This is a genomic window from Pseudomonas sp. Irchel s3f7, assembly GCF_900187615.1.
Lineage (GTDB): Bacteria > Pseudomonadota > Gammaproteobacteria > Pseudomonadales > Pseudomonadaceae > Aquipseudomonas.
Genome location: NZ_FYDO01000034.1, coordinates 1 through 56,307, shown reverse-complemented (window position 1 = coordinate 56,307; position 56,307 = coordinate 1). Strand labels below are relative to the sequence as shown.

The 56,307-nt window shown below is 60.1% G+C and carries 54 protein-coding genes, 1 tRNA gene and 3 pseudogenes (1 of these 58 only partly in view); 21 read left to right on the top strand and 37 right to left on the bottom strand.

The genetic code is table 11. The features are described from left to right. Positions 1-468: the 5' portion of a Crp/Fnr family transcriptional regulator gene (locus CKW19_RS24585; protein WP_095060589.1), read on the bottom strand. It extends 222 nt beyond the left edge of the window; the window shows 468 of its 690 coding nt (coding positions 1-468); the start codon lies at positions 466-468; its stop codon lies beyond the left edge, outside the window. Between the two features lie 84 nt (positions 469-552). Between CKW19_RS24585 and CKW19_RS24580 the strand changes: the two genes are divergently transcribed. Continuing rightward, positions 553-1,077, top strand: coding sequence for a DUF962 domain-containing protein (locus tag CKW19_RS24580; RefSeq protein WP_095060587.1), 525 nt, complete (start codon positions 553-555; stop codon positions 1,075-1,077). A gap of 106 nt (positions 1,078-1,183) precedes the next feature. Here the strand turns inward: CKW19_RS24580 and CKW19_RS24575 are convergent, their stop codons facing one another. The 6 genes from CKW19_RS24575 to dibA all read right to left on the bottom strand — a co-directional run bounded on the left by CKW19_RS24575 (position 1,184) and on the right by dibA (position 7,431). Beyond that, the gene (locus tag CKW19_RS24575; RefSeq protein WP_095060585.1) at positions 1,184-2,173 is read right to left on the bottom strand and encodes a sulfate/molybdate ABC transporter ATP-binding protein; all 990 of its coding nucleotides are present in this window, start codon (positions 2,171-2,173) and stop codon (positions 1,184-1,186) included. 3 nt (positions 2,174-2,176) lie between these two features. Next, entirely contained in the window at positions 2,177-3,046 is an 870-nt protein-coding gene (cysW, locus tag CKW19_RS24570) for a sulfate ABC transporter permease subunit CysW (protein WP_095060583.1), read from the bottom strand. Between the two features lie 13 nt (positions 3,047-3,059). After that, the gene (gene cysT / locus CKW19_RS24565; protein ID WP_095060581.1) at positions 3,060-3,878 is read right to left on the bottom strand and encodes a sulfate ABC transporter permease subunit CysT; all 819 of its coding nucleotides are present in this window, start codon (positions 3,876-3,878) and stop codon (positions 3,060-3,062) included. Between the two features lie 69 nt (positions 3,879-3,947). Then, positions 3,948-4,961 carry a sulfate ABC transporter substrate-binding protein gene (locus CKW19_RS24560; protein WP_095060579.1) on the bottom strand — a complete coding sequence of 338 codons (1,014 nt, stop codon included), beginning with the start codon at positions 4,959-4,961 and terminating at the stop codon, positions 3,948-3,950. 144 nt (positions 4,962-5,105) lie between these two features. Beyond that, the gene (gene oscA / locus CKW19_RS24555) at positions 5,106-5,288 is read right to left on the bottom strand and encodes a sulfur starvation response protein OscA (RefSeq protein WP_095060577.1); all 183 of its coding nucleotides are present in this window, start codon (positions 5,286-5,288) and stop codon (positions 5,106-5,108) included. 223 nt (positions 5,289-5,511) lie between these two features. After that, the gene (gene dibA, locus CKW19_RS24550; RefSeq protein ID WP_095060575.1) at positions 5,512-7,431 is read right to left on the bottom strand and encodes a phosphodiesterase DibA; all 1,920 of its coding nucleotides are present in this window, start codon (positions 7,429-7,431) and stop codon (positions 5,512-5,514) included. Positions 7,432-7,577: 146 nt separating this feature from the next. On the opposite strand from dibA, the gene desA reads away from it, so the two are divergent. Then, positions 7,578-8,762 (top strand): delta-9 fatty acid desaturase DesA, encoded by a 1,185-nt coding sequence (gene desA, locus CKW19_RS24545; protein WP_095060573.1) that lies wholly within the window; start codon positions 7,578-7,580, stop codon positions 8,760-8,762. A 220-nt stretch (positions 8,763-8,982) separates the two neighbouring features. Then, positions 8,983-9,972, top strand: coding sequence for a sensor domain-containing diguanylate cyclase (locus tag CKW19_RS24540; protein ID WP_095060571.1), 990 nt, complete (start codon positions 8,983-8,985; stop codon positions 9,970-9,972). Positions 9,973-10,120: 148 nt separating this feature from the next. Here the strand turns inward: CKW19_RS24540 and CKW19_RS24535 are convergent, their stop codons facing one another. From CKW19_RS24535 to gabD, 3 genes are all read right to left on the bottom strand, one after another. Further along, positions 10,121-11,335, bottom strand: a complete 1,215-nt coding sequence (locus tag CKW19_RS24535) for a response regulator (protein WP_095060569.1) — start codon at positions 11,333-11,335, stop codon at positions 10,121-10,123. A 135-nt stretch (positions 11,336-11,470) separates the two neighbouring features. Further along, positions 11,471-12,748 (bottom strand): 4-aminobutyrate--2-oxoglutarate transaminase, encoded by a 1,278-nt coding sequence (gene gabT / locus CKW19_RS24530; RefSeq protein WP_095060567.1) that lies wholly within the window; start codon positions 12,746-12,748, stop codon positions 11,471-11,473. A 184-nt stretch (positions 12,749-12,932) separates the two neighbouring features. Then, entirely contained in the window at positions 12,933-14,375 is a 1,443-nt protein-coding gene (gabD, locus tag CKW19_RS24525; protein WP_095060565.1) for an NADP-dependent succinate-semialdehyde dehydrogenase, read from the bottom strand. A gap of 349 nt (positions 14,376-14,724) precedes the next feature. On the opposite strand from gabD, the gene CKW19_RS24520 reads away from it, so the two are divergent. From CKW19_RS24520 to CKW19_RS24470, 11 genes are all read left to right on the top strand, one after another. After that, positions 14,725-14,801, top strand: a tRNA-Arg gene (locus tag CKW19_RS24520). 165 nt (positions 14,802-14,966) lie between these two features. Beyond that, positions 14,967-16,205 carry a tyrosine-type recombinase/integrase gene (locus tag CKW19_RS24515; protein WP_060544071.1) on the top strand — a complete coding sequence of 413 codons (1,239 nt, stop codon included), beginning with the start codon at positions 14,967-14,969 and terminating at the stop codon, positions 16,203-16,205. A gap of 1,073 nt (positions 16,206-17,278) precedes the next feature. Beyond that, a complete protein-coding gene (locus CKW19_RS24505) occupies positions 17,279-17,497 on the top strand; it encodes an AlpA family transcriptional regulator (RefSeq protein ID WP_060544070.1) in 219 nt (72 codons plus the stop codon). Continuing rightward, positions 17,494-18,024 (top strand): KilA-N domain-containing protein, encoded by a 531-nt coding sequence (locus CKW19_RS24500; protein ID WP_060543931.1) that lies wholly within the window; start codon positions 17,494-17,496, stop codon positions 18,022-18,024. Before CKW19_RS24505 ends, CKW19_RS24500 begins: the two co-directional genes overlap by 4 nt. A 326-nt stretch (positions 18,025-18,350) precedes the next feature. Then, a complete protein-coding gene (locus CKW19_RS28785; RefSeq protein ID WP_156465554.1) occupies positions 18,351-18,518 on the top strand; it encodes a hypothetical protein in 168 nt (55 codons plus the stop codon). Next, a complete protein-coding gene (locus tag CKW19_RS24495) occupies positions 18,515-18,715 on the top strand; it encodes a DUF3102 domain-containing protein (RefSeq protein WP_060543930.1) in 201 nt (66 codons plus the stop codon). Before CKW19_RS28785 ends, CKW19_RS24495 begins: the two co-directional genes overlap by 4 nt. A 6-nt stretch (positions 18,716-18,721) precedes the next feature. Then, the gene (locus CKW19_RS24490) at positions 18,722-19,000 is read left to right on the top strand and encodes a hypothetical protein (protein ID WP_060543929.1); all 279 of its coding nucleotides are present in this window, start codon (positions 18,722-18,724) and stop codon (positions 18,998-19,000) included. Continuing rightward, positions 18,997-19,878 (top strand): toprim domain-containing protein, encoded by an 882-nt coding sequence (locus tag CKW19_RS24485; RefSeq protein WP_060543928.1) that lies wholly within the window; start codon positions 18,997-18,999, stop codon positions 19,876-19,878. The genes CKW19_RS24490 and CKW19_RS24485 overlap by 4 nt, the downstream gene beginning before the upstream one ends. Continuing rightward, on the top strand, positions 19,865-21,664 hold the full coding sequence (locus tag CKW19_RS24480) for a DUF927 domain-containing protein (protein WP_060543927.1): 1,800 nt from the start codon (positions 19,865-19,867) through the stop codon (positions 21,662-21,664). The genes CKW19_RS24485 and CKW19_RS24480 overlap by 14 nt, the downstream gene beginning before the upstream one ends. Before the next feature lie 330 nt (positions 21,665-21,994). Continuing rightward, complete coding sequence (locus CKW19_RS24475; RefSeq protein ID WP_060543926.1) at positions 21,995-22,309, top strand: hypothetical protein; 315 nt, start codon at positions 21,995-21,997, stop codon at positions 22,307-22,309. Continuing rightward, complete coding sequence (locus CKW19_RS24470; protein ID WP_095060563.1) at positions 22,306-22,950, top strand: helix-turn-helix domain-containing protein; 645 nt, start codon at positions 22,306-22,308, stop codon at positions 22,948-22,950. Before CKW19_RS24475 ends, CKW19_RS24470 begins: the two co-directional genes overlap by 4 nt. 26 nt (positions 22,951-22,976) lie before the next feature. Here the strand turns inward: CKW19_RS24470 and CKW19_RS28780 are convergent, their stop codons facing one another. From CKW19_RS28780 to pqqA, 5 genes and pseudogenes are all read right to left on the bottom strand, one after another. Next, positions 22,977-23,141, bottom strand: coding sequence for a hypothetical protein (locus tag CKW19_RS28780; protein WP_156465553.1), 165 nt, complete (start codon positions 23,139-23,141; stop codon positions 22,977-22,979). Positions 23,142-24,738: 1,597 nt separating this feature from the next. Further along, positions 24,739-25,896 carry a pyrroloquinoline quinone biosynthesis protein PqqE gene (gene pqqE / locus CKW19_RS24460; RefSeq protein WP_095060561.1) on the bottom strand — a complete coding sequence of 386 codons (1,158 nt, stop codon included), beginning with the start codon at positions 25,894-25,896 and terminating at the stop codon, positions 24,739-24,741. Further along, positions 25,868-26,146, bottom strand: coding sequence for a pyrroloquinoline quinone biosynthesis peptide chaperone PqqD (pqqD, locus tag CKW19_RS24455; protein WP_033040650.1), 279 nt, complete (start codon positions 26,144-26,146; stop codon positions 25,868-25,870). The genes pqqE and pqqD overlap by 29 nt, the downstream gene beginning before the upstream one ends. Positions 26,147-26,250: 104 nt before the next feature. Continuing rightward, a pseudogene (locus CKW19_RS28600) lies at positions 26,251-26,334 on the bottom strand (pyrroloquinoline quinone biosynthesis protein C); the annotation flags it as partial. Positions 26,335-26,386: 52 nt separating this feature from the next. After that, the gene (pqqA, locus tag CKW19_RS24450) at positions 26,387-26,458 is read right to left on the bottom strand and encodes a pyrroloquinoline quinone precursor peptide PqqA (RefSeq protein WP_080725296.1); all 72 of its coding nucleotides are present in this window, start codon (positions 26,456-26,458) and stop codon (positions 26,387-26,389) included. A 405-nt stretch (positions 26,459-26,863) separates the two neighbouring features. Between pqqA and CKW19_RS24445 the strand changes: the two genes are divergently transcribed. Continuing rightward, positions 26,864-28,813: a sigma-54-dependent Fis family transcriptional regulator gene (locus CKW19_RS24445; RefSeq protein ID WP_095060559.1), complete on the top strand. Its 1,950-nt coding sequence runs from the start codon at positions 26,864-26,866 to the stop codon at positions 28,811-28,813. A gap of 319 nt (positions 28,814-29,132) precedes the next feature. Here CKW19_RS24445 and aldA read toward each other — a convergent pair whose 3' ends face one another. Then, positions 29,133-30,566 carry an aldehyde dehydrogenase gene (gene aldA, locus CKW19_RS24440; protein WP_095060557.1) on the bottom strand — a complete coding sequence of 478 codons (1,434 nt, stop codon included), beginning with the start codon at positions 30,564-30,566 and terminating at the stop codon, positions 29,133-29,135. Positions 30,567-30,643: 77 nt separating this feature from the next. Then, complete coding sequence (locus CKW19_RS24435; RefSeq protein ID WP_095060555.1) at positions 30,644-32,821, bottom strand: PQQ-dependent dehydrogenase, methanol/ethanol family; 2,178 nt, start codon at positions 32,819-32,821, stop codon at positions 30,644-30,646. Between the two features lie 254 nt (positions 32,822-33,075). Between CKW19_RS24435 and CKW19_RS24430 the strand changes: the two genes are divergently transcribed. From CKW19_RS24430 to CKW19_RS24420, 3 genes and pseudogenes are all read left to right on the top strand, one after another. Beyond that, a complete protein-coding gene (locus CKW19_RS24430) occupies positions 33,076-33,426 on the top strand; it encodes a LysR family transcriptional regulator substrate-binding protein (protein ID WP_256580380.1) in 351 nt (116 codons plus the stop codon). Positions 33,427-33,539: 113 nt separating this feature from the next. Next, positions 33,540-34,160 (top strand): annotated as a pseudogene (locus CKW19_RS24425) (tyrosine-type recombinase/integrase). Between the two features lie 227 nt (positions 34,161-34,387). Further along, positions 34,388-35,197, top strand: a complete 810-nt coding sequence (locus CKW19_RS24420; RefSeq protein ID WP_095060553.1) for an NYN domain-containing protein — start codon at positions 34,388-34,390, stop codon at positions 35,195-35,197. A 565-nt stretch (positions 35,198-35,762) separates the two neighbouring features. Here CKW19_RS24420 and CKW19_RS24415 read toward each other — a convergent pair. The 4 genes from CKW19_RS24415 to CKW19_RS24400 form a co-directional block, all read right to left on the bottom strand. Next, entirely contained in the window at positions 35,763-35,945 is a 183-nt protein-coding gene (locus tag CKW19_RS24415; protein ID WP_256580377.1) for a type II toxin-antitoxin system RelE/ParE family toxin, read from the bottom strand. After that, positions 35,942-36,235 carry a type II toxin-antitoxin system Phd/YefM family antitoxin gene (locus CKW19_RS24410; protein ID WP_095060549.1) on the bottom strand — a complete coding sequence of 98 codons (294 nt, stop codon included), beginning with the start codon at positions 36,233-36,235 and terminating at the stop codon, positions 35,942-35,944. Before CKW19_RS24410 ends, CKW19_RS24415 begins: the two co-directional genes overlap by 4 nt. Positions 36,236-36,352: 117 nt before the next feature. Further along, positions 36,353-36,625 carry a hypothetical protein gene (locus tag CKW19_RS24405; RefSeq protein ID WP_256580376.1) on the bottom strand — a complete coding sequence of 91 codons (273 nt, stop codon included), beginning with the start codon at positions 36,623-36,625 and terminating at the stop codon, positions 36,353-36,355. A 36-nt stretch (positions 36,626-36,661) separates the two neighbouring features. Then, the gene (locus CKW19_RS24400; RefSeq protein ID WP_095060545.1) at positions 36,662-37,225 is read right to left on the bottom strand and encodes a YbhB/YbcL family Raf kinase inhibitor-like protein; all 564 of its coding nucleotides are present in this window, start codon (positions 37,223-37,225) and stop codon (positions 36,662-36,664) included. Positions 37,226-37,364: 139 nt separating this feature from the next. Between CKW19_RS24400 and CKW19_RS29240 the strand changes: the two are divergent. Continuing rightward, positions 37,365-37,490 (top strand): annotated as a pseudogene (locus tag CKW19_RS29240) (Rieske (2Fe-2S) protein); the annotation flags it as partial. A gap of 96 nt (positions 37,491-37,586) precedes the next feature. Here CKW19_RS29240 and pgaD read toward each other — a convergent pair. From pgaD to CKW19_RS24325, 15 genes are all read right to left on the bottom strand, one after another. After that, positions 37,587-38,114 carry a poly-beta-1,6-N-acetyl-D-glucosamine biosynthesis protein PgaD gene (gene pgaD, locus CKW19_RS24395; RefSeq protein ID WP_095060543.1) on the bottom strand — a complete coding sequence of 176 codons (528 nt, stop codon included), beginning with the start codon at positions 38,112-38,114 and terminating at the stop codon, positions 37,587-37,589. After that, positions 38,111-39,463, bottom strand: coding sequence for a poly-beta-1,6-N-acetyl-D-glucosamine synthase (pgaC, locus tag CKW19_RS24390; RefSeq protein ID WP_095060541.1), 1,353 nt, complete (start codon positions 39,461-39,463; stop codon positions 38,111-38,113). Before pgaC ends, pgaD begins: the two co-directional genes overlap by 4 nt. Before the next feature lies 1 nt (position 39,464). Next, positions 39,465-41,462 (bottom strand): poly-beta-1,6-N-acetyl-D-glucosamine N-deacetylase PgaB, encoded by a 1,998-nt coding sequence (gene pgaB, locus CKW19_RS24385; RefSeq protein ID WP_095060539.1) that lies wholly within the window; start codon positions 41,460-41,462, stop codon positions 39,465-39,467. 12 nt (positions 41,463-41,474) lie between these two features. After that, positions 41,475-43,958, bottom strand: a complete 2,484-nt coding sequence (pgaA, locus tag CKW19_RS24380) for a poly-beta-1,6 N-acetyl-D-glucosamine export porin PgaA (protein ID WP_095060537.1) — start codon at positions 43,956-43,958, stop codon at positions 41,475-41,477. Positions 43,959-44,217: 259 nt separating this feature from the next. Continuing rightward, positions 44,218-45,723, bottom strand: a complete 1,506-nt coding sequence (locus CKW19_RS24375) for a YdgA family protein (RefSeq protein WP_095060535.1) — start codon at positions 45,721-45,723, stop codon at positions 44,218-44,220. A gap of 253 nt (positions 45,724-45,976) precedes the next feature. After that, a complete protein-coding gene (locus CKW19_RS24370; RefSeq protein ID WP_095060533.1) occupies positions 45,977-46,612 on the bottom strand; it encodes an NADH:ubiquinone oxidoreductase subunit N in 636 nt (211 codons plus the stop codon). A 93-nt stretch (positions 46,613-46,705) separates the two neighbouring features. Next, positions 46,706-48,154, bottom strand: a complete 1,449-nt coding sequence (locus tag CKW19_RS24365) for an efflux transporter outer membrane subunit (protein ID WP_095060531.1) — start codon at positions 48,152-48,154, stop codon at positions 46,706-46,708. After that, positions 48,151-49,038, bottom strand: a complete 888-nt coding sequence (locus tag CKW19_RS24360) for an HlyD family secretion protein (protein ID WP_095060529.1) — start codon at positions 49,036-49,038, stop codon at positions 48,151-48,153. Before CKW19_RS24360 ends, CKW19_RS24365 begins: the two co-directional genes overlap by 4 nt. Further along, positions 49,035-49,244, bottom strand: a complete 210-nt coding sequence (locus CKW19_RS24355) for a DUF1656 domain-containing protein (RefSeq protein WP_053160669.1) — start codon at positions 49,242-49,244, stop codon at positions 49,035-49,037. Before CKW19_RS24355 ends, CKW19_RS24360 begins: the two co-directional genes overlap by 4 nt. Continuing rightward, positions 49,241-51,313, bottom strand: coding sequence for an FUSC family protein (locus tag CKW19_RS24350; protein WP_095060527.1), 2,073 nt, complete (start codon positions 51,311-51,313; stop codon positions 49,241-49,243). Before CKW19_RS24350 ends, CKW19_RS24355 begins: the two co-directional genes overlap by 4 nt. Beyond that, the gene (locus CKW19_RS24345; protein ID WP_095060525.1) at positions 51,310-51,738 is read right to left on the bottom strand and encodes a MarR family winged helix-turn-helix transcriptional regulator; all 429 of its coding nucleotides are present in this window, start codon (positions 51,736-51,738) and stop codon (positions 51,310-51,312) included. The genes CKW19_RS24350 and CKW19_RS24345 overlap by 4 nt, the downstream gene beginning before the upstream one ends. Positions 51,739-51,866: 128 nt before the next feature. After that, complete coding sequence (locus tag CKW19_RS24340) at positions 51,867-52,148, bottom strand: type II toxin-antitoxin system RelE/ParE family toxin (protein WP_095060523.1); 282 nt, start codon at positions 52,146-52,148, stop codon at positions 51,867-51,869. Then, a complete protein-coding gene (locus CKW19_RS24335) occupies positions 52,138-52,383 on the bottom strand; it encodes a type II toxin-antitoxin system Phd/YefM family antitoxin (RefSeq protein WP_095060521.1) in 246 nt (81 codons plus the stop codon). The genes CKW19_RS24340 and CKW19_RS24335 overlap by 11 nt, the downstream gene beginning before the upstream one ends. 81 nt (positions 52,384-52,464) lie before the next feature. Beyond that, entirely contained in the window at positions 52,465-52,710 is a 246-nt protein-coding gene (locus CKW19_RS24330) for a DUF2789 domain-containing protein (RefSeq protein WP_095060518.1), read from the bottom strand. A 66-nt stretch (positions 52,711-52,776) separates the two neighbouring features. Beyond that, complete coding sequence (locus CKW19_RS24325; protein ID WP_095060516.1) at positions 52,777-53,238, bottom strand: aminoacyl-tRNA deacylase; 462 nt, start codon at positions 53,236-53,238, stop codon at positions 52,777-52,779. Positions 53,239-53,436: 198 nt separating this feature from the next. On the opposite strand from CKW19_RS24325, the gene CKW19_RS24320 reads away from it, so the two are divergent. Next, the gene (locus CKW19_RS24320) at positions 53,437-53,967 is read left to right on the top strand and encodes an NfeD family protein (protein ID WP_095060514.1); all 531 of its coding nucleotides are present in this window, start codon (positions 53,437-53,439) and stop codon (positions 53,965-53,967) included. A 2-nt stretch (positions 53,968-53,969) separates the two neighbouring features. Beyond that, positions 53,970-54,728: a slipin family protein gene (locus CKW19_RS24315; protein WP_095060512.1), complete on the top strand. Its 759-nt coding sequence runs from the start codon at positions 53,970-53,972 to the stop codon at positions 54,726-54,728. A 7-nt stretch (positions 54,729-54,735) separates the two neighbouring features. On the opposite strand, the gene CKW19_RS24310 is transcribed toward CKW19_RS24315, so the two are convergent. Beyond that, a complete protein-coding gene (locus CKW19_RS24310; protein WP_143500383.1) occupies positions 54,736-56,163 on the bottom strand; it encodes an efflux transporter outer membrane subunit in 1,428 nt (475 codons plus the stop codon). Positions 56,164-56,307 lie beyond the last annotated feature (144 nt).

Genomic DNA, 56,307 nt, shown 5'->3' with positions numbered 1-56,307 from the left:
CGCCAGCCGGGTCGGGGCTGGCATCAGGCTCAGTTGTTCGAGGTTGATGAATGTCAGGCGCAGCTTATGGCTCATCAGCAGCGCCAGTGGCCGCCAGTGCAGCGGCTGTTGGTCGAGCAAGGCCAGCAGGACGTTTTGCGGGATGTGCAACAAGGTGCATTGGCCCACGCCAAATGCGTCGTGGGTCCGTGGCTGACCATCGAACAAACCGATTTCACCGAACCAGTGCGGCGCTTCCACCAGGCTCAGCAGCGCCTCTTTGCCTTGCTCGTTCACGGCGCCGATGCGTACCGCCCCCTCCAGCACCGCATACAGGCCGCAGGGTCGATCGCCGCGTTTGAACAGCCGCTGGCCCGGCGTCAGGCGTCGTACCTTGGTGGCCGACAGCAGACTATCCTGTAGGGAAACAGGCAATTGACTGAACCACTGACCGCGCATCAGGCGTGGACGCCAGTCCTGCATATCCATGAAAACTCCTAGAGATTGTCGCCTGGCTGACAGAGCGCAACGTGGCGCCGGGGCATGATCTCATCACCCTACAGGAGAACAACAATGAAAAGCCTCGTCGACCACCTCAGTCAATACGCCGCGTACCACCGCGACCCGCGCAACATTGCCACGCACTTCATTGGTATTCCCCTGATCGTGGTGGCCGTCGCGGTGTTGCTGTCCCGGCCGGAATGGTCGCTGGGTGGCGTGTGGATTTCGCCCGCGGTGCTGGTGGCGCTGGCGTCGGCGTGGTTTTACCTGCGGCTGGAGTTGCGCCTGGGCGTGCTGATGACAGTGTTGCTCGGGTTGTCCGTGTGGACCGGCCATGTGCTTGCACAGCAAAGCACGCTGGTGTGGCTGAGCAGCGGTGTGGCGATGTTTGTGATTGGCTGGGCGATCCAGTTTGTCGGCCATCATTACGAAGGACGCAAACCGGCGTTCGTCGATGACGTGACGGGGTTGATTGTCGGGCCGTTGTTTGTGGTGGCCGAACTGGCGTTCATGCTGGGGATGCGGCATGAGCTGAAAGAGCAGATCGAGGCGCGGGCAGGGGGTGTTCGGGTCAGTCGCAAAAATGCGGCGGCCTGAACGGATCTGTAGGAGCCGGCTTGCCGGCGATAGCGGTGCATCAAACACACCGCGTTGTCATTGATCGCTGGCAAGCCAGCTCCTACAGGGTTTCCTTCGATCAGAGTCAGATGTTGGCGACTTTCTGCCAGACCTTCGGCTTGAAGAACAACGTCTCGCCCTTCGCCAACCCCACCAGGCTGTCGTGATCCTTGACCACTTCGGCTTCAATCAGATCGCTCTGACCTTCGACCTTCAACGTCACCCGCGTCGTCGCCCCCAGCGGTCGAATATCACGCACTTCAGCGGCGTGGTGATCTTCCAGTTCATGCCGCGACAGCGACACTTCATGCGGACGGAACAACACGTGATCGTCGCCACCCAGATGCAGGCGATTGGAGTCGCCGAGGAAGTGATAGACGAAATCGCTGGCCGGGTTTTCGTAGACGTCGCCCGGTGAGCCGATCTGCTCGATCACGCCCTTGTTCATCACCACGATGCGGTCGGCCACTTCCATGGCTTCTTCCTGGTCGTGGGTCACGAATACCGAGGTCAGATTGATGTCTTCGTGCAGGCGCGCCAACCAGCGGCGCAGCTCTTTACGGACCTTGGCGTCGAGGGCGCCAAAAGGTTCGTCGAGCAACAGCACTTTCGGCTCAACCGCCAGCGCTCGGGCCAGGGCAATACGCTGACGCTGACCACCGGAGAGCTGTTCCGGGTAGCGATCCGACAACCAGTCCAGCTGCACCATGTTCAACAGTTCGTGCACTTTGGTGGCGATCTGGCTTTCGCTCGGGCGCTGGTTTTTCGGTTTCATGCGCAGGCCGAACGCGACGTTGTCGAACACCGTCATGTGGCGGAACAGGGCGTAGTGCTGGAACACGAAACCGACGTTGCGATCGCGCACGTCGTGGCCGGAGACGTCTTCACCGTGGAACACGATGTTGCCCTGATCCGGGGTTTCCAGGCCGGCGATGATCCGCAACAGCGTGGTCTTGCCGCAACCGGACGGGCCGAGCAACGCGACGAGTTCGCCGCTCTGGATGTCCAGGCTGATGTTGTCCAGCGCCTTGAACGCGTTGAAATTCTTGCTGACGTTACGCACTTCGATCGACATGAATTATTCCTCCGCGGCGCTGGCGCGCAGGCGGTTAATACGGTTTTCGCTCCACTGCTTGAGCAGCAGGATGAAGAGCGCCAGGATCAGCAACAGGCTCGCCACGGCGAACGCGGCCACGTGGTTGTATTCGTTGTAGAGGATCTCGACGTGCAGCGGCAAGGTGTTGGTCACCCCGCGAATGTGCCCGGAAACCACCGACACCGCACCGAATTCACCCATGGCCCGCGCGGTACACAGCACCACGCCATAGATCAGGCCCCATTTGATGTTGGGCACAGTGACGTGCCAGAACATCTGCCAACCGTTGGCGCCGAGCAGGCGCGCGGCCTCCTCTTCCTGGGTGCCTTGTTCCTGCATCAGCGGGATCAGTTCACGGGCCACGAACGGCACGGTGACGAAAATCGTCGCCAGCACGATACCCGGCAGGGCGAAGACGATCTGGATGTCGTGATCCTGCAACCAAGGGCCGAACAAGCCCTGGGCGCCGAACATCAGCACATAGACCAGACCCGCGATCACCGGCGATACCGAGAACGGCAGATCGATCAGCGTCACCAGCATGCTCTTGCCGCGGAACGAGTACTTGCTCACGCACCACGCGGCGCTGACACCGAACACCAGGTTCAGCGGCACCGAGATCAGTACGGCAATCACCGTGAGTTTCAGTGCCGACAACGCATCCGGTTCAAAGATCGCGGAAAAGAACGCACCGAGGCCGAGCTTCAGGCCCTGGGACACCACGATGAACAGCGGCAGCAACAGGAACAGCGCAAAAATCAGCCAGCCAAGACCGATCAGGACTCGCCGCGACGTTGCACTGCCACGACGGGCAGCGTTCGAGGACGCGGCAGCAATAGACGATTGGGACATGGGTGCCGCCTCCTTATGGGGTTTCGATGCGTCGCTGCAGCAAGTTGATCAGCAGCAGCAGAATGAAAGAAACCACCAGCATCAGTACACCAATGGAGGTAGCGCCGGTGTAATCGTACTGGTCGAGCTTGACCATGATCAGCAGCGGCAGGATCTCGGTTTTCATCGGCATGTTGCCGGCGATGAAAATCACCGAACCGTACTCGCCGACCCCGCGGGCAAAGGCCAGGGCGAACCCTGTCAGCCACGCCGGAAGCAGTGCCGGAACCAGAATATGGCGGAATACCTGCAACGGTTTGGCACCGAGGCACGCGGCCGCTTCTTCCACTTCACGGGGAATATCGGCCAATACTGGCTGTACGGTACGTACTACGAATGGAAGTGTCACAAAAGTGAGGGCAAGGGTGATGCCCAAGGGGGCATAGGCAATCTTGAAACCCAAATCCGCTGCGAATTGACCGACCAGACCGGTAGGTGTGTACAGCGCGGTCAGTGCGATACCCGCGACGGCAGTGGGCAATGCGAACGGCAAGTCGATCATTGCATCGATCACTTTTCGTCCAGGGAAGGTATAGCGCACTAATACCCAGGCCAGGAGCGTGCCGATGATGCCGTTGATGATCGCGGCACACAGGGCGGTGCCGAAGCTGAGCTTCAACGCCGCCAGCACTCTGGGCGCCGAGATGATTGCCCAGAACTGTTCCCAGGTAAGTTGAGCGGCGTGCACGAACATCGCCGCCAGGGGTATGAGCACAATCAGGCTGAGATACACCAAGGTGTAGCCCAGCGTCAGCCCGAAGCCGGGTATGACGGGGGAGATACGACGCGACATAAAAGTCCTTGGTTGAGAACGCAATAAGCCCCGGAGTCGAATCCGGGGCTCGTTGATGGCTATTTAAGATTACTGCGCCTGGTAGATCTGGTCGAACACGCCACCGTCGTTAAAGAATTTCGGCTGCGCGGTTTTCCACCCGCCGAAGTCCTTGTCGATGCTCACCAGCTCCAGTTTCGGGAACTGCTGGGCGTACTTGGCGGCCACATCCTTGTCACGTGGACGATAGAAGTTTTTCGCCGCGATTTCCTGGCCAGCCGGGCTGTACAGGTGCTTGAGGTATGCCTCGGCGATCTCGGTGTTGCCCTTTTTCTCCGCGTTTTTATCGACCACGGCCACTGGTGGCTCGGCGAGGATCGACAGCGAAGGCACGACGATGTCGAACTTCTCGGCGCCGCCCTCTTCTTTCAGCGCCAGGAAGGCTTCGTTTTCCCAGGCCAGCAATACATCGCCCTGACCGTTGTTGACGAAAGTGATGGTCGAACCACGCGCACCGGTGTCCAGCACAGGCACGTGCTTGAACAGGGTCTGCACGTATTCCTTGGCCTTGGCCTCGTCGCCGCCATTGGCTTTCAGGCCATAAGCCCAGGCCGCGAGGAAGTTCCAGCGAGCGCCACCGGAGGTTTTCGGGTTCGGGGTGATCACCGAGACGTCGTTCTTGACCAGATCGCCCCAGTCCTTGATGCCTTTAGGATTGCCCTTGCGCACCAGGAACACGATGGTCGAGGTGTACGGCGTGCTCGCTTGCGGCAGGCGTTTTTGCCAGTCCGCCGGCAGGGTTTTGCCGAGCTTGGCGATTTCGTCGATGTCACCGGCCAGGGCCAGGGTTACGACGTCGGCACGCAGGCCGTCGATGACCGCCCGGCCCTGCTTGCCCGAACCGCCGTGAGACTGCTGGATCTTCACCGTGTCGCCAGCATGATCCTTCTGCCAGGACTTGATGAACTCAGCGTTGTAGTCCTGATACAGCTCACGGGTCGGGTCATACGAGACGTTGAGCAGCTCGTAGTCCTTGGCAACAGCGGAGCCGGCAAAAAGGGCGCTGGCCAGGGCGGCCAAAGCGAAATGACGAATCGACGACATGGTGAAAGCTCCTGGAATTCTTGGTTTGTTGGCTTTTTTTATGGATTTCTGGAATCGCGTTGCCGGTTCAAAGATCGCAGCCTTCGGCAGCTCCTGCAGGTGATCGCGTGCTTCTGCAGGAGCTGGCGCAGGCTGCGAACTTCTTCAGCCCGGCTTGTGGGCCGGCTGCTGCAGACGGAATTTTTCTTTGCGCTCGATCTGCACCACCTGGGCGTTATGCACGGTGATTTCCACGGCGCCAAAGCGCAGGTCGCGCAATGCACTCTGGATTTCACGCAGGATGGTGGTTTCGTCTTGACCGTCGACACTACGCAGGGATGCGCTCATGGGGCTGCTCCTTCAACTGAGAGGTTTGCCTGGCAGTGGCGGCACTGCTTGCGGCGTGAAGCCAATAGTAGAGAGGCGCGGATATTCTTAAAAAGACTATTTAAGAATGTTTATATAACCAAAAAACATTGTTTGACGGGACAAGGACTTGAGATGAACCGCCCACTTTCAAGCACACAAAAAACCTGTGGAAGCACACTCGCTCCCACAGGGATTTTGTAAGTCAGGCGATGATCGGCGCATGCGTCCAATTCAACTGCCCTGCCGGCACCGGCCGCCCAAACCAGTAGCCTTGCCCTAGATCGCAACTGTGCTCAAGCAGGAAAGCCGCTTGCTCAACCTGTTCGATCCCCTCGGCATGCACTTGCATGCCCATGCTCTGGGCCAGGGCGACGATCACCCGCGAAATGGCCGCGTCATCCTCGTCCCATGGCAATCCGGCCACGAAGCCCTGGTCAATTTTCAGCTTCTGCACCGGCAAACGCTTGAGTCGCAACAGTGACGAATAACCGGTGCCGAAATCATCGATGGCCAGGCGCACACCCAACTCGCGCAGGCGATGCATCTGCTCCAGCGCGACTTCCGGGTCCTCCATCACCGCGCTTTCGGTGACTTCCAGCTCCAGATACGCCGGATCCAGTCCGGTTTCATGCAGCACTTGCGCCACCTGCTGGTACAGCTCGCGGCGGGCGAACAGGCGCGACGAAACGTTGACCGCCACAAACGACAACGCCACTCCGTCCTGATGCCACTGACACATCTGCCGACACGCCTGCCCCATGACCCAGGCATCGATTTCGGCAATCAAACCGGTACGCTCGGCGACCGGAATGAATTCCGCCGGCGACACCAAACCCCGCTGCGGATGCTCCCATCGCACCAGCGCCTCGACGCCAATCAGGCGAGAAGTCTTGAGGTCGTGAACCGGCTGGTAGTACACCCGCAGTTCCTGCTGGTCCAGGGCGCGACGCAGCTCGAAAGCGATCTCGACCCGCTGCTGGGCGTGGGCCGTCAGCTCTTCGGTGTACAGGGCATAGCCGTTGCGGCCGGCGCTCTTGGCCTTGAACAAGGCCGAGTCGGCGTTGCGTAACAATTGCTCGACGCTCAGCGCATCGCCGGGAAACAGACTGATGCCGATGCTGGTATTGATAAACAACTGATGGCGATCGATAACGAACGGCTCCTTGAGCCCATCGATGATTCGCTGAGCCAGCGCGGCCGCCTGAACCAGCTGCGGACAACTTTCGGCGAGCACGGCGAACTCGTCACCGCCCAGCCGCGCCAGGGTAATGCCCGGACCGAACATGTCGCTCAGGCGCTCGGCCACGGCCTTCAGCAATTGATCGCCGATGGTATGCCCGAGGCTGTCGTTGATCATTTTGAAATGATCCAGATCGATCATCAGCAGCGCACAGCCGCGCTTGTGAACCTGCGCCGACGCCAAGGCCTGTTCGGCGCGGTCGGTGAACAGCAGACGGTTTGGCAAGTCAGTCAGCGGGTCGTGGTGCGCCAGGTGCATCAGTTCGTGCTCGGATTTCTTGATTGCACTGATGTCGGAAAACACCGCCACGTAATGACTGGGGCGACCTTCGTCGTCGTGAGTCAGGCGAATCGTCTGCCATTGCGGGTAAATCTCGCCGCTCTTGCGCCGGTTCCAGATTTCCCCGCTCCACTCTCCGACGCTGTGGAGTGCGGCAAACATGGCCTGATAAAAAGTAGGGGGATGCCGCCCCGACTTGAACAGACAGGGCCTTTGACCCAGCACGTCCTTGCAGTGGTAACCGGTGATGTCGATGAATGCCCGGTTCACGTGGACGATCAAGCCTTCGAGGTTGGTGACCAACACCCCTTCGCGCGTGCAATCGAACACCGCAGCAGCCTGGCGCAGACGCTCGCGATCAGCGTTACGCTCACGCAGCTTGGCGCCGATGCCCAGACAGCGGAGCAGCCGCGCCCGGGCGATAAAGATCAAGCCGGCGCTGAGCAGCACCCAAACGTAACCGTTGATCAGTTGCCATCGCAGACGCTCGAGAGAATCATCGAAGAAATTGTTCAATAAATAGCCACTCAGCAGCAGCCAGGCAGCAGAAAACACTAGATAAAGCAGCGCTGCACGCAGAGCATCGCGATAGGTGACAGACATTAGGCGATCCATGTCCCTACAAAAAGGTTGGAATTATAGTTTAAAGACACATCCAGCCACTCTTATCTGAAAGGGCGACTGGTTTTCTCTGTGGGCTTAGTGATAATGCAACGGCTGTTTTTTCTTTATCGAGGGCCCTACAGCCTATGTGGTACGAAGGTTTTCTTGGCTTGTCGCCCTGGTCACTGGTGGCAGTCACCCTGCTGATGACCCACGTCACGATCATTGCCGTCACGGTTTATCTGCATCGTTACTCAGCCCATCGCTCCCTTGAGCTGAATGCCGGCCTGAAGCACTTTTTCCGTTTCTGGCTGTGGCTGACCACGGCGCAGAACACCCGCGAGTGGACGGCCATCCACCGCAAGCATCACGCAAAGTGCGAAACCGTCGATGACCCGCACAGCCCGGTCATCAAGGGTTTGTCCACGGTCCTGCGCAAAGGCGCCGAGTTGTACCGCGCCGAAGCGGAAAACCCCGAGACCCTGCGCATCTACGGCAAGAACTGCCCCGAAGACTGGATCGAACGCAACCTCTACAGCCGCTTTCCGCTGCTGGGCATCGCCATCATGGGCGTTATCGACCTGTTGTTGTTCGGCACCATCGGCATCACCATCTGGGCCATCCAGATGATGTGGATCCCGGTGTGGGCCGCCGGCGTGGTCAATGGCCTGGGCCATGCCGTTGGCTATCGCAACTTCGAATGCCGCGACGCCGCGACCAACCTGGTGCCGTGGGGCATCCTGATTGGCGGTGAAGAACTGCATAACAACCATCACACCTACCCTAACTCGGCAAAACTGTCGGTGAAGAAGTGGGAATTCGACCTGGGCTGGGCCTGGATTCAAGTGTTCAGCTTCCTGCGTCTGGCCAAGGTCCAGCGGGTCGCGCCGATTGCCCACCGCGTCGAAGGCAAGGGCAACCTGGACATGGACACCGCGATGGCGATCCTCAACAACCGCTTCCAGATCATGGCCCAGTACCGCAAATTGGTGATCGGCCCACTGGTCAAGCAAGAGCTGGAAAAGGTCGATCACTCGGTCCGTCACCAGTTCCGCCGGGCCAAACGCCTGCTCTCGCGTGAAACCAGCCTGCTGGATGACAAACACCATGCGCGCATTCAGAACATGCTCGAACACAGCCAGGCACTGACGGTAATTTACGAGAAACGCCTGGCCTTGCAGCAGATCTGGGTCAAGACCAGCTCAAATGGTCACGACATGCTGGCCGCCATCAAGGAATGGATTCACGAGGCAGAAGCCAGCGGGATTCAATCCCTGCGTGACTTTGCCGACCAGTTGAAAACCTACTCCCTGCGCCCTGCTGCTGTCTGAGCCAAAAAACCTGTGGGAGCGAGCCTGCTCGCTCCCACATTGGTTTGCGACCTGACTGAAACCGCCATCAGTACCGCCCGGCGGGAGCCAGCTCCCTCGCCACAACAAGCGGGAACTTCGCTTCAAATCCCCTATCTCAAAAACACTTCGCCCTCCAGGCGGGCTTCGTTGTAGCCGCTGTCGAACCTCAAGCGGCGCACGTCCTTTGAGATTTGTGTCGATGGTCAAAAACAACCTGAAAGACCCATCCCCCTCGCAATGGCCCGAGGCTGCGCAAACCCTCATGGCATTGATGCATGCCGAAGGTGAAGTCGCACGCCTGAACGAACGTGAGCAGCTGTTCAGTACGCTGATGGTGAGCGTCAACGCGGTACTTTGGGCGTTTGACTGGGAAACCCGCCAGGTGCTGTATGTCAGCCCCGCTTACGAGCGGATCGTGGGGCGCTCGGCCGATCTGCTGCTGGCCGACAGCAATCAATGGCGCGACAGCATCCACCCCGATGACCTGGACTATGCAGAACGCAGCCTGGCCGATGTTCTGGTCAAGGGCGCTGTCGAAGATCGCGAATATCGAATTGTCGCCCCCGACGGCCAGGTCCGCTGGATAAGCGACAAATGCTTCATCAATCGCCAGCCGGAACCCGGGCAACCGGTGATCATCGTCGGCATCGCCGAAGACATCACCGACAAGAAGCAGATGGAAGCCGAGCTGCATCGACTGGCGACCACCGACGACCTGACCCAAAGCAGCAACCGCCGGCACTTCTTCGAGTGCGCCCACCGAGCGTTCGAGCACGCACGGCAACAGGGCGAACCCTTGTCGTTTCTGATGCTCGACATCGATGACTTCAAAACGATCAACGACACCTACGGCCATCAGCAAGGCGACAACGTGCTGCAACGCATTGCCGAGAGTGGCCGTGCAGCCCTGCGGCGTGGCGATTTGTTCGGGCGCATTGGCGGGGAGGAGTTTGCTGCGGTGTTTCCCGGCTGCACGCCTCAGATGGCCCTGCACGTCGCCGAACGCCTGCAACGGGAGATTCAGGGATTGAGCTTCAGTCATGAGGGCCAGACATTCGGCATTACCGTGAGTCAGGGGCTGACCAGCCTCATTGCCGAGGATGAGAACGTGGAGAGCCTGTTTGCCCGTGCCGATGCCGCGATGTATCAGGCCAAGCATGAGGGCAAGAACCGGATTGTCACGGCCTGACTGTTTTTTGAAGATTCACACCTGTGGCGAGGGAGCGATCCGGTATTTTCAGAACAATCGCATTTGCTGGTTTTACGGCTGCTCCGCAACCGAACGGGGGCAAGGCCCCTCGCCACAAGGCTCGCGCCCACAAAAATTCGCGTGAAACTTACTTCTTGCGCAGCCGCATCAACTCCGGCAAGCCGATCTTGAGCAACCGCGCCGTCCGGCTCTTCGCCAGCGCCTCGATGCCCTCGTGCTCGGTCAGACGCGCCAGCTGCGCCGCCATGTTCATCACCAGCGCTTCGCGCGAGTAAACCCCGCCACCGAGCTGGTAGGCCGCTGCAATCAACTCGCGCAACTCCAACGGCAGACGCCAACGGGTGCGCAGCGCCGAACCATAGGCTGCGCCGAATTTGGCCAGCGACTCGCCGACCTCCTCCAATTCATCCAGCTCACCCCCGGCCTGCTTCCATTCCTGCAAACACCGAAGCAGCGCCAGATCACCGAGACGGTGCAGCATGCCGGCGCAGTAGCAGCGCTCCTGATCCAGATCGAGCAAGCGCGCCAGGGTTCGCGCAAATTCGGCGGTGTGCAACGACAGCTCCCAGTAGCGCTCGGCGTAGTCGGCCAGGCAAGGATCGCTGAGCCGTGCACTGCGCTTGAGTGCCAGCCCGAGGATCAGGTTCATGCTCTGGCCGGTGCCCAGGCGGTGCAGCGCCTGGGACAACGTCTGTACCGCCGCGCCATGATGCTGGGCCGCGCTATTGGCCGCAGCGATGAGCACAGCAGTGACCTGCGGATCGGTGCGGATTTCATCTTCGAGCACGGTCAGATCGAGGCCGTTGGGATTGAGGCTGCGCTTGACTGCTACCTGCACGTCCGTCATCAGCGGCGCACCCTCTGCCAGCTCGCGACGACGCTCCAGAAACACCGGCAATGTCATCCCCGGTGCCAGCGCCGGCACTTCACATGACACCTCTTCGCCAGCGTCCAGCAGCAAATCCTGCAAGCGGCGGGTCAGGCTTTCCATGTTCAGGGGCTTGGTCAGATACGCCGTCGGTGCGAGCGGCAGAGCTTCACGCACACTGGCGCTGTCGTTGCGACTGCTCATCAGCATGTAGGGCAGCGGCGGGTTGCGTTTGCGCTGGCGAACACTGCGCAAGACATTCAGGCCATCGACGCCGGGCAACTCCCAGTCAGCGATCACCAGGTCGTAAGGATTAGCCGCCAGCAACTCCAGTGCGTGCTGACCGTCGGCGCACAAGTCCAGCCGCGCATCGCAGCGAACGTTCAACAGCACTTCCTTGAGCAGGTCCCGGGACCAAGGGTCAGCCTCGGCGATCAGTACGCGTGGAACGGCGGGCAAAGTGACGGCTGGCATACAACGCTCCCTGGCAATGCAGAAACCTTAGCCAATGCTGGCCCTTCGATACAGCGCTAATGCGCTGGATGCGTTTCAAGGGGCGTAAAAAACCCGCCGAAGCGGGTTTTTTGTGGATCAGGTCACACTCGGTGATCAGAGCTCGGAGAAGCACTCTTCGATGATCGCCAGACCTTTGTCCAGTTGCTCGTCCGGCGAGGTCAGCGGTACCAGGACGCGCAGAACGTTGCCGTAGGTGCCGCAGGACAGCAGGATCAGACCCTTGTCGCGAGCCTTGGCCACAACCGATGCCACAGCGGCAGCGTTCGGCTTGTGGCTGTCGCCGTTTTCGAACAGCTCGACAGCGATCATCGCGCCCAGGGCACGCACTTCACCGATCACCGGGTACTTGGCCTGGATGGCTTTCAGGCCGGTGACCAGACGCTCGCCGACAGCCTTGCAGCGGTCCAGCAGGTGTTCTTCTTCGAACACTTCCATCACGGCCAGGGCCGCGGCGCAAGCGATCGGGCTACCGGCGTAGGTGCCGCCCAAGCCGCCTGGAGCGATGGCGTCCATGTATTCGGCCTTGCCGCACACACCGGCCAGCGGGAAGCCGCCAGCGATGGATTTGGCGAAGGTGGTCAGGTCGGCAGCAACGCCCATCTGTTCCATGGCGAAGAACGTACCGGTACGGCCAGCACCCGTCTGTACTTCGTCGGCGATCAGCAGGATGCCGTGCTGGTCGCACAGTGCACGCAGACGCTTCATGAATTCTTTAGGCGCAACGTAGAAACCACCTTCGCCCTGAACCGGCTCGATGATGATTGCAGCGATGTCACGCGGCTCTGCATCGTTCTTGAAGACGCGTTCGATGCTGGCGATCGAATCGTCGATGCTCACACCGTGCAGCTCATTCGGGTACAGGGCGCGGAACACGCCGCCTGGCATCAGGCCCATGCCGGCCGAGTAAGGCACGACTTTACCGGTCAGGCCCAGGGTCATCATGGTGCGACCGTGGTAGGCGCCGGTGAACGCGATCACGCCGGCACGGCCAGTGGCGGCACGGGCGATTTTCACGGCGTTTTCTACCGCTTCGGAACCGGTGGTGACCAGCAGGGTTTTCTTCTCGAAATCACCTGGGACCTTGGCGTTGATTTTTTCGCACACTTCCACGTACGGCTCGTAGGCCAGTACCTGGAAGCAAGTGTGGGTCAGCTTGTTCAGCTGCTCGGTCACGGCGGCGATGATTTTCGGGTGCACGTGGCCGGTGTTCAGCACAGCGATACCACCGGCGAAGTCGATGAACTCGCGACCTTCAACGTCGATTACGGTCGCATTTTTCGCGGACTCGGCGAAGATCGGGTGAATCTGGCCAACACCACGTGGAACAGCAGCGGTACGGCGGGCCATCAAAGAAGCGTTAGTCTTGCTCATAAAGTCCTCATTCGCCGCTCATCGGGCGGCGTGGTTCAAGGAAAATGCGGCGGGGAGTCAACGGTGGCAGCATGCGATGATCGACTGCTACAGCGTTCCCGGCCGCAGATAAAATTCCGTTTGAAGCGGCGCAAAGGGTCAGCGCTCTCGTGCCCTTTGCGCTTGAAGCAATGCCTTGCCGGGCTTAGATGCCCAGGCAGAGGTATTTGATTTCCAGGTAATCTTCGATGCCGTACTTGGAGCCTTCACGGCCCAGGCCCGAGGCCTTGATGCCGCCGAACGGCGCGACTTCGTTGGAGATCAGGCCGGTGTTGACGCCAACCATGCCGTATTCCAGGGCTTCAGCCACACGGAACACGCGACCCAGGTCGCGAGCATAAAAGTACGAGGCCAGACCGAATTCGGTGTCGTTGGACATCGCGATCACATCGGCTTCGTCTTTGAAGCGGAACAGTGGAGCCAATGGACCGAAGGTTTCTTCCTTGGCCACGGCCGCGTTGTTCGGCACGTTGGTCAAAATGGTCGGTTCGAAGAAGTTGCCTTCCATCGGCTTGCCGCCGGACAGCACCGTGGCGCCTTTGGAGACGGCGTCAGCGATGTGCTCTTGTACCTTGGCGACCGCTTTTTCGTCGATCAGCGGGCCGGTGGTGGTGCCGTCTTCCAGACCGTTGCCGATCTTGAGTTTGGCCACAGCCACTTTCAGTTTTTCGGCGAACGCGTCGTACACCGAATCCTGAATGTACAGGCGGTTGGCGCAGACGCAGGTCTGGCCGTTGTTACGGTATTTGGAAATGATCGCGCCTTCGACGGCCTTATCCAGGTCCGCGTCGTCGAACACGATGAACGGCGCATTGCCACCCAGTTCCAGGGACACTTTTTTGATGTCCTTGGCGCATTCCGACATCAGTTGACGACCGATTTCGGTCGAACCGGTGAAGGACAGTTTGCGCACGATCGGGTTGCTGGTCAGCTCGCTGCCGATGTCGCCGGCGCTGCCGGACACCACGCTGAACACGCCAGCCGGGATGCCGGCACGCTGGGCCAGTTCAGCCAGGGCGAACGCGGAGAACGGAGTTTGCGAAGCAGGCTTGAGCACCATGGTGCAACCGGCGGCCAGGGCCGGGCCGGCTTTACGGGTGATCATTGCAGCCGGGAAGTTCCACGGGGTGATTGCAGCGGTCACGCCGATTGGCTGCTTGATCACGATCAGGCGCTTGTCTGGCTGGTGGCCCGGAATCACATCACCGTAGATGCGCTTGGCTTCTTCGGCGAACCACTCGATGAAGGAAGCGGCGTAAACGATTTCGCCCTTGGCTTCGGCCAATGGCTTGCCTTGTTCCATGGTCATCAGGCGAGCCAGGTCGTCCTGGTTCTCGATGATCAGTTCGAACCAGCGACGCAGCTTGTTCGCACGGTCCTTGGCGGTCAGTGCACGCCAGGCCGGCAGCGCTTTATCAGCGGCTTCGATTGCACGGCGGGTTTCGGCAGCGCCCATTTTCGGCACAGTGCCCAGAATTTCGCCCGTTGCCGGGTTGTTGACCTTGATCGTCTGACCATTGTCCGCATCGACCCACGCGCCATCGATGAAGGCTTGCTGGCGAAACAACTGGGTGTCTTTAAGCTGCATGTCGGCTTTCCTTAACAGCACCGTAACAATACGGAGCGAATTATGATTGTAGAAAGGCGCCTCAATAGGCTGCCGTCAGGGAAATCATTCACCGGGCTGAAGCACATAAATAGCGCACTGATTGAACTCGTGCGGTTCAGCACCCAGACAAGAGCGTTTGAAATCTCAAACGAATCCTAGGATCAAAGGGGGTAAAGGACAATAGGCTGTTCGAAAAAAAGAACGAAAACGTCGTTTTTGCCTCATTTTTCTGATCAGCGTAGCAAACGCCTATAACAGCTTCGAAAAACGCAGACGATTCAGCAGCATGGACGCCCGCAATGCATATGAGTATCATGGCGCCCGCATTGCACCAGTAGCTCAGCTGGATAGAGTACTGCCCTCCGAAGGCAGGGGTCGTGGGTTCGAATCCCGCCTGGTGCACCAACCATTAGTTTCCACATGTTCCCACATGACTGGAAACACCCCAAGAAGCCCGCCCTGTGCGGGCTTTCTTGTGTCTGTACGTTTACGAATGAACCCACACAGCATTGCGCCCCGTGTATGCCTGCTTGTATGCTCGCCAATATTTTGAAACTGGGGCATACACGCATGAAGCGTTCGGAGATTAAGCGTCGTCCGATGGCAGACACTACCCTGGCCAGCCTTGAGCCAGAGGCCAGTACCTACCGGGAGCTAGATGGCGCTGGGCTCTATCTGCGAGTGAAGCCAACCGGCCAAAAGTCCTGGGAGCTGCGCTACAAAAAAGCCGATGGCAAATGGTCCTGGCTAGGCCTTGGAGGCTATGGTAAAGGTAGCCACCAGTTGACCGGCGAACAGGCGCGCCAGAAAGCAGCAGAACTACGCGATAGCACAACGAAAGATGGCAGCATGCTCGCCACCCAGCGCGCCCAAAAGGCAGCGGAGCGCGAGGCAGCCAACAATACTTTCGAGCATCTGGCTCGCGAGTGGTACGCCAACAAGCGCAAAGGGTGGAGTGCCGGGACGGCGACCAGGGTCATAGGTGCACTGGAACTTCACGTGTTCCCAGTCTTTGGTAAGCGACCCTATCAAGGCGTTCTGCCGATGGAATGGATGGAGTTCCTGCGCGGCATGGAACAGACCGGCATTGTCGAACAGACTAGCCGGGTACGTGCTATATGCCGGGAAATTTACGACCTGGCCCGCGTCACTGGCCGCGCCACTCACAACCCGCTGGAAGGGCTGCATAAATTTCTGCTGACCAAGCCAGCCGAGAACTATGCCCATGTTTCAATCGACGAACTGCCGCCCCTGTTACGAGCCATCAGAGCGTACCCGAGCGCTACCGACATTCGTATTGGTCTGCACTTACTGTCTATGCTCGCCTGCCGGCCGTCTGAGCTGCGAGAGGCCCGGTGGTCTGAGTTCGATCTAGACACTGGCCTTTGGACGATTCCCGCTGAACGGATGAAGCGCCGTCGCGAGCATATGTTTCCCCTCCCCCGCCAAGCCGTGGAACTGCTGCGCGATCTGCACAACCTCACCGGAGCTTATTTACTGCTGTTCCCTGGCCGTAGCGACACCACCAAGCCGCGCTCCAATACCGTCTTCCTGATGGCCCTGCGCCGACTTGGCTATGAAGGTCGGCAGACCGGCCATGGGTTCAGACACATCGCCAGCACGATCCTCAATGAAAATAGCTTTGACGAAAACCACATTGAGGCTCAGCTATCGCACGTCAAAGACGGGATTGCCGGCGTTTACAACAAAGCTACCTATCTAGAACAACGACGCACCATGATGCAGTGGTATGCCGACCACCTGGATAGACTGGCTGCGGGCAATGTGGTGGAGTTCAAGCGAGCATGACGACACAAATGGACGGAACAATCTTGTCCGAGAGGGACGAACCGCATTGGTCAAGACTCCCCTTTGAAGCGGCAGTCACTGCGACAGAGAACGAAAAGCTTATATCCCAAGCACTCGTACTGACTGAGTACCGGATTTGCGAGTGCCGCCTCCGCGCTCTGCTGAACTACGTCGCAGTAGCAAAAGGGCACCACGAGGAGCGCAAGCTAAAGGCTGCAACCTTGAGAGGCAGCCGACGTGAAATGAAAGCCATGACAGCCATGGATGATGCTCATCTCTTAGACGCCTTGAGCAAATGCTCCTCCCTCACAGATCACATCTACAACGAATCCCTGAGCAGGATCACCGATAGCAACTGGGCGGCTCAGACGAGAGCTTTGCAGAACGGAAATCGGGAGCTAGCGGAATCGTTATACCGAGAGCTCCACTGGATTCCTAGTGACGATCTAGGCGGGGGAGAAACAGTTGGGCCGAGGACGATCAGGAAGGCGATAATCGAGAGTTGGGGCAGGGTTGCCGCCGAAAGGGGACGTCGAGGACCAAAGCATAAGCCACATCAGACAGACCTGGCACTCGCCTGCCTGAACATCTGGAATGACTGTCAGAAACGCGACCAATTTGGTCCTCTGCCGACTCTCGGATTGTTGCCGATAAAGAAGGTGACGATGGATAGCTTCGTTAGGGTCGATGCGGAGCTGAGCTCCAAGTGGCGCAGAGTTTTATCGCATCAAGTCGATGTCCAACTATCCCGCGTATATCAACGGATGTGGAAAGGCTATAGGCAGGAACGCAGGAAAAGAAACCGTAATGGGGCATCCACCAAGGACCCGCAAATATCTCCTCGAATAGCGTTTACCACCGCAGCGTTCACGGCAGCAGGAATCCTACTCTCCCCCAAAAGCATAGAGCGGCTATCAGGGAAGGCTAGTCGTTGAGCAAGCCCCAACTGCTGCGCTGCGTTCAGTTCGGCAGCTTGCGAGTCAACAGCGGTCTTGGAGCAAATTAACGAGGGATACACGGCTTAATCCATGTGGAAAATGGTGGGAGTCATCCATATCCACACGGACACACCCATGAGCAACGAAATCCAGAGAAAAGCCCTTATCCGCCAGTCCGCGCTCTGCGTCTGGCTCGACTTGTCCCGCTCCGGCCTGGACAAGCTGCGAAAGAAAGATCCAACGTTCCCAAAACCGATCAAGGATGGTGACTCCCGGCAAGCTGCGGCTTATTACGTTGTGGCGGAGGTGGACGCTTGGTTGTTGGCCAAGATCGAAGCGCGAGATGCCGCATGAGCGCTCCAATCATTCCATTCGACTACCAGGGCCAAGCCGTGCGGTTTAACGCTGACGGCTGGCTTAATGCAACGCAGATTGCCGAGAGGTTCGGCAAGCGGCTAGATAGATGGTTTGAGAACACCGACGCACTGGAATACATCTGCGCTTTGGATGAGTTTTTAACGGGCGAACAGTCGGAAATTCTACATACCCGGAATTCGGGGTATGTAAAAACAAGCAAGGCGCGGGCGGATCGCGGTGGCGGTACTTGGCTTCATCCCAAGCTGGCAATTACCTTTGCTCGTTGGTGCGACGCCAAGTTCTCCGTCTGGTGCGACATGCGTATCGACGGATTACTGAACACTGATCCAGCGACTCGTCAGAATTACGGACAAGCTTGCCAGTTGCTGGATGATAGAAAGAACGAGGCGAGCCAAGGGGGGAGTCTTCTGGCTAATTGGCGCTGGAGCAGGCCCGGTCTCGAACAAAGCATTGCCTACTGGAGAGAACAACTACAGCTGCCCCTTGCACTGGATGAGTCATGAAAATTAGCACTACTTGGCGTCACTGCATCACTCCCACCCAATCTCCCCCGAGTGTTGCCAAGTTCGCCCAGCGGCGGTATCGTTCGCCCGTCGCTGCAAATTCAGTGACTCGGGTTTGGTCACTCGATAAAGCAAAAGGCGCACAAGCGCCCCATAAAAACGCAGGCGCTTTTTTTGTGCCTGTCGTTTCGAGTTATGGCGGCTGTGTGTGGGAGGCGTTCGCGCCTGCCGGGTTCCTTTTGCCCCGGTTGACCAACCCGCATACAGTCCGCCTCCATTCGTTTGGTCACGAAGGTGGCGGCTCCCCAGCAAAAGGAGCTGTACCCATGCAACACATCCTCAGCCTCAATTCGTCCAAAATCCGCGCACTTGCTCACCGCCGCATGGCCTTAAGCGCCCTTCGTGCTGACTCATCCCTATCTGTCCGCCTCACCCGTTACAACGCCCACATGGCAATCGTCCGCAGCCTGGAAGCTGTCGGGGATGAGCAATGAACAAGCAATCAACTGTCACCGCCATCGCCAGTGGGCACAGCCTCAATCTGGTCCAGGAACAGGTTCCGCACGGTCAATGGAACGCATGGCTGGCGGAAAGCGTGACGGCGGCAACGCGCACGGCTCAAGCAGACATGAAGCTGACATCGAGCGAGCCAGCGGCGACCAGCGCCAGCCCTGACCCCGTAGAGGCTTAACCCACCATGAATAACCAAACCTGCAAAAAAGCGGGAACGCCGAAGGCTTGCCCTAAGAAAACAACGACGCTTTTTTACGTCACCCATCCGAAGATCGCTAAGGCATTGCTAGGTCCCTTCTTGACCGAAGCCGACGCTGAGTGCGGGCGCGTAGTCATGCGCAGCGCTGACGCCGTTGTCACGTCTGCCTTGGTCAAGTCGGTGGACGACTTCACGCAATGGCACGCAGTGAATAACGGTCAGGTCATGCGGGCCTTTGCTGGCGCTGCACGAGGTGCCGCATGACAGACACAGCAATCCTTTTTCGTGGCGCGCTCCAGTCAGTGTTTGGGCCGCTCGACTGGCTCCCCGTGCCCGATGGTGCGATTCATCGTTTCCGCGTTCCGGACGACAAGTCCGGATCACTCAATGGGTGGTACGTGCTCTATCTCGATGGCATCGCCTCGGGTGCGTTCGGCAGTTGGAAGGCTGGCGGCACCCACACCTGGAACAGCCGTGAACCTGCCGACCACCGTGAAACCGAACAGGTGCGCCAACGCATCGAGCAGGCCCGCCAGCAACGCGAGGCCGAGCAACGCCAACGCCAACTGAGCGCGGCAACCCTTGCTCAACGCTGGTGGCGTGACGCACGACGCGCCGACCCTGGCCACGCCTATTTGATCACCAAGAGCGTTCGCTCCCACGGCCTGCGCCAGCGCAATGACGAGTTGCTGGTGCCGCTGTATGCCGATGGCATGCTGGTCAACCTGCAACGCATCGCTCCGGACGGCAGCAAGCGTTTCATGGCTGGTGGCCGTGTAAAGGGCTGCTATTCGGCGCTGGGCCAGGTCGCCGTCGGCCGTCCGCTGTGTATCTGCGAAGGCTGGGCCACGGGGGCCACGCTTCACCAGGATGGCAGCTACACCGTGGCGGCTGCCATGAACGCCGGCAACCTCAAGCCGACCGCGCTGGCGCTGCGTGCTCGCTACCCGAATCTGGAAATCATCCTTACCGGCGATGACGACCGAATGACCGAGGGCAACCCCGGACGCACCGCCGCCAATGCCGCCGCCGCAGCCTGTGGCGGCTTGGTGACATTCCCCGAGTGGCCCGCCGATGCGCCCGCCCACCTATCCGACTACAACGACCTCGCCACCTGGAGACGCGCCCATGGGTACGCCTGAAAACAACGTGATCAACTTGCGCCCCGAAGCGCCCATGGTCGAGCCTGAGCGCCCATGCTGGGGCGTTTACGATCACTGGGTGACGAATGAGAAAGGCCGCAGATTGCGCCCCGGCGTGTACTGGCACGGCTTCAAACGCAGCGCCGCCGACGATGATGCCGACGACGACAAGACAGACCGCCCGATCACTGACGAATGGATCTCCACCCCCGTGACCGTCGCCGCTCGCACCACCAATAGCGATGACGGCAGCGAGGGGCGTTTCCTGCGCCTAGTCACGGAGAGCGGCACCAAGGAATGGATTATTCCCATGGAGGTGTTCGGCGGCAGCGGGGAAGACGCCAGGCGCCAGCTGTTCGGTATGGGCGTGATTATCGCCCTCAAGAAGCGCGGCCAGTTCATGGAGTATTTGCTTGAGCAGCGGCCCGCCGAGGTGTTCGCCACCACCTGCCGACCGGGCTGGCATGAGTCGGGGGCATTCGTGTTGCCAGGGCGCACCCTTGGCAGCGACAAGGTGCGGTATCAGGCCAGCGGCAAGGGACAGAACCTGTTCAGCCTGCGCGGCGACCTGGAGCACTGGAAAGCCGAGGTCGCGGCCAAGTGCGAGGGCAATCCGATACTGACGCTGGCGATTGGCTGCGCCCTCGCTGGCCCGCTGCTGAGTCTGGTCGGCGTGCTGGGCGGTGGTGTGCATCTGGTGGGCGACAGCTCCAGCGGCAAGTCACTTGCGCAACTAATCGGTTCCTCGGTATGGGGCGACCCCGGCATCTTTGCTGCGTCGTGGGACATGACCAAGGGCGGTTTGGAAATCGAGGCATCAGGCCGCAATGACACCATGCTGCCTCTGGATGAAATCAAACGCGCCGACCCCAAGCGTGTACAGGAGATGGCGTACTCGCTCGCCAACGGCCAGGGCAAAGGCACCATGACCCGCGAGCGGGAAGGTCGGGCCAAGCTGTCGTGGCGTCTGCTGGCGCTGTCGAGTGGCGAACGCTCCCTGTCTGAACACGCGGCCATCGGCGGTAATGCAGCCCATGCTGGCGCTGAGCTGCGCATGGTGGACGTGAACGCCGGTACTCGCACCCACCGGGCCTTCGATGAATTGCACGGCCTTGCGGGAGCGGACTTCCACCGCCTGCTGACCGTTGCTGTCGGCGCCCACCACGGGCATCTCGGGCCAGCGTTCGTGGAGAAGCTGCTCGCCAGTGATGACCGCCCCGGCCTGCTGGAAGACTTCGCCGGTATCCGCGCCAGCTTCATCGAGGACAACGCCCAGGCTGGACGTGTGGCCGACCGCTTCGCCGTCATCGCATTAGCGGGGGAAATGGCCATCGCCTATGACCTGTTGCCCTGGACGCCGGGGAGTGCCCTAGCCGACTGCCAGTTGCTGTATGGCGAATGGCTGAGCCGCGTCGGCAGTGGCAATGCCGAAGACCGCCAGATCCTGGCCGGCATCCTGGACTTTATCGACAAGCACGGTAGTAGCCGCTTTTCCGACGTGGACGCGCCCGAGGTAGACGCCAAGGTGTTCAACCGCGCCGGCTACTGGGAAGTGGTGGCCGGTAAGCGCCTCTACCTGTTCAACAAGTCGGCGCTGACCGAAGCAGCACATGGGCACGGGCTGACGCGAGTAGTGAAGGCGCTAGAAGGCGCTGGCGCTATCGCCAAGCACGATACCGACCGAGACAGCCGCAAAACCAAGAAATACCGCCTGCCCGCTGGTGGGTCTGCCCGCCTGTATGCCATCGACCAAGAAGCCATGGATGGCGAAGGGGTCAGCCCATGAACACCACCCAGCGTCATTGCCCGGATTCACAGGAACCTATTTTCGTGGGGAACAGGGGGAACGGGGGAACGGCCAGTAAAACCGTGGCCTATAGCCGTTCCCCCTTATTGAAGTGTTGGGGAACAGGGGGAACACAAACATGTTTTTAAATATAAGAGTCTGTGTATTTTCTGACATTTGGTTATCACTGTTCCCCCAAAAAAACGGTGGGGTACAGGTTCCCCCTCTGGAGGCCCCGGAAACACTGGGTGTTCCCCCCGTCCCCCCGTTCCCCCGATTTATTTTCACAGACACATTTGGGATGTATGGCAATCCGGGCGAGGTGGCGCAATGAGCCTCCTTTCCGGCCTGCTCGATCACATGCCCCCGACCATTGCTGGCGCCGATAAACCGACCATGGCGAATCGCACCCCGGATCGCCCGCGCCTGCTGTTGGTGGATCGCATCGAGCGCCCCGGCCAATTACCGGCAAGCACCTACACCAACGCCGCCAATGCCGCACCCGAGTGGCGCCACGCCCGTGATCAATACCTGAATCACGTTATGACCTGCCGCGCCTGCTATGCGCCTACAGCCCGTCACTGCCTGGCTGGCGCCGACCTGCGCGCCGACTACGAAAACACGCCTATGGAGCTGCACCCATGACTTTTGTTAAAAACGATACTTTGGCACGCTCCATTGGCAAACGCCTGCGCGCTGCCCGCACTTGTGCAGGTATGAAGCCAAGCATCGCCGCCGAACGCCTGGGATACTCGAATGCCACTCAGATTTCGCTAGCAGAGAAAGGTGAGCGCATTCCGCCCCTACGTACTCTCATTGAATATGCCAAGCTCTACGTGGTGCCACTGGACTATCTCTGCGGGCTGATTGACGATCCTATCGCCGATGCAGCCGAAACAAACCAGGGCGTCATCGCGAACGCTGTGGCCGATGCCATAAGGGGTCAATTCAGCCGCTTGGCAAGCAGTGTGGCGGAGCAAGCCAGCATCACAATCGCCGGCTACAACCAAGATCGACGCGACCTGCAAAACATATGCTCTGCCGCAGTACGGGCACGCTCCGCGCTGAAACGAGTACGGGAACTAAGTCCCGAGTTCGACAATGACTGGCGCGGCACGGCAACCCTTGTTAGGGGGCTTGATATCCTCACCGACCTCGCCAGCAGAGCCAGTGAACGCCTGGCAAGGGAGCGGCGCTTACGCGATACGGTAGACCAAGAGCTGTCACTGGATGAGATGAACAGCAGGGCCCGCAAAGGCATTGTTCAACTGACTTTCACCGACTAAAAAGCCGTTTTCCGCTCGGTATGACATTAACTGAAATTAACAACAGCACTCCTGGGATGGCAGGCTTCAATCGCGAAATCAACCCATGAATGAGCCGCGTCAATAGCCGAAGACTCCCTGAACAGCGTCGCACGGTCCAGCACGTTGCAGGCCTCGCCGCCCTCGCCTATCATTTGATCGAGGTTGTGCAAGTCGCGCTCCAGCGGCGCCCCACTGGACAGTAGGACGGATCGGCGATTTACCGTGGATACGACGGAATCTAAAGCCCCGCTACTTCCACCCGTGACTTGCGCGGCCTCACTTCTATTGATGGACTGGTCACGGCCAAACTTACCATCGACCATTTTACTCACAAGCTCATTTGATCTTGACTGCCTCCTCTGTGCTGAGATGTTTTCATCTTCAGCGTTCGGGTGGAGCAAAGACCAGCGCAAAGCCCACAAGTTGCGCCCGCACCTGCCATGCCATTCACCGCCAAACACCATCGCCTAGATCGAGCAACAGGCCACCGCCCACCGTCGCTTGAAGCGGGAAGACCTGTGCACATAGATGCGCAGGCGCGCAACGAAATTGACGGCAACAGGGACTTCAAACTGACTATGTAAACCAGCGTCGCTGCGCTCAGACTGCCTGTCCAAGTGGATACGGATCAGGTGTCCAGGTGAGCGTGGAACGAGCGTCCGAATGATCGTGGGCTGGGTGTCCAAGTGGCGTGGAATCCGCAATCAGAGGTCTCAGTTACGGGGACGCATAGGCGCCGCGTAATGCTAACAATGGCTAACGTGCCGAGACGTTGGCAAAGCGCTAACACCGATGGTTCGGTATTGGTGGGTGAATTACTAGAAACCGATCAGTTACCTGGCCTATCATTTGATTGAGGTTGTGCAAGTCGCGCCCCAGCGGCGCTCCGCTGGACAGCAGGACGGATTGGCCATTTTCCGTGGATACGACGGAATCTAACGCCCCGCGAATTCCACCCGTGACTTGCGCGGCCTCACTTCTATAGATGGACTGGTCACGGCCAAACTTACCATCAATCATTTTGATCACAAGCTAATTTGAGCTTGACTGCCTCCCCTGTGCTGAGATGTTTTCATCTTCGGCGTGCGGGTGGAGCAAAGTCCGGCGCAAAGCCCGCAAGTTGCGCCCGCACCTGCCATGCCATTCACCGCCAACACCATCGCCTAGATCGAGCAACAAGCTACCGCCCACCGTCGCTTGAAGCGGGAAGACCTGTGCATATCGATGCGCAGGCGCGCAACGAAATTGACGACAACAGGGGCTTCAGACTGACTATGTAAACCTGCGTCGCTGCGCTCCCACTGCCTGTCCATGTGGATACGGGTCAGGTGTCCAAGTGAGCGTGGAACGAGCGTCCAAATGATCGAGGGCTGGGTATCCAAATGGCGTGGAATCCGCATTCAAAAGTGTCTCACTTACGGGGACGCATAGGGCGCCGCGCAATGCCACAATTGTTAAGAACTGTTAGCATGCCGACACGTTTTCCAAGCGCTAACACCGAGGGTTCGCTTCTCGCTTGTCACGCATCTGGATGCGAAATTGCGGCGAACTTGACCGACCAGGCAGAGCTGAGAGGCTCATATCGACCCATTGCAGCCGGTCGCGACAGGCAGAGAACGGCCAGAAGCGGTCATCCCGATTCCTATACATGGTCAGGAATTCTGCCTAGGTTCTTCAAAACACGTTTCTAATTAGCCGACTGCACGTCGTAGGGTGGGCCACTGTGCGGTCAATGATGCTCAAGGGCACCCGATGGAGCCAGTCGTTTCAGGCTTTGCAGATAAGCCTGGAGGCTTTTTCATTGCGGTAGGTCAAATGCTCCAAGCCCTGCGGCGCGTATTCGGCGTCCTCGCGGGCGGCGAGGATGAGGCCATGGTGCGACGACTTGCTGCACACCGGGTCGGCGTTGTCGGCATCGCCGGTGAGCATGAAGGCCTGGCAGCGACAGCCACCGAAGTCACGGTCCTTCTCGTCACAGGAGCGGCACGGCTCGGGCATCCAGGCGTCGCCGCGGTAGCGGTTGAATCCGAACGACTCGAACCAGATGTGCTCCAGGCTGTGCTCACGCACGTTGGGGAACTTCACCGGCAACTGCCGGGCGCTATGACACGGCAGCGCGGTGCCGTCCGGGGTGATGTCGAGAAACAGCTTGCCCCAGCCGCTCATGCACGCCTTCGGCCGCTCCTCGTAATAGTCCGGGGTGACGAAGATCAGCTTGCATGGGTGCTTCTGCGCCGTCAGCTTGGTCCGCCACTCGTTAGTGATGCGCTCGGCGCGCTGCAGCTGCTCGCGGGTCGGCAGTAAACCGACGCGGTTCAGCTCGGCCCAACCGTAGAACTGACAGGTGGCCAGCTCGACGTAATCGGCCTCCAGCTCGATGCACAGCTCGATGATGCGGTCGATGCGGTCGATGTTATGCCGATGGGTGACGAAGTTGAGCACCATCGGGTAGCCGTGCGCCTTGACCGCGCGGGCCATTGCCAGTTTGTGGGCGAAGGCCTTGCTGGAGCCTGCCAGCAGGTTGTTCACCTCCTCGTCGGCAGCCTGGAAGCTGACTTGGATATGATCCAGGCCAGCCGCGCTGAACTCAGCGATTCGTTGCTCGGTAAGTCCGATGCCTGAGGTGATCAGGTTGGTGTAGAAGCCCAGGTCACGGGCAGCCTTGATCAGCTCAGCGAGATCCTGGCGCACCAACGGCTCGCCACCGGAAAAGCCCAACTGCGCTGCGCCCAGTGCACGGGCCTGGCGGAATACGTCGATCCACTGTGCAGTACTCAGCTCGGTGCCCTGCTTCGCGAAATCCAGCGGGTTGGAGCAGTATGGGCACTGCAGCGGACAGCGGTATGTCAGCTCGGCCAGCAACCACAGCGGCGGGCCGATCTGGGACCGCGTGGGGTTAGGCGAATTCGATCCAGAACTGGGCATGGGCCACCTCAATAAACGCCAGGATGTCTTCATCGATATCCGGCACGCCGGGGAATTGTTCGGCCAGAGAGGCGATGATGTTCGCCACGTCGCGGGCGCCGTCAACACACTTGAGAATCTCGCCGGCGCTGTCGTTGAGTTTGATCATCCCTTCCGGGTAGAGCAGCACATGGCAGTTCTGCATCGGTTCATACTGCAGGCGGAAGCCACGGCGAAAGCGCGGCACGCAAGACTGGGTGGATTGGTTCAAACTGAAAATTCCGTCATCGGGTGCGCCGTACAACGTTGCACCATTTGAGTTATTCGATGCGTAGGGTGCGCACGGTGACCCAATGCGTCCTTCATCCGCGCGGCTCACTGGGCTATCCCACGGTGCCAAACACGTTCGGCCGTCACCGTGTGATACGGCGGGCGCTCCAGTTCGTAGGCCATGCTCATTCATGAGGTCTGCTTTGGGACTGGAAAACCCGGCGTACCGGGGCTCGGATGATCAGCGGTTGGCGAAATACAGGGTGACTTCGAAACCAAGGCGCATATCGGTGAAGTTGGGTTTAGTCCACATGGGTAGATCCTCTTTTTATTGGCGCCGGCACATGCCGACAGGTCGAGTTAATCACCAGGCCCGCCCTCCCCGAATGATACTTTCGGAGGAGTTGCGGCCCTTATTTTGAAGCGGGCGCGCGACAGTTGCTCGCCCTCCCGCTACAGCTGTCGCATTTCTGCGACGACTACGAAAACCACCGCCGAGTCCGCTCATCAAGGGCGCGGCGCTCAAGCGCGGGCCCTGCAGCGGTGTGGCCCGACGCCGGCATGTACTATGCTGGGTGGCTAGTGTTCGACGGAAGGATGACTGCACGCACCGTCGTACAAGGCTATGGTTGCAACATTCGCCAGGCCTGCGGCCAAGGCCGACCACAACAACAAGATGCCGGTGCGCGACTCGCCACGCCGGCCACATGGAGCGCCCATGCCCCTGCATGCCGTGGAAACCAGCCCCAGCGAACTCGCTGCCTTCGTCAGCGATCACTTCCCCGAACGCAGCATCCGCCCGGAGGGGCTGATCGCCCAGTCGTGGTACCGCAGCGTTACCCAGCACAACCTCAACCCGCGCGGGCGCTGCATCAAGAACATCCTCTCCGCCGAGGAAATTCGCCTGCACCAGGCCCAGCACGAGGAGTACCTGAAGGTCGCCAGCCAGGGCGTCACCGGCCTGGCCAAACGTGTGGTACAGGCCGGTTTCGCCGTGCTGCTCAGCGACGAACATGGCATTACCCTCGATGCGCGCCTGCCCAGCAAACGTGACCCGTACACCGAGTCCGGGCTGATCGTCGGCGCGCGCTGGGACGAATCGGTGGCCGGTACCAACGGCATCGGTACCACCTTGGCCGCAGCTCAGGCGATGACTATCCACCGCGAGGAACACTTCCTCACTTCGAACTTCCGCCTGAGCTGCTCGGTGTCGCCGATCTTCGACGCCCAAGGCCAACTGCGCGGTTGCCTCAACGCTACCTGCCTGAACAGCGACGGTCCGAAGGAAGCGCAGTACCTGACTCTGCAACTGGTGATCATGTACGCGCGGCTGATCGAAAACGCGCACTTTCGCCAGAGCTACCGCGACGGCCTGACCCTGGCGATCAAGCCGCGCGACGACATCACTGATCTGGTCAACGAACAGTTGCTGGCCCTCGACGACCAGGGCCGGGTAATCGGTGCCAACCGCGCCGCCTTCGTCGCCCATGATCACACAGGGCATAGTCTGCTCGGCCGGCGCATTGACAGCCTGCTGCCGGTCGGCGTGGATGAACTCCTCAGCCTCACCAGTGGCGGCGCCCGTGGCGTACTGCTGCGAACGCTGGACGAGCAGGCGCTGGTGGATGTCGGGCTTCGAATCCCGGCCGGTCGCCTGCCCCCCGCTCCGCCGGCAGCAAGCCGCAAGCATCTTTCGGTCGGTAACCACCCGGACCTCAACCAGCTCGGAGGCAGCGACGCGCAACTGCAGCAGGGCGTACGGCGCATTCGCAAGGTGATAGACAAGGGCATCCCGATCCTCATCACCGGCGAGACCGGCACTGGCAAGGAAGCTTTCGCACGCGCCATCCACCAGGCCAGCAGTCGTCGCGCCGGGCCGTTCGTGGCGCTGAACTGCGCGGCGATCCCGGAAACCCTGATCGAGAGCGAATTGTTCGGATACCGCAGCGGTAGCTTCACCGGCGCCAACAAAAAGGGCATGAAGGGCAAGCTGGAACTGGCCAACGGCGGCACCCTGTTCCTTGATGAGATCGGCGATATGCCGGCGCATCTGCAGACCCGTCTGCTGCGCGTGCTGGCCGAGCGCGAGATTTCCCCACTTGGCGCCGAAGCGCCGGTGGAGCTGGATGTGCAGGTGGTATCGGCAACGCACCAGGACCTCGGCCAGATGATCCACGCCAAGCAGTTCCGCGAAGACCTGTTCTACCGTCTCAGCGGCATGACCCTGGCCCTGCCGGCTTTGCGCGAACGCAGCGATCGCAGCGAGCTGATCGATGCCCTGCTCGCCGCCCAGCCGGGCACCAGCAACCTGCGTCTGGATGCCCAAGCTCGTCAGCGCCTGCATACCTACTCCTGGCCGGGCAACATCCGCCAGTTGCTCAATGCCCTGCGCTACGCCGTGGCACTGGCCGAGGACGGTCGTATCGATATCGATTGCCTGCCTGCCGAACTGCATAACCTTGACCTCACCGATCTGAGTCCAACTGCTGACAGCGTCGCCAGCCTAGCTGATCACTTGGGCGACGCCGAAGCGCGCCATCTGTACGCGGCGCTGCGTCAGCACCGCTGGAACATTAGCGCGGCCGCCGACTCGTTCGGCATTTCGCGCTCGACCCTGTACCGCAAGATGAAGAAGCACGGCATCGTCCAGCCCAACGAGCTGTTCTAGCCGGCCCTCCTTTGCTGATTCGCAGGGTGCGCCTTGCACACCGGGCAGGCCGCACCGGAAAATCCGCGCAGCCCCTCGGCGCGCGCGGCACAAGCCTACGATTCGAACCGCTCCTTTTGCCTGACGTCGCACGCAACGTCAGGCAAAAGGAGCGGAGTCCGGCCGAAGCCTTTCTCCACTCAATTCACATGCCCTTTGGTTCCTGCCCGTACGCCACATGGATCATGAGTGAGTCCCCGCGGCAGACCGCGATGTATCCGTGCATCTCGGCTTCCTGCCCCACCTCCACTTAGGGCCGGCGCAGGCACGGCCCTTCCCTTCACGCCTGCATGTACACCACATGAGTATGAGTAAACTCGTACAACCCGTGCTTGCCATCCGCGCCGCCGATGCCAGATTTGCGCGTGCCGGCGTGGAAGCCCTGCATGGCCTCGAAGTTTTCGCGGTTGACGTAGGTTTCGCCGAAGTCGATCTCGCGACTGGCCTTGAGCGCCGCACCCAGGCTGCGGGTGTAGATCGACGAGGTCAGGCCGTAATCGCTGTCGTTGGCCAGGGCGATGGCCTCATCGAGATCTTCGACAATCTGAATCGGCAGCACCGGACCGAAAATTTCCTTGCGCATGATCTCCATGTCCGCGCTGCAGCCAGCGAGCACTGTCGGCTGGTAGTGGAAGCCCTTGCCCTTGTCCGCAACACTGCCTCCGGTGATGACCTGGGCACCGTGGCCGATGGCGGTCTTGACCATCTGCGCGACCTTGTCCAGGCCGGCCTGGTTGATCAGCGGGCCCATGTCCAGGTCATTGTCCACCGACGGGTCGCCGTAGCGCGTGGCGGCCATGGCCGAGGCGATCTTGTCGATGAACTGGTCAGCGACCTTGCGCTCGACGTAGACACGCTCGGCGCAGTTGCACACCTGCCCGGTGTTGATCACCCGCGACGCGGTGATGGCGGTCACGGCCAGCTCTAGGTCGGCATCTGCGAGGACGATGGCCGGTGCCTTGCCACCCAGCTCCAGATTCAGCTTGGTGATGTTCGGCGCGGCAGCGGCCATGATCCGCGAGCCTGTGCCGACACTGCCGGTGAAGCTGATCAGGTCGATGCCGGCGTGGCTGGTCAGCACACTGCCGGCACCCGCACCGGTGCCGCTGACGACGTTGAATACACCCGGCGGCAGATCGGTTTCGGCCACCAGTTTGGCGAACTCGAAGCAGTTGATCGGAGTTTCTTCGCTTGGCTTGATGACGATGGTGTTGCCGGTGATCAGCGCCGGCGCCATCTTGCGGGCGATGAGGAAGAACGGGAAGTTCCACGGCAAGATGCCAGCAACCACGCCCAGCGGCTTGCGCAGCAGGAAGATGTGTTCGTTGACCCGGTCGCTGGTCAGCACTTCACCTTCGAGACGGCGCGCCCACTCAGCCATGTAGTCGAGGTAATCGGCGGTGAAGTTGACTTCCACCAGCGCCAGCGCCGGCACTTTGCCCTGCTCGCGGGTGATGATGCGCGCCAGGCGCTCTGCGTTGTCTCGCACTTTTCTGGCGATCTGGCGCAGGTAGCCGGCACGCTCGATGGCCGGCTTGGCAGCCCAGCCGCGTTGCGCCTTGCGCGCAGCGGCGATGGCCCGCCCGACTTGCTCACCGCTGGCGTCCGGCACCCGGGCCAGCAGCGCGGCATCGGCCGGGTTGTACACCTCGATCAGGCTATCGCTGCCGACGAAGGTGTTGTCGATATAATTCTGGTAGGTAATCTCGCTCATGATCCGGTCTCGCTATTGCTGAAATTCGGGGAAATTCAGGTCAGACGAGCGCACCCCGCGGCGCGCCCGACTGACAGTTACTGCGCGGTGAACTTGTCCCAGGCGCCACCTTCGGTCTTAAGGTCGTGGGCACGCTTGATCAGGTACTGATGGATCTGGTCGACCTCCTTGGCATCGAAGGCTTCGGCGAACGACGGCATGCCGTCCGGTACGCGACCGCCATACACGATGCCCAGGAACATCTGGTGCTTGTCGGTGGTGAGCTTGCGCAGATCCGGCAGCACGCCGCCGCTGACCGCGTGGATGCCGTGGCATTGCGAGCAGTGGCCGTCGTATAGCTTGGCGCCGGCTTCCACAGTGGCCGCATCGGCAACCAGCGGTGGCGGTTCCGGGGTGTTCGCCGGTGGTGCCGGTTCCTGTAGCTTGGCGATGCCACCGAGCTTGTAGGTCAGTACCTGAGAAAACGGCTGCACGCCGGCGCGCAGGGACAGAGCCCCGGCGAAGGTGGAGAAGGCGCCGCCCCAGCCGGCCATGAAGGTCACGTATTGCTCACCGTCCACCGAGTAGGTTATCGGTGCGGCCATCACACCGCTGGCGGCCGGCTGCTCCCAGAGTTTCTTGCCGGTGTCGGCCGCGTAGGCGATCACCCGACCGTCGGAACTGCCCTCGAATACCAGGTTGCCAGCAGTGCTCAGGGTGCCTCCGTTGAAGATGGTCACGTACGGCACTTCCCAGGCCGGCTTCTGCTTCACTGGGTCCCAGGCAATCAGCTTGCCAGACCAGCTCTTGGCCATTTCCAGCAGGCCGTCCGGACCTTCGGGCATCATCCCGGTCTTCAGGCCGAGCTGGTACACGCTCTTGAATGGGTTGCGCTTGGGCGCATCCGGGATGTGCTCGTAGTAAGCGGACATGATGTGCGCGGGGATGTAAACCAGGCCGGTCTTCGGGTTATACGACATCGGGTGCCAGTCGTGAGCGCCCCAGAATGCCGGGGTCACCAGGTTGCGCTTGCCGTTCTTCCAGTAAGCGGCGTTTTCCTCGTCGACTATGGGCCGGCCGGTCTTCATGTCCATGCCCTTGGTCCAGTTCTGCGGGACGATGCCCTTGGCCGAGAGCAGCTCGCCGGTGGCGCGGTCGATGACGTAGAAGAAGCCGTTTTTCGGCGCCTGCATCAGCACCTTGCGCTGCTTACCCTTGATCTCCAGTTCGGCGAGGATCATGTGCTGGGTGGCAGTGAAGTCCCAGGCATCGCCCGGCGTGGTCTGGTAGTGCCAGACGTATTCACCGGTGTCGGCGTTGACTGCGACGATGGACGAAAGGAACAGGTTGTCGCCCTTGGCCTGGCTGCGCCATTTCGGGTCCCACAGCGAACCGTTGCCGACACCGATGTAGAGCAGGTTCAGCTCCGGGTCGAAGGCAAAAGAGTCCCAGGCGGTGCCGCCACCGCCCTGCTCAACGAAGGCGTCGCCGTACCAGGTCTTGGCGGCGATTTCCATGCCCTTGCCTTCTGGCGGCAGCTTGGGGTCGCCGGGTACGGTGAAGAAGCGCCAGGCCTGTTTGCCGCTCTCAGCGTCGTAGGCGGTGACGTAGCCACGCACGCCGAACTCGGCGCCGCCGTTGCCGATAATCACCTTGCCGTTTACCACGCGCGGTGCGCCGGTGATGGTGTAGCTGCGCTTGTGGTCGTTGCGCGTATCGACCGACCAGACCTTCTTGCCGGTTTTGGCGTCGATGGCTTCCAGGCGGCCGTCAAGCACGCCGACGTAGACCTTGCCGTTCCACACCGCGACGCCGCGGTTGACCGCGTCACAGCAGGCCTCGCCGGCCCGCGAGCGGTCCGACTGCGGGTCGTACTTCCAGATCTGTTTGCCATTGCGTGCATCCAGCGCATAGACCACCGAAAACGGCCCGGTGGTGTACATCACGCCGTCGACAACGATGGGCGTGGCCTCCACGCCGCGGTCGAGGTCGAGCTTGTAGCTCCAGGCCAGGCCCAACTGGCCGACGTTGCCGTCGTTGATCTTTTCCAACGGGCTGTAGCGTTGTTCGTCGTAAGTGCGCCCGTGGCTCATCCAGTTACCCGGTTCGTCGTCGGCAGCGATGATGCGCTTGCCATCGACATTGGCGGGCACGTCGGCAGCCCAGGCAGGGGTTACCAACACACCGAGCAACAGGGCGGTCAAAAGGGGTTTCAGCGGCACGCCTGCGGGGGTGAGCCGAGAGGCGACGTGCGAAGTCAGGCCAATCTGTGTCATGGGGGTCTCCCGATTCTTATTAGGTACCGGCGTCAGCGCGCTCCGGTATCAGGGATAGAGCAACCGCCATGCCAGCGCCTCAAAATCGGCCAGACACCAGCATTCATGGGGCCTGTATAGTTTTATTGGGGGGCAAATGGAGCACCTGTGCCTGCGACAGGTGTCGCACCAGGCGCGGCAGGTGTCGCGCGCATGAAGCAGGCAGGAGGGAATAACACGTTCAATAATGTGGCCGGTCAGGACCGTATCCGGGCATCGTCATGACAGTGCTCGAAGGCAGTGCTAACGACATCAGCCAGCGTCTGCAAAATCGCGAAATCGACGTGGCCTTGCTTGAAACCCGCCGCGTCGAAACCACCTGGGACTCAGTACTGTTTGGCACCGATGCAATGGTGCCGTGCATGAACGGACAGCATCCGCTGGTCGGCCAACCCTTGCTCGAAGCGCACCAGTTACGGGACGAGGACATGCTGTTGTTTGATAAGACCTTTCTGCAACGTCATCTGCTCGATGCGTACTGTGGCGCCGATGGCGTGAAAGCTGACGCGTCAATGGATACTTGCCTTCGGCGAATCAGCGGTTTATCGAGTGCGCCCCGCAATTGAAGTTCGGTTCAGATGGAATTCGCCCTTTTCGACTGTCAGCTTCGGGTCGAATAGCGACCACAACGCACCGTGACTGTTCCACCCTTGTCCTCCCTCAACCTGGAGGACAAGCCATGAACGTTATTGCTAAATGCAAACATCAGCCTTGGAACAAGGGAAAGCTCGTCGGGCAAAAGGCGCCGCTCCGAGTCAGAGATATCTGGGCCATCCGCGTAAGACTTCAGCTTGCTGAGAAGACACGGGATCTGGCGCTCTTCAACTTGGCTATCGACAGCAAACTGCGTGCCTGTGACTTAACCAAACTGCGAGTCTGAGACATAGCCCATGGGGAACATGTGTCGTCACGGGCCATCGTGATGCAGCAGAAAACCCACCACCCAGTGCAATTTGAAATCACTGAGCAAACCCGAACGGTTCTGGAGGCTTGGATGCATCAAGCTCACCTGCACAGCGAGGATTTCTTGTTCCCGAGCCGTTTGCACGACTCAGACCATCTCTCCACCAGACAGTACGCTCGAATAGTCAAAGCGTGGGTGACCGCCATTGGCCTTGACCCAACCATGTACGGCACTCACACGCTACGGCGAACCAAGGCATCGTTGATTTATCGCAGGACAAAGAATCTGAGAGCAGTTCAACTCTTGCTGGGACATACGAAGCTTGAAAGCACCGTCAGGTACTTGGGCATCGAGGTCGATGATGCCCTGGAAATGGCAGAGCAGACGGAAGTCTGACTATCCACTGCGACGGTCCACGACAGACCGTCGCTATCCGACCCTAAGCAGCCTCTGACCATCGGCTGCTATCGGTCGATTAAAAGTCATTGGCTAATCGGTTCCGCTTTGTACATCACCGCAAACCCGTAGCCGTTGGCAAAACACACTCTTTAGCGCGAAGCGGTGATCCCTTTGTTCATCCGTGATTTAACGGTATGTTGAAGTCCTCAACTCAAGGACGACCCATGGCCATCCACGCACCCACCCCCACGCAAAAACACTTGGCAGTGTTAATCGACGCCGACAATGCTCCCGCAGCAATTGTCGAAGGTTTATTCGAAGAAATCGCCAAGTACGGCGTCGCCAACGTCAAGCGGATCTATGGCGACTGGACTGGCCCTCAGTTGGGTGGATGGAAAAAGGTGCTACTCGACCATTCGATTCAGCCTATCCAACAGTTCGCGTACACCAAAGGTAAGAACGCAACAGACAGTGCCTTGATCATCGACGCAATGGACTTGCTGTACACCCGACGCTTCGACGGTTTCTGCCTGGTTTCGAGCGACAGTGACTTCACCCGCCTCGCTTCGCGGTTACGAGAAGAAGGTTTGACGGTCTACGGGTTTGGTGAAGAAAAAACCCCGAGACCGTTCGTGTCGGCCTGTGACAAGTTCATCTATACCGAATTGCTGCGCGGTGAAGTGCTTGTTGCTGCAAGCAATGGACATGGTCGACCCGAACCTGAGCCACCTGCTGAAATCGAGGCCGTCAAAGTCGCCAGTACGCCCGAAGTAAAAAAGCTACCCAAGGCACCAGTAAGTTTCATCGCAAAGATCTTGGATGACATTGCCGATGAGGACGGCTGGGCTCACTTGGGTGCGCTGGGCACCAATATCAGCAAATTGAGACCTGAGTTCGACCCTCGCACCCATGGTTATAAAAAGCTCAGTGAGTTGATCAAGGGGTATCCGGATACGTTTGAACTGCAAACTAGAGGAACGTCGGGAGTGGGTGGTTCAATACTCTATGCCCGGCACCGGCAGCCGAGCTCGTAGCCCCCGTCACCAACGACCGCTCTTGGCCGATCTCTGCCCTTCACGAAGGGCGGCTTTGGGTCCAGGCTGTGTGAAAACGCACTGAATACGTCGAAAACTAAGAGCTACGGGCTTTGCCTGAGAAACCAGCAGTCGGAAGCGCGAATTACCCTAGTCAGCTACAAAGGTGTTCCTAATTGCTGTTTGGGCCGTGCCAGCGGCCCAAACAGTCGCTCATGGACGGCCGTTCTCTGTCGGAAAAGGCTAGGCGCCGCGCAATGCGCGCAATAGCTAACGTGCCGACACGTTGGCCAAGCGCTAACACCAAGGATTCGGTTATCGCCGGTAGCCAATTCGATGTTAGTTCTATTACGTTCTGGTGCTGGCATCCACGGCACCGGCAAGCCAGCAGCAAGCGCCGTGTATGCCCTCATGTATGCCTTGACGAGGCACGCCCTACAAAACCCATACAACCCGGGCATCACAGCCTCCAGTTCAAACGACGCCTGGGCACCATACGTTGTAATGAGAAAGCCTCAGGCCGTTAGGTCTGGGGCTTTTTTTTGGTGCTCAAAAGCTGGGCGCCTTAATCACCCATGCCGTTTTTTTCAAACAGTCGGACGATGTCTCTCGCGCCATGCAGAACGCGCTCGACCATGATATCGACGCCCTCCACGCTGTAGAAAATCAGATAACGACCATGGGTAATCATTCGCAATCCCTTGGCACAATCATCCTTTGGAACACCCAGGTTCGGCTGATCGATCAATCGCGAGCACTGCAAACGCAACTCGCCAGCGCATCAAGCTCGGCGAACACGGTTTCGGCAGCGATGGCCGGACGGGGATCATTGCGGCTTGCTGCAATGGCTTCCCGAAGTTCTGCGGCATGCAGCCGATCCAGCAGCTGTTGATAGGCAGCATGGGGTAATAGATACGCAGCAGGACGGTTGTGGTTGAGCACGGCAACAGGCTCCGAACCCGCTTGCTCGATCACCGTACTCGGGCTGCGTTTGAGCTCGGTAATGCTGACCGAACGGCTTGCGAGTAGCTGTTCCATGACGGCTCCAATGGTACGAAAAAAAGTACTTTATAGTGCTCGATTGCTGGCATGGTGGTCAACGAACACCTGACCAGTGCGATGCCAACCCACAAAAAAACCGCCTAAGCGGTTTTTTCATTCTGTCGTCCAGTCAAACTCGTCGTATTCATCATCATCGTCTTCGTCGTCCTCGAAAATTTCCTCTTCCAGGTCGTCGTCTTCAACAACGTCTTCTTCCGGCTGATTCAGCAGAAAGTCCTTACGGCTCTCGGTAATGGCTCGCCGTAGTTCTTCGCCCTTTTGCGGGCAGTTGAGCATTTGGGCGATGCGGTCGATTTTTTTTGCCACGGCATCCTCCAACGCATCGGCTATGGCCCGATAGTGCGCGTTTTCGGGCCGTAATGCCAAATCGCCGGGCTGGGGTCAGATCGTTCTGAATATTCGTCAGCGGTGGTAACGGCGCACCACGCTGCTGTTTTTCAGCACATGGCCTTTGATTTTTTCCAGAAACTGCGCACGGGTCAGGCCGGCGGGCAAGGCTTCCGGTGCCAGGTCCAGGGCGTAGAGCTGGATGATGTAGTGGTGAGCGCTGTCGCCAACGGGCGGGCAAGGGCCGATGTAACCGGTGGTGCCTTTGCTGTTGGTGCCGGCCACGCCTTCCAGCGCAGATTTGGCGCCGACGCCGGATGCAATCTGATGCGTGCCGGCCTTGATGCCGTAATGCACCCAGTGATCGACGCCCTGGCCTTTCTGGCCGTCCGGGTCGTGCATGACGATGGCGTAGCTGAGGGTGCCTGTCGGGCCGGGGGTCCAGCTCAGTGCCGGGGAAACGTTGTGTCCGCCGCAGCCCGGGGCATCGCTGGCGGCGGCCGAGGCGAACAAGCGGTCATCCGAGACACCCGGAATGCTCAGGGTGAAACGCTCTTGCGCGGCGTGTGCCGGAAACTGCACGCAAAAGGCAACTGCTACGGCCGCGAGCCAAGGGTTCAAAGAGGTCAGTCGGATCATACCGGAGCACCTTGTGCGTGTGAGGCCGTGGTCGGCGTGCAAACTATAGCCGGACCGTTCACGCCGTGGCAGTGGCTTATGGATGAACCTCGTAATCTGCGCCAGACTCATCATTGAAAGGTATGTCTGGAGAGCGATCATGACTCTGCATCGCGTTGCGAATTTCGCCGATGTGCCCGAAGACCGAGGCATGGAAGTGCAGGCCGGAGACAGCAAAATCCTCCTGCTACGCGCCGGCGATCAACTGCGTGCCTATCAGGGCGATGGCCTGTGAGCAAGACCGGGCAATGGCGATGCTTGTCGAACGGATGAAACAGCCGCTGTCGCTGGATCAAGCGTGGCGGCTGATTCGAGACCTTCCCTAGGCGGACGGGAGGGGCGCTTGCTTATCGTCTTTGTCGGCCGGCAAGCGAATCACTCGCGGATGTGCCAGTGGCGCCAGACGCTCAGGTAACTGCTGTGCCGTGACGGGGAAGAAGTGCGTGACCACGCGACTGACATCCCCTTCCTGATCGTTGTGGATGGTCATGGAACCGGACGTGCGCAGCTTTTTGAGCCGCTCACGGGTCAGATTGAAGGTCTCGCTCAAATCAAGATCATCCACCACCGGTGCCGGCAAACGGCGCTGGAGAAAGCTCTTGCTTTTACGGTGCTGGTAACGCGCCCAGGAAATCAGGATCACCGCGTTCAACACCGCCACCCAAAAATAAATCTGCAACGTACCGAGCGCATTGAACACCGAACCATCGAGGCGCGGCCCCGCGTGGGTGTCGATCAATGGCCAGAGCCCGCGTATCAGCAAATAGAGCAGTCCGATCCAGGCCAGCACCGTGAAAAAAACATCGATCACGACCCAAACAAGATTCCGCTGAGTTCGGATGATTTTCATTTGGCGTCCTCCTTTTCATCGCTCAGCGGCTTGATGCCTCGGTCAGGACTCACCCAGCGTGCACGTTTCTGATTTTGACTGAACAGCACCTTGGGGAAGCTGACGAGCGTGGTTAGCAAACTGATCAGCCAGAACACCAGCGGATACCAGATCACCCAGAACATGGTTTTCCACAGGCCTTTTTCGTATCGGCGGTCGATCAGAATGCTGACCGCGAACTGGAACAGGCAGACCGTCGCCAGCAGCAACCCGGTAAAGGCCGGCGGCAACAGGTGATCGACGGCAATCGAGGACGGCATTTCGACAAACTTGCCCATCGCCCAGAAGATGATCGATAGCAGGAAGGTAAACGCCCAACCGGTGGACAGGCAGTATTCGAACAGCAGCGGCCAAAGGTAGCGGTGACGGTATTGCCAGATCCCGCGAATATTCTTGAACAGCACTTCGGCGCCACCCTGGGCCCAGCGCAGTCGCTGCTTCCACAGGCCCGCCAGGGTTTCCGGCATCAGGATCCAGCACAGTGCACGGGGCTCGTAAAAGATGCTCCAGTGGTCCAGTTGCAGTTTCCAGCTGATGTCGATGTCTTCGGTGATCATGTCCGGGCTCCAGTAGCCAACCCGGTGCAGCGCCGTACGACGGAAAGCGACGATCACCCCGGAGACGGTAAAGATCCGACCGAACACCCGTTGAGTGCGTTTGATCAAGCCGATGATGGAAGAGAACTCGCCGACCTGGACACGCCCCACCAACGTCGAGCGCGTGCGAATCCGCGGGTTGCCGGTCACGGCGCCGAGGCGCGCGTTGTCGAGCATGGGCGCAACCAGATAAGCCGCCGTGTTCGGCGCCAGCAGCGCGTCACCGTCGATGCACACCAGATACTCGCTGCGCGCCGCAATGGCGCCCATGCGCAGAGCGACTGCCTTGCCCTGGTTTTCCGCCAGGTGCACCACGCGCAGACGCGGATCCTGCTGCGCCAAGGCATCGAGCACGGCAGCGGTGTTGTCACTGGAGCCGTCGTTGATCGCAATGACTTCGATATTCGGGTAATGCTGCGCCAGTGCCGCGTGAATGGTGTCGGCCGCGTTTTCGCCTTCGTTGTAGCAAGGAATGAGGATCGAAATCAGCGGCTCGCCTTCAAGCGGCGGCGGCAGCGTGTCGTCTTCCCACGGCCAGTGCCGCTCCCAGTGCAGCCAGAAATACAGGCCACCGGCGATCCACAACCCGGACATGAACAATGGGTAGAAGAACACGAAGTCCATCAGGAATTGCCCGGTCAGCAGGAAGATCAGTCCGAGGGGAACCCCAAGGACGATCGCCAGCACCAGCATGGCCAAAAGTCTGTCCAGCATGTTATGGATTCCACTTGTTGGAGAGTGCGGGCCGCACGGTTTTCAGGTCCGGCAAGTTGTCGAGGAAGTTGTCCGGGTAGTAGCCGAAACTGGTAGCGCCCTGACGCTTGAGAACGCCCATCCACTCGGCCAACTGCTGGCCGTCGATGTCGGCGTCGGTCTGCTGGGTCCAGTCCCGGGCTTGCAGTTCGAACACGGTGCGATTGAGCGCGCCGGGACGGGATTTGACCGTGGCGACCAACGATTCCAGCCAGGGCCCGGATTGCTCCCGGGTCTGTTTTTCCATGAACGGCATGGCCATCGGCGCCGTCCAGTCGTAGGTCTGCAGGAAGTCGTCGAGGTTCTGCGCAAACCACGCTTCGCTCTCGGGATTGAGCATCGGCTCGGCGAAGATGTTGCGCGCGGTCATCACCTGCGGGCCACGGATGGCCCGGACCTTGGCCGTGAGTTCCTGGGTGAAGTCGATCAGGTACCGACTCTTGAAACGGGTCCAGCGTTGCATCGTGGCCGGGTCCGCACGCAGGGCGGCCATCGAGCCCGGCAAGCCGTTGCCGGCATAGACCTTCAGCGCTTGCGGGCCGGCGTCTTCGAAGTCCGACAGCACCGCGTCATCGTGATAGAGGATGCCGTCGACCGACGTCAGGCGCGCCACGTCTTCGTAGATTTCGCCGATGATGTGCCGCACGTTCGGATCGAACGGCGACAGTCGCTTGTACTGGTCCGGATCAACCGAAGTGGTGCCGGTTTTCGGGTCCCAACGGGTCACCCGTGGCAGCTTCGAATCGAGGGCAAAACTCAACACCGGCATCCACGCAAAGACTTTGACGTTGGCCCGGGTGCGCAGTTGCCAGGCCACGCGATCGAAGATGTCGGCGGCCACCGGCAGGTGACGGTTGGGGAAGTACAACTTGTGCACCAGGCCATCGCCGGCCGGGTCGGCGAAGGCTTGCAGGAACACCGTGTTGGCGCCCATGTCGGCCATGCGCTGGATCAGTTTGCCGAGGTTGATTTCCTGTTGCGCGGGGTCAGGGTCGTAGACGTTGTCGAGGTCCACATGCACCACGCGCATCGATGATTCGGCCTGCACAGACACGATGCTGTTGGCGAAGTGTTCGCCGTCCGGGTCCGATGCCACCAGAAAGCGCGGGCTGCTCATCAGGTTGTCGAGCGCGTCGAGACCGTCGTCCAGGGTCAACGCCATCTGATAGCCCTGTTCGTCGACCACCGCCAGCGAGGTGCCGTCCGCCATTCCGTAGGGCCAGACCCAAACCCGTGGCTTGTAGCCGGTGGCCTTGCGGATTTTCTCCGAGATGGCCGCGACGTCGGTGCGAATGCGCTGCTGAAATTCAGCTTCGGTTTCGTAGCGGCCAGTCGTCGCGTCGTACCGGCGCGTGGCGGCGGCCGGTTGCAGGTTGCCCTGCGGGTTGGCCAGCACACCTTTGTGATTGGCGTCGGTGTGCGCAGCGATTTCCACCAGACCCGACTGGGAGACTTCCCGGACCTGATCCCAGGTCAGGAAGTCCGAACGCTGGCGCGGCGTCCCGGCGAAATCCACCGGTTGGTTCAACGGTGTGTCGACCCAGGACCCGACCGGCGCCAGCAAGGCATGCCAGTTGTAGGCGCGCAGCACCGGCATCACGCGGGTATAGAAGCTTGAATAACCGTCGTCGAAACTCAGCAGGATCGCTTTGGGCGGCAACGCCGGCCCACCGCTGCGCGCGGCCATGATCTGGTCGACGGTCACCGGTTTGTAGTTGTTCTCCCGCAGCCACGCCAGTTGCTCGATCAGGCGTTCGGTGCGCACTGCCACCACCGCCTGGTCCGGGTCGCGGTCTTCGACATCGTGGTAGGCAATGCCCAGCACATGGTTTTTCGGCCACGGGGTTTCGCTGGCCGAAACCGGGCGCTCGGACGGTGGCACAAAAGCAGGTGCCTGCTGGGCGCAGGCGCTGATCAACAGCGCTCCCAGCAGGAGGATGAAACGCGAGAAAAAAGGCATCTTCAAACTCTTCTAGAAGCGGTAAGTGAGGTCGACGAGCAGGCGCAGATCGGTTTCGCGATCTCCGTCGTAGGGCCGGTTGATCACGCTCAACAGGCCGCCCACTTCGAATACGTCGTTCCAGGCATAACGCTGGCCGTAACCGAGCAGCGCCATGCCGCCGGTGCCGTGATCACGCTGGCTGTAAGTACCCGCGCCCGCCTGGAACTGCTGGCTCCAGGCCGTTTCGTAGCGGTGGTACAGCACGTGATTGACGTTCACGGTCGGCAGCACGCTGAAATCGGATTTCGGGTTGAAGTACGGCACGTCGTCGGACATGGAGTTGTGGCTGCTGCCGACCTCCAGCCCGACATCGACCTGCAGGCCCGGCGCGCTGTAGACACCTTCACGACCGGTGACCAATGCTTCGACCCGGTTGTTGCCATCACTGAAGTGCGAGGGGCTGACCGCCAGTTTCCACTCGCGGCTTTCGTTAGCCCGCCAGCGAATGAAACCGCTGCCGCCGTTGGCCGTGATGTCGCTGTTCAAGGCTCGCAACGGCGTAGCGGCCGAGAAGTACTCAAGACTGCCACCGTACTGCCAGTGATCGTCGATATCCCGGGCAATGGCCAGGCGCGCACCCTGCTTGCTGCCAAATCCGTAGGAATGGTTGGAGACTTCCGCTTCGAGGGTCATGTCGCGGGTGCGCCGCTCCAGGCCGACCCGCTGGAAACGATGATGACCGGTACCTTCCTGGAACTCACCGGTGGCGTAACCGGCACCGGCAAACACGCGCCAGTCTTCGTTGATCGGCGGGCTGTAGAGGGTGGTTTCGATGCCGAAATCACGGCTGCCGTTGACTGCGCCGGCATCGTTGTCGTTATCACCGCCATAGCTTTTACCGCCGTAGGTTTCTACGCGCAGTTCAGCCATGTCGTGGACTTCACGCTGACGCGCCAGGCGCTGCACCTGACGGTTGTCCGGGAAGCGTGCGACCACATCGTCGGTCAGCGCGTCCATCTGCCGCCATTCCTGCAAATCCATGGCGGTGTGGGCCTGGCCGATTTCCAGCCCGACATCCCGCGGGGCCATGCTCTCGGTTTCCTTGAGCTGGTTCTCGGCACGCCGTGGCCAGTCCCGCGCCAGGTACAAATCGGCTTGGGCCAGGCGCAAACCGGTGTTGCCCGGTGCCTGATCCACCAAGGCCTTTAACTGTTCTTCGCCATGGGGTAAATCGGAGCCGTAAGTACCGGCCTGGGCCGCCAGTTGCTGAGCGTCCATCCATGCGTCGTTGGGGTTGCCCACCGGCAAGCCCTTGAGTTCGATACGCGGGTTCTGGGATTTGGCCAGGTCATCGGCGACTTTGCGTGCCTCTTCGGCCTTGTCGCTTTCGAGCAGCGAGTAGTAGAGCGCGGTGCTGTCTTCAAGACGGTCACCGGCATCAGCATCCGGCGCCGTCAACACCTGTCGATACAACTCGGTCGAGGTTTCCGGCTGACGCTGGTCCAGGTAGGACGACGCCACCCAGCGCAGCGCATAGGTCGGAATCTTCACGCCTTCGGCGAGCAGTTTCTGATACTCGGAAATCACATCGGCGGTGCGCGCACGGGCCTTGAGCGCACCCATGCGGTCAATGCGCCAACGCACGACATCGTCGTGAGCGGCTGGATCGGCTGACCAGGTGGCGATCAACTTGTCGTAGTCGGCCAACGCGCGGTCAGCGATCACGTAGCGTTCTTTTTCGCTGCGGGTAGCCAGTTCGGCCAATCGCACGCGCTCGGCGGCCAGGTCACCTTCGAGGCGGCGCAGCGTGACCGGGTCAATCAGTCCCGGCCGTTGATTGGCCAGGCGCAAGGCCGGTTCCGGCAGCCGTACACGTTGCAGCGCATTCACGTATTCACGGGCGACTTCCGGTTTGCTGCCGGCGCGCATGAAGGCCTGATCGTATTCAAACAGCGAGTCGTACGGGTTGCCGGCGCGGGCCAAGGCGTAGCCCAGGGCGAGGCGGCGGGACGCGTCATCCGGTTTGGCCGCGACCAATGCGCGAGCACGGATGACGGCCTCCGCGGGTTTGCCGGCATCGGCCTGGGTCAACGCGAGGCCCAACTGCAGATCCGGGTTTTGCGGCTCGAGGGCCAGCGCCTTGTTGTACACCTGGATCGCCGAGTCCCAATGTTTGAGATTGCGATAGGCGCGCGCAGTGGCGGTCAGTGCCTGAACCGGCAGCACCCGGTTGTGGCCCTGGGTTTCATAGACCGACACCACTTCAGCGTCGAGCCCGGCCCAACTGGCAATCTGCAGGTGATCGCTGATCTGGCCGGTAGTGGCCTGATTCGCCGGGACCTGACGCAATGTAGTCAATGCAGGCGTGTAGTTCCCCGCCCGGGCGTCGAGCACGCTTTGGTCGTAGGGTGTGTTGGCGACCGCCAGCACCGGCCAGAGCAACTGACCGCAAACGACAACGCGAAGCAAAGGGCGCAAGCCGCTTCGCAAAAAGGGACCATCAAAACTCGGCATTCGTCAGTATCCTTACATGGCCAGCCGGGCTCACAGCGTCCCTTGCCAACTCGTATCGAAATGGTCGGTTTTATCTGACCGACTCACTTCAGGCAGGGGCATTTTGCACACAAACGCACGTCACAATTGAGAACACAATAATTGTTCAGATTCATGACGTGTCAACTCAACGCGGCTTGTTCCAGGTCAAATGCCAGACAGCAAAACGCCCGGCCTGCGCATCGCGCAAAGGTCGGGCGTGGCTTTGTGAAACGCGGTTTTACTGGACTTGCCCAGCACCCGCGAACTTGCTCATCAGGAAGTTGGCGAACTCTTCGATGGTCATTTTCTGGCCGTTGAAATCCACCTGATTGTTGGCGTAATGCAGCTTGGTGACGATGTCATTACCGTCCAGTTTCGCCAATTGCGAGCCCACTGCCATGCTGCTGAACATGTCCGCCGTGGCGGTCGCCTGATCGGCAATCAGCTTGGCGTCGGTCTGGCCGTCGATTTGCGATTGCACGGTGAGTACATCCACCAGCATCGGCTTGGACACCTTCAGATTGAAGTCCAGCAATGCGATCAGCTGTCTGACCAACTGGTCTGTCGGCAGATCGATGGCCTTAGGTTTGGTCAGGTCGAGCACCAGGCTGGCGCGGCTTTCGCCGTTGGCGGTGTTGAGCGAAAGGTTTTCCAGGGCAAGCTGCGGACCGGCCGCCAGCAGGTTTTCCAGGCTGGATTTAAGCTGCGCTTCTTCCGCTTCGGTCAGCTGCATTTCCGGTACCGGCAGGCCAACCGCCTCTGCTTCGGCGGCGGCTCTTTCGTACGGTTGCACCTTGGTTTGATAGATCTGCATCAACGTCATGGTGGCCGGGATGTCGAGGTTTTTCAGGCTCACGGCCAAGGCGCCAGAACCGATGGGCTTACCGTTCAGGGAAACTTCGCCCACCTTGTAATCGGCACGCCCGGAAGCGCTGGCGCCCGACTCGGCGGTGTGGTTTTTCATCTCGAATTTCTTGAAGTCCAGTACCGACTGTTTCACGCCAAAGGTCGACTTGCCGCTGGCCAGCTCCAGAACGTTCTCGCCGCTGTAAAAACCGTAGGTGCTTTTGGTCAGGTTGCTGGCCAGGGTCAGGCCGTTCAATTCGATTTGCACCGGCGACTGATCTTCGGCAACGGTGGTCACCTTCAGACTGTCCATGTAGCCGTCGGCCTTGACCTTCTTCGCCTGGGCACTGGCAGAGACATCAATGTTCAAGCCGGAGAACTTCATGCTCGACTTGTCATCCAGCGCCATTTCCAGCGGCTTCAATTCGAGGGTGCCGTTGGTGGAGTTGTCGTAACCGATGTTGACCACGCCGGTCATCGGCGATTTGTCCTTGGCGGCGGCAAACCACTTCTCGGTAAGCGGGGTCTTTTCCAGTTCGTAATGACTGGTCGCCATGACCGGCAGCCACTTCAGCGATACCAGGCGCGAGAAAGGCAGCGGACCGTGTTCGATGCGATCGACAAACAGCAACTCGACCGGTGTTTCACCGAACATTTCCCCCTCGCCCTTGAGGCGGTAGTGCGCGGTGCTGCTGAATACATGACGTTCCAGCGAGACCAGCTCCAGCGACGCGGTGCCGTTGGAGCCGACCATGGCCGCTTGCAGTTCCTTGTTGGCATCGGTAATCGAGGTGTTCAGTACGCTTTCGAGCTTGCTGCCGGTGAACCACGCGCCGCCTGCACTGATGGCGCCAATGGCTACAACAATTCCCAGAAGCACGCCTGCTGATTTATTCATGTATGACCCGTCAATGTCCGTTGTTGAAAGTGTCGTCTTCCCTGAACCCATGACGGGTAGCGGTCGCGACTGTGCTGAAAGTGCGATGGAGATTAGCATCAGGCACGACGGACGGCCCAATGTTTAAAGGTGAAAGAGTGTCTTGGGAAATTGGGGGAACGCATTTGTCAGGAAAGATCGCAGCCTTCGGCAGCGCCTACGGAATTTTCGTCATTCCCTGTAGGAGCTGCCGAAGGCTGCGATCTTGATACGGTCAGGAATATTGGACTTCGATCTCATCGAGTTGATGATCAAAACTTTTCAGCCGCGCGGTCCAGGTATAAACCAGCACCTCGAAATCCCGATTGATCACCGCCCCGCCCGTCACTTCCCCACGCGGGTCGCAAAAATCCAGTTGATAGCGTTCACGGGCCATGGCCGTGGCGACATCGGCCAGTTCCCGGGCATTGCTGAGCCAGTGTCGGCCGTCGTCAGCGATTTGTTTGTCCAGTTCCAGACACTGCTTTTTCAGGGTTTCGAGGCTTTTTTCCAGCGGTGTGCCGGTCAGTTCGCCCATGACTTCCTGAAACGTGCGCCCCGGTTGCCAGTAACTGCCCCAGAAATAGCGGTCGAACACCGTTTCGACACGACGCAGCGCGACCTTGGTGTCCCAGATCAGCACCAGGGTCTTGCCTTGTTCGAGTTGTTTTTTTTTGACGCGATGCGTCTGGATGGACGCCCAGGCCACCACCACGACAGACATCACGGCGATCAGTGCGACGGCACTGTCGAGAAACACCAGCGCCTTGTCGATCTGATGGGCCAGCATGATGCCGTAGAAATAGGTGGCCGTGAGCAGCACCAGCGCCACGACAGCGCACCAGAAGCCGAGAGCATAAGGGTTTTTCATTATTGGTTTTCCCCTGACCTGCGCGAGCCTTGTGTGAAGCAAGAGCCCATTGCACAGGGCGCCACTCCATCACTTCAAAGCATAGCAACGGCCTCAGGGTTTGCCGGAGTTCGACGCTTGCGTTCGTCCGCTTTCCCAACCGCCGCCCAAGGCGAGGAACAAATCGATCTGGCTCATGGCCACCTGGGTGTTCGCGGCGGCCAGTTGCGCCCGCACATCGGTGTAGGTGCGGGTGGCTTGCAGGTCGGCCAGGAACGACGCGCGGCCAGCCTGGAAGAAACGGTGCGTCTGATCGGCGGCCAATTGTGCCGATTGCTCGGCATCCGCCAGCGCATCGCGCCGTTGCAGCAACGCGGAGTACTGCGCCAGACCGGTCTGGGTCTCGCGAATGGCGTTGAGCACCACCCCATCGAAATGCGCCAGCGTCGCCTGGGTCACCGCTTCGGCTTCGCGGATTTTCGCCCGGGCGCCGTTGGTCGGGACGGTCCAGGTCAGCGACGGCCCGAAGCCCCAGCGGTTGGTGGACGGTTCGCCGAGGTTATCCAGGATACCGACGGTGCCAACGGTCGCGCCGATGCTGATGTCGGGGTACAACTGGCCGGTGGCGACGCCGATGGTGGCGGTCGCGGCAGCCAGGCGTCGCTCGGCTTGCCGTACGTCCGGTCGACGTTTGAGCAACGCGGCGCCATCACCCACCGGCACCAGTTGCACGATTTTTGGCAATTCGGCGCAGGTCGCCGTGCCGGCCGGCAGTTGATCCAGCGGCTTGGCCAGCAACATCGACAAACGGTACAGACCCGCCTGACGCGCCGCTTCATAGCGCGGCATGTCGGCGCGCAAGGATTTGAATTGGGTTTGCGAGCGAGTGACCTGGGTTTCATCGCCACGGCCGGCATCGCGCAGGCGCTGGATCAGCGTGGTGCTCTGGGCTTGCAGGTCGAGGGAGTGCTGGGCTATTTCCCGCTCCTCATTGGCCGCACACACTTGGGTGTAGGCGCGGACCACGTCGGCCACCAAGGTGATGCGTGCCGTATCGGCGGCGGCCTGGGTCGCATCGGCGTTGGCCTTGGCCGCTTCGATGCCGCGTTGCAAGGTACCGAACAGATCGAACTGGTATGACGCGCTGATGCCGATATCGCCGATGTTGGCCACCGGCACTTTTTCCGGCTGCAGGAACGCTTCGCCTGACTCCTGCAAACGCTGGGCGCCCATCTTCACGCCGCCACTCCAGCCACCCGCCGCCTCGGCCTGATCGACCTGAGCGCGAGCCCGCAGCAGACTGGCCGCCGCCACGCGCAAATCGGTGTTGGAGGCCATGGCCTGCTGCACCAACTGGTCGAGCCGCGGGTCGTGGTACAAGCGCCACCAGTCACCCGGGACAGGCGCCGACACCACCGCTTTAGCATCTTGCGCCAGGTTGCCCTGCAGGTCATCGCGGTGGACGGAGGCCTCTTCGGGCAAGTGATAATCCGGCCCGACCACCTGGCACGCCGACAGCAACAGGCCTAAACCGGCCACCGCCAAACCCGAGGCCTTGCTCATTGCGCAGGCTCCCGATTCTTGTCGTCGATGATCGATACCGTCGCGGTACGTCCGGCGATCATGCGGAAATCCGCTGGCACATCGTCGAAGGCGATTCGCACCGGAATTCGCTGCGCCAGGCGCACCCAACTGAACGCCGGATTAACGTTGGGCAGCAGGTTGTTGCCGCTGGTGCGGTCGCGGTCTTCGATACCGGCGACGATGCTTTCCACATGCCCGCGCAGGCGCGCATTGTCGCCGACCACCCGGATGTCGACGCTCTGGCCGACATGAATACCATTGAGTTTGGTTTCTTCGAAGTAGCCGTCGATGTGGAACGAGTTGCTGTCGACCACCGACAACACCGGGCGACCGGCGCTGACAAACTCCTGGGTACGCGGTGCACGGTCGTTGACGTAGCCGTCCACCGGGCTGCGGATCACCGAGCGGTCGAGGTTGAGCTGGGCGCTGTCCACCGCCACTTGGGCTTCCATCAATGCAACCTGTGCGCGAGCGACCTTAGACTGACTTTCCTCAAGTTGCTCGCCCGGCACCAGATTGCCCAGGCCCTTGTTACGTTTGGCTTCGCGTTGAGCCTGGGCCAGGGTTTCTTCACGATCGGCGACCGCCGCTTTCGCCTGACGCAGGGCCAGTTTGAAACGGTCCGGATCGATGCTGAACAGCACCTGGCCACGCTTGACCATTTGGTTGTCGCGCACGTCCACTTGCTGGATCAGCCCGGAGACATCCGGCGCGATCTGCACGACGTCGGCACGGATGTGCCCGTCGCGCGTCCAGGGCGCGAACATGTAATACATGACCATGCGCCAGACCACGACAACGGCAAGGCTCACGATCAACAGGGTCAGCACCACGCGACCCAAGGTCAGAAACGGTTTTTTCATGTCATCAGGTATCGACTGAGTGAATCCACGGCGCCCAGCAGCACGGCGTAGAGAGCCACGTTGAACAATGCCCGGTGCCAGACCAGACGGTAAAAGTGCAGGCGCGTCAGCACCCCGTGCACCAACAGGTAAATCACGTACGTAATGCCCATCAGCACCAGCAGCGTGGGCAGGAACACCCCGCTGATATCCAGATCACCGATCATAAAGGCGCTCCATCGATGCCATGGGGAAGCGGTTCTTCGGGCTCGGCGGCGCCGACAAACTCAACACCGGGCAGCAATGCCAGACGCAGACCACTCAAGGCGTGCAGCAAGTGCCGACGGGTTTCATCATCGCCGGCACCGCCAAGCGCGCGGCGGGTGCGGTCGAGGGTCATGAGCAACGGGCTCGGCGCCTGTAACCGCTCGCCGGCCTTGAGACACGCCTTGAAGTATTCACCGACCTCGGCCACCACCTGACGCAGCAACACCTGCGGCGCACCGGAAACACGTGGCGAATAGGCCAGCAAGTCCAACAGATTCAGCGCCACCCGCACTTCGCGCAGCGCGATGCCGGTGTCCTGGCCGGTCATGGCCAGACGCGGCAAATGCTGCATCAATCGGTCGAGCATCTGCACACCCAACTGCCGGTGTTCGGCCAGGGTGGCCGGCTCGGCAAGGCTGACGATGTCGCGCCAGCTGAAACGGGTCAGGCGTTTGGCCGCGTATTCCGCACCAAACGGTCGGGAAATGAGGGTCCAGATGAACGCGAACAACAAGCCCATGGGGCCGGCAAGATTCGAGTTGGCGAAACTGAGAAAGTCCGCGTCGTAAGCCCCCTGAATACTGATGAAGGACGAGGTGTTGACCAACGTCAGCAGCATGCCCAGGTAAAACTGCGGCTTGACCGTCAGTGTCCCCACGCAGATGAAGGGGACGGCGAACGCCAACACCAACATCGGAAAATCATGCAGGTTGGGCAGGACCAGAAACAGGTAAAGACTGGCGAACACCACCGACAACGCCGTCCAGAAAAAGAACCGGTAGATCTGCGGCGCCGGGTCATCCATCGAGGCGAAGAAACTGCACGCCACCGCAGCCAGAATCACCGCGCTGCCACCATCGGTCCAGCCGAGCAGAATCCACAGCACCGAGGCGACAATGATCGCCGTGACGGTGGACGCGGCGGAATAGAGCATCAGCCCACGATCCAGAAACGGCGTCAGTCGCCCGAGACGCCAATGCCGATACACCGCCCGCCAGTTGTCCTGGCTCTCACACTGAATCGCGAATTGCAGGCTGCGGCAGTCCTGCCACAAGTCGACCCACTCGCCGAGGCGGTAAATGGCGTTGGAGAACAGCAACTGCTTGCGATCCTCTAGCACGTGCGGCTCGGGTTGCAGGGCTTCGAGCTGGTCTTTCAGGGCACGCCAGCGCTCGAGGTCCGCATCGTTGTGATCGAGCCATTCAGTGGCCGCCGCCAGCAACGGCGAGAACTTATCCACAAGCTCGGGGGTGCGCCGTTCCAGCGCATACAACGCGTCGTCGAGGGCATCGATCACCGGCAACAGATGAATCATCCGCCCGCGCAACTCCTTGGTGTTGCGTACGGTTTGCGGACGCGAGCCTTCGTGCGGCAACTGGCCGATCATCAGTTCCAGGCTGTTGAAATTCGCCACCATCGACATGCGCAGCGCACTGACTTCATCAGGCTTCACGTCGCGGTTGAGAAATCGCAGGCTGTAATTCGATGCATCGGCGAACCATTTACTCACCGAATCGTTGAACACCGGCGCCAGGCGACGGGGCCAGAACATCGCGCCCATCACGGCCGCCACGGCGATGCCGAGGAAGATTTCTTCGGTCCGCGCTTCCGCCACATCCCACACCGCCAACGGGTTATCCACCACCGGCAAGGCAATCAACGGCAAGGTGTAGCCGGCCAGCATCAAGGCGTAGTTGTTGGCGGTGCGCAAATGCAGGGACAGAAACAGCAGGATGCCAGTCCACAGCGCAATCACCACCACCAATACATACGGACTCTGGACAAACATCGGCACGAACAGCACCGCCGCCGCAGCGCCGACAAAGGTGCCAATCGCACGGTACAAAGCTTTGGACGTGGTGGGACCGAGGAATGGGTTGGAAACGATGTACACCGTGGCCATCGCCCAGTAAGGACGGGGCATTTGCATGAGCAGTGCGATATACAGCGCAATCATCGAGGCGGCGAAGGTACGCACGCCATAGAACCAGTCCCGCGCCGGGGGCATACCAGAGAAAAATCCGTTCAAGGGTTGCCCACCGATGGCGGCGTGGCCGCTTCAAATGCTCTGAGTACCCGCAGCGTAGCTTCCAGATCACTCGGGTCAATGCCGTCCAGGACTTCATGGCGCAAGCGCACCAATTCGACTTCGACCGCTTGAACCAGCTCGCGACCGGTTTCGGTCAGGCTCAGGCATTTGGCGCGCCGATCCTGCGTATCTTCGGTGCGGCAGACATAGCCGCCATGGCACAGCTGATCAAGCAAGCGCACCAGCGACGGACTCTCCATCCCCGCCGCCTGCGCCACGGTCACCTGACGCACGCCCTCGCCCAGCCGGCCGATCATCAACAACGGCACGGCGCAGGCTTCGGAGATTCCATAGTTGGCCAGCGTGGTCTGGCAGATTTTGCGCCAATGCCTGGCGGCCACCACCATGGAACTGCTGATGTTCATCTGAAGAATGTCGAGGGGATCGGGCACGAAAGACACACTGTTAGTTTGCTAACTATCAATATGGCATTGGAGAGGATTTATCGTCAAGTTTTGAAACAAATTTGAGCGCCACGTCTAAACAAGAATCCTCAACGCTTCTTGGCCCGCTCATAGACTGCACTGCGTTCGCGCTTCCCTACCGCAACGACAGAAACAACGACGCGCTCATCTATCACCTCGTAAACCAGGCGATATCCCGATGACTTCAGTTTGATTTTGAAACAGTCAGGCATCCCGTGCAGGGCGTCAGCCTGGATTCGCGGAGTCTCAAGCCGCTCTGCCAGCTTCTTTTTGAATTGCTCACGGAGGGTGTGCCCCAGCTTGTCCCACTCCTTGCGTGCAGACGGCAGGAATTCGAGCTTATAGGTCATCCAGTGTCACCGGAATCGGCGTCTCATCACGGCGAGAACGAACGATTTCCGCCAACTCCAAATCATCAAGACGCTCCATCATGGCTTCGAAAACATCGGCGGGGACCATGTAACCCATGACGCGATTGTGATTGAGCACCGCAACCGGTCCTCCATGGGCGCCATTCAAAACAGCTGTTGGGTTTTTCTTTAACTCGGAGACACTAACGGCCATATCGGCCAATACACTTTGCATAATTAAGACCTCAAATAAGGTCTTAATTCTGGTCCATTATTATCGACTGAGCAATCGAGCAAATCGCCACCCATCCGATAACTACACCCCCCGCCCCTTCCTCAACAGCACATCCAGCTGGTCCACCACCTCTGCCCAGTCAGCATCTTCCAGCACCTCATTCCGCAGCAGATCCGCCTGGCTCGGACTCCAGAAAAACGCATCCGCAAGATGCAGTTCAGGTTTGAGCGGCGAATGGGTGGCGATGAATTTGTCGATGCTCTCGGCGTCGTCGGCCAGGCCAAGTTGTTTGAACAGCGACGATAGGCTGTGCGTCGGGTTTTCCATGGTGGACTCCTGGGACTGATTCTGGGGTCACTGCTCGCGATGGCAGTGGCATTGACGAAACAAAACTCACTGACTCAACTCACGCACCTCGGCATGCGGCACCATGGCCAGAAAATCCGGCATGTTCATGCGCAGCAGATTGGTGTGGTTGCCCGCTTCCAGATAGATGTCTTTTTGCCGGGTCAGCAGTGGGTCGATCACCACATCCAGCCCATAGGCTTCACCCAGGGCTGGCACGGCTCCGCGTTCGCAATCGTCAAACAGATGCGGCAAATTGCTTTCCCGGGAGACCTGCCACTCTCCGCTGCTGCGGACTTTGCTCAGGTCCAGGTGACGGCTGGCGGGCAGCACCGCCATCAGGTAATGACCGTGATGGTCATCGAGGATGACCGACTTGGCGACCCGTTCCGCAGGAATGCCTGCAACCCGCGCCGTTTCAAGGCTGCTGGCCGAGTGTGGGTGGCTGACGATGTCATATTCGCAGTGCGCCTTTTCCAGGCTGCGCTGCACGGTTCTTGCCATACGCATGATGCACCTCGATGCCCGCGACAACCTTTGGCGGACGATGGTTTAACACCTTTTGCCATACTGAAAGTCTAGGCCCGCTGGCCGGTGACGGCGGGAAATCCGCTCATCGGGCACCGTCATCATTTGAGCAAAATTCATACAAGCCCGGGCTCAACTAAACTCTATTCATAACCCCCCATGACTCTCCCGGAGGGTCAAGTGAACACGCGTTGTTGTGCCGTTGCGTTGCTGCTGGCGTTGAGCGGGTCGACGTTCGCCGCCGAAACGGTTGTCTTGTTGCCCCACCCTGTCGGGATCTGGCTGATCACGCTTGGCATCGCCTTTCTGATCGCAGAAGCCGCCCTGCCCAATTACGGCGTGATTGGCTTGGGCGGGATCGTGATGTTCGTGATCGGTGCAGTGATTCTGACCAACACCGATGTGCCCGTGCCGCTGATGATCGGCTTGGCGCTGGTCAGCGCCTTGCTGCTGATCTTCCTGGTGATTCACGCCCTCAAAACCCGACCGCGACACACCGTCAGCGGGGATGCCGGGCTAGTCGGCAGCGAAACGCCCGTCACGTCAGTGCAGACCGGCAACGCGTGTGGCGGCTGGGTGCATCTGCAAGGAGAACAATGGCAAGTGCTCAGCGCGACGCCGCTGCAACCCGGACAGCGGGTGCGGGTGATGGCGCGCCAGGGTTTGCTGCTGCAAGTGGCCGCGGCTGACGCGGTGCCGGGTGGAGAATAGTCATGGGCGTGCAATTGGGTATGGTCGCGCTGCTGTTATTGCTGATTGCACTGGCGGGGTCGACGTTCCGCATCCTGCGCGAATACGAGCGCGGGGTGGTGTTCCAGCTTGGACGCTTCTGGCAGGTCAAGGGGCCGGGCCTGATCCTGCTGATTCCGGTGGTGCAACAAATGGTCCGTGTCGACCTGCGCACGGTGGTGCTGGACGTACCGTCCCAGGACGTGATCACCCGCGACAACGTGTCGGTCAAGGTCAATGCGGTGCTGTACTTTCGCGTGCTCGATCCGCAGAAAGCGATCATTCAGGTCGAGGATTTCTTCGCCGCCACCAGCCAACTGGCGCAGACCACACTGCGGGCGGTGCTCGGCAAACATGAACTCGACGAATTGCTCGCCGAACGCGAGCGCCTGAACCTGGATATCCAGCAAGTGCTCGACGCCCAGACCGATGCGTGGGGCATCAAAGTCGCCAACGTCGAAATCAAGCACGTCGACCTCAATGAATCGATGGTCCGCGCCATCGCCAAACAGGCCGAAGCCGAACGGGAACGTCGGGCCAAGGTGATCCACGCCGAAGGCGAACTGCAAGCCTCGGAAAAACTCATGCAAGCCGCCGAAATGCTCGGACGCCAGCCGGGGGCCATGCAGTTGCGCTACATGCAGACCCTCAATTCGATTGCCGGCGACAAGAGTTCGACCATCGTCTTTCCGCTGCCGATTGAATTGCTCAAGGGCATGGCGGATTTGTCGTCGAAACCTTGAATGGCCTTCAGCGTTGCGCCGTCAACGGATACACCGATTGCCATCCGCCGCCCAACGCCTTGTACAAGCCGACGGCTGCCAATGATACGCCGGCCGAACTCTCGACCCACTGTTCCTGCGTGGCCAGCAAGGCGCCTTGCACGGTAAGCACCGTGACGAAGTCCACCACGCCTTCCACGTATTGCTGCTGTGCGGTTTGCAGGGCGATGCGGTTCTGGCGCACAGCTTCAGCCAGGCTGTCGCGACGCAATTGGCTGGCGTTGTAACGGGTCAGCTGATCGTCGATTTCATGCCAGGCGCGCAACACCGTTTGCTGGTAGGCAATGGCGGCTTCCTGTTGCTGTGCTTCGCGCAAATTGAGTACGCCGCGCAGGCGTCCGCCGTCGAACAGCGGCAAGCTGAATTGCGGGCCGATGCCGAACGAGCGCGAACCCCAGGAGCCCAAATCGCTCAGTTGCATCGCTTGCGAGCCGATGTTCCCCGACAAGGTGATGCGCGGATAAAAATCCCCCTTGGCCACACCGATGCTCGCGGTGGCGGCATGCAGACGCGCTTCGGCCTGGCGGATATCCGGGCGACGCTCGGCCAGTTGCGACGGCAGGCCAATGGCAACCTGACGCGGCGTTTGCGGCACCGGGGCATCTGTGGATAACTCCGCTGCCAGCGCTTGAGGCGGCTCGCCCATCAGCAGGCTCAAGGCGTTGATCAATTGCGATTGACGCTGCTCCAACGCTGGCAGGCGCGATTCGATGGCCGCCACTTGCGCGGCGGCTTCGGCGACATCCAGATCAGTGGCGACCCCATCCGCCAGGCGCAGCTGCGAAAGTTTCAAGCTGTGGCGGGCGACGTCGAGGTTCTGCTCGGTCACGGCCCGGGTGTTTTGCACACCGCGCAGCTGAATATAGTCCTGGGCGGTCTCGGCCAGCACCGACAGCAACACGCCGCGTCGGTCGTTTTCCGCGACTTCCAGAGTGGCATCGGCGGCTTCGGTTTCGCGGCGTACACGGCCCCAGAAATCCAGCTCCCATGAGGCGGAAAAACCACCCTCCCACAGGTTGAATGCTGAATCGCCGTCATGGCCGGACGGATCGTTCAGGCCCTCGCCACTGTTGCGTTTGCGTGCGTAACTGCCGGTGGCGGCGGTATTGGGATAACGGTTGGCGGTGATCACCTGGCGCACCGCGCGGCTTTGCTGCAAGCGGCTGCTGGCCAGTTTCAGGTCGAGGTTGTCGGTCAATGCGCGCTGGCTTAGGGCCGAGAGTTTTGGATCGTTGAACACCTCCCACCAGCGTTCGTCCATAGACTCGGCGATGGCTTGGCTGGGGGCGGTGTTGGCGGGTTTGGACCATTCGGACATTTGTTGCGGTTCGGGCTTTTGGAAATCCGGGCCGACGCTGCAGGCGCTGAGACTGATGGCGAGCAAGGCACTCTGGATAAGTCGCGAGCAAACCCGCTTGTATGTTTAGACTTGAAGGGGTGGGTGGGACTAAAGCCTCGCTTCTGACTCTGACCAGTACAGACCGTGGGAGACATCGTCCCACCCCTTCACCTAATGCGCCGATAAGGAATGCATCGGCTC

Bases quoted from the DNA above. Each gene is read 5' to 3' on its own strand.
- CKW19_RS24580 (WP_095060587.1), top strand. From the start codon at position 553: ATGAAAAGCCTCGTCGACCACCTCAGTCAATACGCCGCGTACCACCGC.
- CKW19_RS24575 (WP_095060585.1), bottom strand. From the start codon at position 2,173: ATGTCGATCGAAGTGCGTAACGTCAGCAAGAATTTCAACGCGTTCAAG.
- cysW (WP_095060583.1), bottom strand. From the start codon at position 3,046: ATGTCCCAATCGTCTATTGCTGCCGCGTCCTCGAACGCTGCCCGTCGT.
- cysT (WP_095060581.1), bottom strand. From the start codon at position 3,878: ATGTCGCGTCGTATCTCCCCCGTCATACCCGGCTTCGGGCTGACGCTG.
- CKW19_RS24560 (WP_095060579.1), bottom strand. From the start codon at position 4,961: ATGTCGTCGATTCGTCATTTCGCTTTGGCCGCCCTGGCCAGCGCCCTT.
- oscA (WP_095060577.1), bottom strand. From the start codon at position 5,288: ATGAGCGCATCCCTGCGTAGTGTCGACGGTCAAGACGAAACCACCATC.
- dibA (WP_095060575.1), bottom strand. From the start codon at position 7,431: ATGTCTGTCACCTATCGCGATGCTCTGCGTGCAGCGCTGCTTTATCTA.
- desA (WP_095060573.1), top strand. From the start codon at position 7,578: ATGTGGTACGAAGGTTTTCTTGGCTTGTCGCCCTGGTCACTGGTGGCA.
- CKW19_RS24540 (WP_095060571.1), top strand. From the start codon at position 8,983: ATGGTCAAAAACAACCTGAAAGACCCATCCCCCTCGCAATGGCCCGAG.
- CKW19_RS24535 (WP_095060569.1), bottom strand. From the start codon at position 11,335: ATGCCAGCCGTCACTTTGCCCGCCGTTCCACGCGTACTGATCGCCGAG.
- gabT (WP_095060567.1), bottom strand. From the start codon at position 12,748: ATGAGCAAGACTAACGCTTCTTTGATGGCCCGCCGTACCGCTGCTGTT.
- gabD (WP_095060565.1), bottom strand. From the start codon at position 14,375: ATGCAGCTTAAAGACACCCAGTTGTTTCGCCAGCAAGCCTTCATCGAT.
- CKW19_RS24515 (WP_060544071.1), top strand. From the start codon at position 14,967: ATGAAGCGTTCGGAGATTAAGCGTCGTCCGATGGCAGACACTACCCTG.
- CKW19_RS24505 (WP_060544070.1), top strand. From the start codon at position 17,279: ATGAGCAACGAAATCCAGAGAAAAGCCCTTATCCGCCAGTCCGCGCTC.
- CKW19_RS24500 (WP_060543931.1), top strand. From the start codon at position 17,494: ATGAGCGCTCCAATCATTCCATTCGACTACCAGGGCCAAGCCGTGCGG.
- CKW19_RS28785 (WP_156465554.1), top strand. From the start codon at position 18,351: ATGCAACACATCCTCAGCCTCAATTCGTCCAAAATCCGCGCACTTGCT.
- CKW19_RS24495 (WP_060543930.1), top strand. From the start codon at position 18,515: ATGAACAAGCAATCAACTGTCACCGCCATCGCCAGTGGGCACAGCCTC.
- CKW19_RS24490 (WP_060543929.1), top strand. From the start codon at position 18,722: ATGAATAACCAAACCTGCAAAAAAGCGGGAACGCCGAAGGCTTGCCCT.
- CKW19_RS24485 (WP_060543928.1), top strand. From the start codon at position 18,997: ATGACAGACACAGCAATCCTTTTTCGTGGCGCGCTCCAGTCAGTGTTT.
- CKW19_RS24480 (WP_060543927.1), top strand. From the start codon at position 19,865: ATGGGTACGCCTGAAAACAACGTGATCAACTTGCGCCCCGAAGCGCCC.
- CKW19_RS24475 (WP_060543926.1), top strand. From the start codon at position 21,995: ATGAGCCTCCTTTCCGGCCTGCTCGATCACATGCCCCCGACCATTGCT.
- CKW19_RS24470 (WP_095060563.1), top strand. From the start codon at position 22,306: ATGACTTTTGTTAAAAACGATACTTTGGCACGCTCCATTGGCAAACGC.
- pqqE (WP_095060561.1), bottom strand. From the start codon at position 25,896: ATGCCCAGTTCTGGATCGAATTCGCCTAACCCCACGCGGTCCCAGATC.
- CKW19_RS24445 (WP_095060559.1), top strand. From the start codon at position 26,864: ATGCCCCTGCATGCCGTGGAAACCAGCCCCAGCGAACTCGCTGCCTTC.
- aldA (WP_095060557.1), bottom strand. From the start codon at position 30,566: ATGAGCGAGATTACCTACCAGAATTATATCGACAACACCTTCGTCGGC.
- CKW19_RS24435 (WP_095060555.1), bottom strand. From the start codon at position 32,821: ATGACACAGATTGGCCTGACTTCGCACGTCGCCTCTCGGCTCACCCCC.
- CKW19_RS24420 (WP_095060553.1), top strand. From the start codon at position 34,388: ATGGCCATCCACGCACCCACCCCCACGCAAAAACACTTGGCAGTGTTA.
- CKW19_RS24410 (WP_095060549.1), bottom strand. From the start codon at position 36,235: ATGGAACAGCTACTCGCAAGCCGTTCGGTCAGCATTACCGAGCTCAAA.
- CKW19_RS24400 (WP_095060545.1), bottom strand. From the start codon at position 37,225: ATGATCCGACTGACCTCTTTGAACCCTTGGCTCGCGGCCGTAGCAGTT.
- pgaD (WP_095060543.1), bottom strand. From the start codon at position 38,114: ATGAAAATCATCCGAACTCAGCGGAATCTTGTTTGGGTCGTGATCGAT.
- pgaC (WP_095060541.1), bottom strand. From the start codon at position 39,463: ATGCTGGACAGACTTTTGGCCATGCTGGTGCTGGCGATCGTCCTTGGG.
- pgaB (WP_095060539.1), bottom strand. From the start codon at position 41,462: ATGCCTTTTTTCTCGCGTTTCATCCTCCTGCTGGGAGCGCTGTTGATC.
- pgaA (WP_095060537.1), bottom strand. From the start codon at position 43,958: ATGCCGAGTTTTGATGGTCCCTTTTTGCGAAGCGGCTTGCGCCCTTTG.
- CKW19_RS24375 (WP_095060535.1), bottom strand. From the start codon at position 45,723: ATGAATAAATCAGCAGGCGTGCTTCTGGGAATTGTTGTAGCCATTGGC.
- CKW19_RS24370 (WP_095060533.1), bottom strand. From the start codon at position 46,612: ATGAAAAACCCTTATGCTCTCGGCTTCTGGTGCGCTGTCGTGGCGCTG.
- CKW19_RS24365 (WP_095060531.1), bottom strand. From the start codon at position 48,154: ATGAGCAAGGCCTCGGGTTTGGCGGTGGCCGGTTTAGGCCTGTTGCTG.
- CKW19_RS24360 (WP_095060529.1), bottom strand. From the start codon at position 49,038: ATGAAAAAACCGTTTCTGACCTTGGGTCGCGTGGTGCTGACCCTGTTG.
- CKW19_RS24355 (WP_053160669.1), bottom strand. From the start codon at position 49,244: ATGATCGGTGATCTGGATATCAGCGGGGTGTTCCTGCCCACGCTGCTG.
- CKW19_RS24345 (WP_095060525.1), bottom strand. From the start codon at position 51,738: ATGAACATCAGCAGTTCCATGGTGGTGGCCGCCAGGCATTGGCGCAAA.
- CKW19_RS24340 (WP_095060523.1), bottom strand. From the start codon at position 52,148: ATGACCTATAAGCTCGAATTCCTGCCGTCTGCACGCAAGGAGTGGGAC.
- CKW19_RS24335 (WP_095060521.1), bottom strand. From the start codon at position 52,383: ATGCAAAGTGTATTGGCCGATATGGCCGTTAGTGTCTCCGAGTTAAAG.
- CKW19_RS24330 (WP_095060518.1), bottom strand. From the start codon at position 52,710: ATGGAAAACCCGACGCACAGCCTATCGTCGCTGTTCAAACAACTTGGC.
- CKW19_RS24325 (WP_095060516.1), bottom strand. From the start codon at position 53,238: ATGCGTATGGCAAGAACCGTGCAGCGCAGCCTGGAAAAGGCGCACTGC.
- CKW19_RS24315 (WP_095060512.1), top strand. From the start codon at position 53,970: ATGGGCGTGCAATTGGGTATGGTCGCGCTGCTGTTATTGCTGATTGCA.